Annotated in this window: 55 protein-coding genes; 44 read left to right on the top strand and 11 right to left on the bottom strand. The window is 37.9% G+C overall.

All coding sequences use genetic code 11. The features are described from left to right. On the bottom strand, positions 1-5,200 hold a 5,200-nt coding region (locus DNJ75_RS08965; RefSeq protein ID WP_157968281.1), incomplete at its 3' end, for an AAA family ATPase. Positions 5,201-5,423: 223 nt separating this feature from the next. On the opposite strand from DNJ75_RS08965, the gene DNJ75_RS08970 reads away from it, so the two are divergent. The 4 genes from DNJ75_RS08970 to DNJ75_RS08985 all read left to right on the top strand — a co-directional run bounded on the left by DNJ75_RS08970 (position 5,424) and on the right by DNJ75_RS08985 (position 8,291). Further along, positions 5,424-5,702, top strand: a complete 279-nt coding sequence (locus DNJ75_RS08970) for a hypothetical protein (RefSeq protein ID WP_117003118.1) — start codon at positions 5,424-5,426, stop codon at positions 5,700-5,702. Between the two features lie 83 nt (positions 5,703-5,785). Next, a complete protein-coding gene (locus tag DNJ75_RS08975; protein ID WP_117003119.1) occupies positions 5,786-6,166 on the top strand; it encodes a hypothetical protein in 381 nt (126 codons plus the stop codon). 375 nt (positions 6,167-6,541) lie between these two features. Next, positions 6,542-7,303: a ParB/RepB/Spo0J family partition protein gene (locus tag DNJ75_RS08980; RefSeq protein WP_117003120.1), complete on the top strand. Its 762-nt coding sequence runs from the start codon at positions 6,542-6,544 to the stop codon at positions 7,301-7,303. 25 nt (positions 7,304-7,328) lie between these two features. Beyond that, the gene (locus DNJ75_RS08985; protein WP_117003121.1) at positions 7,329-8,291 is read left to right on the top strand and encodes a hypothetical protein; all 963 of its coding nucleotides are present in this window, start codon (positions 7,329-7,331) and stop codon (positions 8,289-8,291) included. Positions 8,292-8,305: 14 nt separating this feature from the next. Here the strand turns inward: DNJ75_RS08985 and DNJ75_RS08990 are convergent, their stop codons facing one another. The 4 genes from DNJ75_RS08990 to DNJ75_RS09005 all read right to left on the bottom strand — a co-directional run bounded on the left by DNJ75_RS08990 (position 8,306) and on the right by DNJ75_RS09005 (position 11,836). Continuing rightward, positions 8,306-8,518, bottom strand: coding sequence for a hypothetical protein (locus tag DNJ75_RS08990; protein ID WP_117003122.1), 213 nt, complete (start codon positions 8,516-8,518; stop codon positions 8,306-8,308). A gap of 4 nt (positions 8,519-8,522) precedes the next feature. Continuing rightward, on the bottom strand, positions 8,523-9,416 hold the full coding sequence (locus DNJ75_RS08995) for a ParB/RepB/Spo0J family partition protein (RefSeq protein WP_117003123.1): 894 nt from the start codon (positions 9,414-9,416) through the stop codon (positions 8,523-8,525). Between the two features lie 33 nt (positions 9,417-9,449). Further along, positions 9,450-10,079 (bottom strand): ParA family protein, encoded by a 630-nt coding sequence (locus DNJ75_RS09000; RefSeq protein ID WP_117003124.1) that lies wholly within the window; start codon positions 10,077-10,079, stop codon positions 9,450-9,452. A 218-nt stretch (positions 10,080-10,297) separates the two neighbouring features. After that, positions 10,298-11,836, bottom strand: coding sequence for a replication initiation protein (locus DNJ75_RS09005; protein WP_117003125.1), 1,539 nt, complete (start codon positions 11,834-11,836; stop codon positions 10,298-10,300). Between the two features lie 463 nt (positions 11,837-12,299). Here DNJ75_RS09005 and DNJ75_RS09010 point away from each other — a divergent pair, with 463 nt between their 5' ends. The 5 genes from DNJ75_RS09010 (at position 12,300) to DNJ75_RS09030 (ending at position 16,868) form a co-directional block, all read left to right on the top strand. Continuing rightward, positions 12,300-12,698 (top strand): hypothetical protein, encoded by a 399-nt coding sequence (locus DNJ75_RS09010; RefSeq protein WP_117003126.1) that lies wholly within the window; start codon positions 12,300-12,302, stop codon positions 12,696-12,698. Between the two features lie 78 nt (positions 12,699-12,776). Then, positions 12,777-13,082, top strand: a complete 306-nt coding sequence (locus DNJ75_RS09015; RefSeq protein WP_117003127.1) for a hypothetical protein — start codon at positions 12,777-12,779, stop codon at positions 13,080-13,082. Positions 13,083-13,133: 51 nt separating this feature from the next. Next, positions 13,134-14,564, top strand: a complete 1,431-nt coding sequence (locus DNJ75_RS09020) for a peptide MFS transporter (RefSeq protein ID WP_157968284.1) — start codon at positions 13,134-13,136, stop codon at positions 14,562-14,564. Next, positions 14,561-15,949, top strand: a complete 1,389-nt coding sequence (locus tag DNJ75_RS09025) for an MFS transporter (RefSeq protein WP_117003129.1) — start codon at positions 14,561-14,563, stop codon at positions 15,947-15,949. The genes DNJ75_RS09020 and DNJ75_RS09025 overlap by 4 nt, the downstream gene beginning before the upstream one ends. Further along, on the top strand, positions 15,942-16,868 hold the full coding sequence (locus tag DNJ75_RS09030) for a sugar ABC transporter substrate-binding protein (protein WP_117003130.1): 927 nt from the start codon (positions 15,942-15,944) through the stop codon (positions 16,866-16,868). The genes DNJ75_RS09025 and DNJ75_RS09030 overlap by 8 nt, the downstream gene beginning before the upstream one ends. On the opposite strand, the gene DNJ75_RS09035 is transcribed toward DNJ75_RS09030, so the two are convergent. From DNJ75_RS09035 to DNJ75_RS09040, 3 genes are read right to left on the bottom strand one after another with little or no spacing between them, the layout of a single operon-like run. After that, on the bottom strand, positions 16,840-17,571 hold the full coding sequence (locus tag DNJ75_RS09035) for an SAM-dependent methyltransferase (RefSeq protein ID WP_117003131.1): 732 nt from the start codon (positions 17,569-17,571) through the stop codon (positions 16,840-16,842). The genes DNJ75_RS09030 and DNJ75_RS09035 overlap by 29 nt on opposite strands. 8 nt (positions 17,572-17,579) lie before the next feature. Beyond that, positions 17,580-17,726, bottom strand: a complete 147-nt coding sequence (locus tag DNJ75_RS15365; protein WP_157968285.1) for a hypothetical protein — start codon at positions 17,724-17,726, stop codon at positions 17,580-17,582. 3 nt (positions 17,727-17,729) lie between these two features. Further along, positions 17,730-18,995, bottom strand: coding sequence for a hypothetical protein (locus DNJ75_RS09040; protein ID WP_117003132.1), 1,266 nt, complete (start codon positions 18,993-18,995; stop codon positions 17,730-17,732). 145 nt (positions 18,996-19,140) lie between these two features. Here DNJ75_RS09040 and DNJ75_RS15370 point away from each other — a divergent pair, with 145 nt between their 5' ends. The 32 genes from DNJ75_RS15370 to DNJ75_RS09195 all read left to right on the top strand — a co-directional run bounded on the left by DNJ75_RS15370 (position 19,141) and on the right by DNJ75_RS09195 (position 52,229). Continuing rightward, positions 19,141-19,305: a hypothetical protein gene (locus tag DNJ75_RS15370; protein ID WP_157968286.1), complete on the top strand. Its 165-nt coding sequence runs from the start codon at positions 19,141-19,143 to the stop codon at positions 19,303-19,305. Positions 19,306-19,339: 34 nt separating this feature from the next. Beyond that, on the top strand, positions 19,340-20,557 hold the full coding sequence (locus DNJ75_RS09045) for an NHL repeat-containing protein (protein WP_117003133.1): 1,218 nt from the start codon (positions 19,340-19,342) through the stop codon (positions 20,555-20,557). A 29-nt stretch (positions 20,558-20,586) separates the two neighbouring features. Next, positions 20,587-21,747, top strand: a complete 1,161-nt coding sequence (locus DNJ75_RS09050) for an ATPase, T2SS/T4P/T4SS family (protein WP_117003134.1) — start codon at positions 20,587-20,589, stop codon at positions 21,745-21,747. Further along, positions 21,677-22,072 carry a TrbC/VirB2 family protein gene (locus tag DNJ75_RS09055; protein ID WP_157968287.1) on the top strand — a complete coding sequence of 132 codons (396 nt, stop codon included), beginning with the start codon at positions 21,677-21,679 and terminating at the stop codon, positions 22,070-22,072. Before DNJ75_RS09050 ends, DNJ75_RS09055 begins: the two co-directional genes overlap by 71 nt. Positions 22,073-22,139: 67 nt before the next feature. After that, positions 22,140-22,484 carry a VirB3 family type IV secretion system protein gene (locus tag DNJ75_RS09060; protein WP_117003136.1) on the top strand — a complete coding sequence of 115 codons (345 nt, stop codon included), beginning with the start codon at positions 22,140-22,142 and terminating at the stop codon, positions 22,482-22,484. A 29-nt stretch (positions 22,485-22,513) separates the two neighbouring features. Continuing rightward, a complete protein-coding gene (locus tag DNJ75_RS09065) occupies positions 22,514-23,266 on the top strand; it encodes a hypothetical protein (RefSeq protein ID WP_117003137.1) in 753 nt (250 codons plus the stop codon). Positions 23,267-23,515: 249 nt separating this feature from the next. Next, positions 23,516-25,957, top strand: coding sequence for a TraG/VirB4 family ATPase (locus tag DNJ75_RS09070; RefSeq protein WP_117003138.1), 2,442 nt, complete (start codon positions 23,516-23,518; stop codon positions 25,955-25,957). After that, on the top strand, positions 25,954-26,694 hold the full coding sequence (locus DNJ75_RS09075) for a hypothetical protein (protein WP_117003139.1): 741 nt from the start codon (positions 25,954-25,956) through the stop codon (positions 26,692-26,694). Before DNJ75_RS09070 ends, DNJ75_RS09075 begins: the two co-directional genes overlap by 4 nt. A gap of 22 nt (positions 26,695-26,716) precedes the next feature. Next, positions 26,717-27,922 carry a type IV secretion system protein gene (locus DNJ75_RS09080; protein ID WP_117003140.1) on the top strand — a complete coding sequence of 402 codons (1,206 nt, stop codon included), beginning with the start codon at positions 26,717-26,719 and terminating at the stop codon, positions 27,920-27,922. A gap of 50 nt (positions 27,923-27,972) precedes the next feature. Continuing rightward, the gene (locus DNJ75_RS09085; protein WP_117003141.1) at positions 27,973-28,281 is read left to right on the top strand and encodes a hypothetical protein; all 309 of its coding nucleotides are present in this window, start codon (positions 27,973-27,975) and stop codon (positions 28,279-28,281) included. Between the two features lie 3 nt (positions 28,282-28,284). Continuing rightward, the gene (locus DNJ75_RS09090; protein WP_117003142.1) at positions 28,285-29,118 is read left to right on the top strand and encodes a type IV secretion system protein; all 834 of its coding nucleotides are present in this window, start codon (positions 28,285-28,287) and stop codon (positions 29,116-29,118) included. Positions 29,119-29,147: 29 nt separating this feature from the next. After that, a complete protein-coding gene (locus tag DNJ75_RS09095; RefSeq protein ID WP_117003143.1) occupies positions 29,148-29,798 on the top strand; it encodes a hypothetical protein in 651 nt (216 codons plus the stop codon). Positions 29,799-29,883: 85 nt separating this feature from the next. Then, on the top strand, positions 29,884-30,957 hold the full coding sequence (locus tag DNJ75_RS09100) for a TrbG/VirB9 family P-type conjugative transfer protein (protein WP_117003144.1): 1,074 nt from the start codon (positions 29,884-29,886) through the stop codon (positions 30,955-30,957). Positions 30,958-30,979: 22 nt separating this feature from the next. Next, a complete protein-coding gene (locus DNJ75_RS09105) occupies positions 30,980-33,313 on the top strand; it encodes a TrbI/VirB10 family protein (protein ID WP_117003145.1) in 2,334 nt (777 codons plus the stop codon). Further along, a complete protein-coding gene (gene traF, locus DNJ75_RS09110; RefSeq protein WP_117003146.1) occupies positions 33,310-33,975 on the top strand; it encodes a conjugative transfer signal peptidase TraF in 666 nt (221 codons plus the stop codon). Before DNJ75_RS09105 ends, traF begins: the two co-directional genes overlap by 4 nt. Next, a complete protein-coding gene (locus tag DNJ75_RS09115) occupies positions 33,968-34,270 on the top strand; it encodes a hypothetical protein (protein WP_117003147.1) in 303 nt (100 codons plus the stop codon). Before traF ends, DNJ75_RS09115 begins: the two co-directional genes overlap by 8 nt. Positions 34,271-34,342: 72 nt before the next feature. Next, positions 34,343-35,515 carry a TcpQ domain-containing protein gene (locus DNJ75_RS09120; protein ID WP_117003148.1) on the top strand — a complete coding sequence of 391 codons (1,173 nt, stop codon included), beginning with the start codon at positions 34,343-34,345 and terminating at the stop codon, positions 35,513-35,515. Between the two features lie 18 nt (positions 35,516-35,533). Next, positions 35,534-37,222: a hypothetical protein gene (locus DNJ75_RS09125; protein WP_117003149.1), complete on the top strand. Its 1,689-nt coding sequence runs from the start codon at positions 35,534-35,536 to the stop codon at positions 37,220-37,222. A gap of 2 nt (positions 37,223-37,224) precedes the next feature. Further along, the gene (locus DNJ75_RS09130; RefSeq protein ID WP_117003150.1) at positions 37,225-38,724 is read left to right on the top strand and encodes a hypothetical protein; all 1,500 of its coding nucleotides are present in this window, start codon (positions 37,225-37,227) and stop codon (positions 38,722-38,724) included. Beyond that, positions 38,717-39,298 carry a hypothetical protein gene (locus DNJ75_RS09135; RefSeq protein ID WP_117003151.1) on the top strand — a complete coding sequence of 194 codons (582 nt, stop codon included), beginning with the start codon at positions 38,717-38,719 and terminating at the stop codon, positions 39,296-39,298. The genes DNJ75_RS09130 and DNJ75_RS09135 overlap by 8 nt, the downstream gene beginning before the upstream one ends. 82 nt (positions 39,299-39,380) lie before the next feature. Next, entirely contained in the window at positions 39,381-41,330 is a 1,950-nt protein-coding gene (locus tag DNJ75_RS09140; protein WP_117003152.1) for a GspE/PulE family protein, read from the top strand. Then, positions 41,327-42,475 (top strand): type II secretion system F family protein, encoded by a 1,149-nt coding sequence (locus tag DNJ75_RS09145; protein WP_117003153.1) that lies wholly within the window; start codon positions 41,327-41,329, stop codon positions 42,473-42,475. The genes DNJ75_RS09140 and DNJ75_RS09145 overlap by 4 nt, the downstream gene beginning before the upstream one ends. Positions 42,476-42,573: 98 nt before the next feature. After that, a complete protein-coding gene (locus tag DNJ75_RS09150) occupies positions 42,574-43,218 on the top strand; it encodes a PulJ/GspJ family protein (protein ID WP_117003154.1) in 645 nt (214 codons plus the stop codon). Positions 43,219-43,285: 67 nt separating this feature from the next. Beyond that, positions 43,286-44,734 carry a type II secretion system protein gene (locus tag DNJ75_RS09155; protein ID WP_117003155.1) on the top strand — a complete coding sequence of 483 codons (1,449 nt, stop codon included), beginning with the start codon at positions 43,286-43,288 and terminating at the stop codon, positions 44,732-44,734. A gap of 14 nt (positions 44,735-44,748) precedes the next feature. Next, on the top strand, positions 44,749-46,344 hold the full coding sequence (locus tag DNJ75_RS09160; protein WP_117003156.1) for a hypothetical protein: 1,596 nt from the start codon (positions 44,749-44,751) through the stop codon (positions 46,342-46,344). 11 nt (positions 46,345-46,355) lie between these two features. Next, positions 46,356-47,282, top strand: a complete 927-nt coding sequence (locus DNJ75_RS09165) for a hypothetical protein (RefSeq protein ID WP_117003157.1) — start codon at positions 46,356-46,358, stop codon at positions 47,280-47,282. A 97-nt stretch (positions 47,283-47,379) separates the two neighbouring features. Continuing rightward, positions 47,380-47,673: a hypothetical protein gene (locus DNJ75_RS09170; RefSeq protein ID WP_117003158.1), complete on the top strand. Its 294-nt coding sequence runs from the start codon at positions 47,380-47,382 to the stop codon at positions 47,671-47,673. Positions 47,674-47,789: 116 nt separating this feature from the next. Then, complete coding sequence (locus DNJ75_RS09175) at positions 47,790-48,305, top strand: single-stranded DNA-binding protein (protein ID WP_117003159.1); 516 nt, start codon at positions 47,790-47,792, stop codon at positions 48,303-48,305. Further along, positions 48,305-48,829, top strand: a complete 525-nt coding sequence (locus tag DNJ75_RS09180; protein ID WP_117003160.1) for a hypothetical protein — start codon at positions 48,305-48,307, stop codon at positions 48,827-48,829. The genes DNJ75_RS09175 and DNJ75_RS09180 overlap by 1 nt, the downstream gene beginning before the upstream one ends. Further along, entirely contained in the window at positions 48,816-51,254 is a 2,439-nt protein-coding gene (locus tag DNJ75_RS09185; RefSeq protein WP_117003161.1) for a type IV secretory system conjugative DNA transfer family protein, read from the top strand. The genes DNJ75_RS09180 and DNJ75_RS09185 overlap by 14 nt, the downstream gene beginning before the upstream one ends. A 17-nt stretch (positions 51,255-51,271) precedes the next feature. Beyond that, positions 51,272-51,487: a hypothetical protein gene (locus DNJ75_RS09190; RefSeq protein ID WP_117003162.1), complete on the top strand. Its 216-nt coding sequence runs from the start codon at positions 51,272-51,274 to the stop codon at positions 51,485-51,487. Between the two features lie 25 nt (positions 51,488-51,512). Further along, positions 51,513-52,229 (top strand): hypothetical protein, encoded by a 717-nt coding sequence (locus DNJ75_RS09195; RefSeq protein WP_117003163.1) that lies wholly within the window; start codon positions 51,513-51,515, stop codon positions 52,227-52,229. Positions 52,230-52,238: 9 nt separating this feature from the next. Here DNJ75_RS09195 and DNJ75_RS09200 read toward each other — a convergent pair whose 3' ends face one another. Next, complete coding sequence (locus DNJ75_RS09200) at positions 52,239-52,526, bottom strand: hypothetical protein (RefSeq protein ID WP_170137212.1); 288 nt, start codon at positions 52,524-52,526, stop codon at positions 52,239-52,241. Between the two features lie 152 nt (positions 52,527-52,678). Then, the gene (locus tag DNJ75_RS09205; RefSeq protein ID WP_170137213.1) at positions 52,679-52,843 is read right to left on the bottom strand and encodes a hypothetical protein; all 165 of its coding nucleotides are present in this window, start codon (positions 52,841-52,843) and stop codon (positions 52,679-52,681) included. Positions 52,844-52,986: 143 nt separating this feature from the next. Here DNJ75_RS09205 and DNJ75_RS09210 point away from each other — a divergent pair, with 143 nt between their 5' ends. Further along, on the top strand, positions 52,987-53,859 hold the full coding sequence (locus tag DNJ75_RS09210; RefSeq protein ID WP_117003166.1) for an IS982 family transposase: 873 nt from the start codon (positions 52,987-52,989) through the stop codon (positions 53,857-53,859). Here DNJ75_RS09210 and DNJ75_RS09215 read toward each other — a convergent pair. Continuing rightward, the gene (locus tag DNJ75_RS09215; RefSeq protein WP_117003167.1) at positions 53,825-54,088 is read right to left on the bottom strand and encodes a hypothetical protein; all 264 of its coding nucleotides are present in this window, start codon (positions 54,086-54,088) and stop codon (positions 53,825-53,827) included. The genes DNJ75_RS09210 and DNJ75_RS09215 overlap by 35 nt on opposite strands. Before the next feature lie 358 nt (positions 54,089-54,446). Here DNJ75_RS09215 and DNJ75_RS09220 point away from each other — a divergent pair, with 358 nt between their 5' ends. Continuing rightward, positions 54,447-54,731 (top strand): type II toxin-antitoxin system RelE family toxin, encoded by a 285-nt coding sequence (locus DNJ75_RS09220; protein ID WP_203368853.1) that lies wholly within the window; start codon positions 54,447-54,449, stop codon positions 54,729-54,731. Beyond that, the gene (locus DNJ75_RS09225) at positions 54,721-55,026 is read left to right on the top strand and encodes a helix-turn-helix domain-containing protein (RefSeq protein ID WP_117003168.1); all 306 of its coding nucleotides are present in this window, start codon (positions 54,721-54,723) and stop codon (positions 55,024-55,026) included. The genes DNJ75_RS09220 and DNJ75_RS09225 overlap by 11 nt, the downstream gene beginning before the upstream one ends. Positions 55,027-55,412 lie beyond the last annotated feature (386 nt).

Genomic DNA, 55,412 nt, shown 5'->3' on the forward strand with positions numbered 1-55,412 from the left:
TATCACGCAACTGCTTCTGAGTTTCTGCATCAGTTGCTAAAAGCTCAGGATTTTTTTGCGCAAGTTTGTAAGCCATTTCATTACGCACGGCAATCGTGTAATAGTAATTCTCTTTAGAGCTTGCAATCTCTGCTTTAAGTGAAGCCTCTTCAATATTTTCTTTATTTACTTTATCCGCGCTAATCGATTTTCTAAGCTCAACCAACTGTGCTTCAAGCACTTTGAGTTCTTTCGTTTTATCCGCAATCGTACGACAAATATCACTGTGTTCAGTAATCGCATCAAAGGTTGCCTGATCAGTAGCATTTAATGTCGCGCGTACCTGGCGCAATTTCTCAGGCAGTGCCATCTTATAAAGTGGCAACCACAATAAGCCTGCCTCACGCGCAAGACCATAATAGCCCTTACTATCTTGAGTAAACTGGTAAGCCAGTTTTTCTAACTGTGCTTGCGTTGTTTGCGGATTCAAATAGGCTTCAATCTCTAAACGCTTAGTCTCTCTGGTATGCGCTTTCTCAATACGCTCAATCGTTGTTTGTAAGCGTGATTCATCTTTAATCTGATGCTTAAGAATAGATTGGTAATCAACGCCCTGCTCAACAAGCGCATAAGCATAACGATCGGCTTGTCTGGCAAATTGCACTGAGGTGTTAGCGTAAGCCTGTAAATGCGTTGGTCTAAACACAGAATCAACATAAACATGACCATCAAACGCATGTTGCGTTTTCTTATAATAGCGATAGCTTTGATAAGAAGCATCAAGGTAGTTTTTAACCAAATGTATATCCTGATGCTTGGTTGCTGAAGACAGCGCACGAAGTAATGTTACCTTCTCAAGCTTTTTCACATCTACTTTCGCTTGTTTGTAAACAAGAGCAGCCTGTAAGTGATTACCATAACGCTTGCCATCTGCTAACAACGCTTTAGCTTCTTCAAAACGTGATACACGCTGTAAAGCCAATTGATAACGACGTACACGATCATAATTACCTGCAGCTTCACGTAATCGCTCCAGATCAATTTTCGCAAAATCAATAGCGCCACTATACTGATCAAAATTTTGTACAATATCATATGCTAAGGCATCACGCTGATAACCATAATGCTGCGCCATTTGACGTAAAATGTCTTTGCGATCATTAGGTTGCGTATGTTGATTAGTACCCTTTTCTTTATCATTAAGTGAAGTAAATGAGGTAGATGAAGCATAAGCTTTCTGTTGATCAGCTACGCGATAAAATGCTTGCCAATTTGATCGAGCATGCTTTGCCAATGTTAGATAATCATTAATCACATTGACTGATTGACGGTATGCTTTGGTGCCTCTTAAAACCTGTAAGCGTCTATCAAAGTGCCAGTTAGCAATATTGATATCCTTCCATCCATCACTAAAGGCATGCTCAACATAGCCACTCATCATCGCAAATTGTGATTTGATCTGATGTGCTGTCATCATCTGACCAATGAATGATGCATCAGATGACCTAAAGCGATCAATCAGATCGTTTGCAGTTTTATGCTCTATGGCATGTGACTTAAGCTTAGCCTGGTCAATTCGGAAAAAGTCACCGACTTCTTTTGCAACATCAGAAGACGCTAAGGTTGAAGCAACCGCATTTCTCGATTGCCTTAATAAAGCACAACGCCTTGAAACTGCCTCAATTTTTTCTTTATGCTTATTCTTATTCTCATTATTACCAAGATGATCATCACTTAGTGATTTCAGACTACGAAGCTCAGCATAGCTTTCAAAAAGCGCATGGTTTCGTTGAATATAGTCTCTGGCATCCTTAATAAAGACGCGATACTCCACACCAAAGTGCGCAAAGGCTTTTTCATACTGAACATTAGCCGCCTGATTACGCAGCTCATTGATGAAGTCAAATGCTTGAGTATCTTCATCAAAAGCTTTAAAGATATGCCGCTGATAACTGCCTAAATCATCGATAATCTTAGCAGCTTGCTCTGGCTGCCATAACTGTTTAAGTGTATAAGCTTTAGCAAGTGCGTGAATTTGCTCATGCTTTTCATAAAAATCATATGCCTTGTTAAGTGTGGCACTGGTGATACGATTCGCGTGTAAGCTTTCCGTCAGATCAATGGTGTTGTTTTTAATGCGATGAGCTAACGCACCATGATCAACTTGCGCCTGATAAAGATCATCCCACAAGCCTTGTACCTCTGGATCATTTTGCGCATCAGCCAGTGTGCGCTCACCCAGCACCTCATTAATAGCTTTAGATAACTTGGCAATTTCAATACGTTTATCCGCAAACGAGGCAACAATGCGCGCTTCTTCTCGAATACGTAGCATCTCACGCTGCTCATCACTGATCGCTGCTTCTTTACGCGCCAGTGTTTTTTCAACATAAGCCTGATAATTCGATAAATACAGCCAGGCATCATGTAACTTATCCGCTGTTTTAGAAACCAAGCCTGCGGCACGCTCAGCAATATGCTCACCATCAAACCCACGGTTAATCGCAAAGCGTACCGGATAATCATAAATATGATCTTTTAAGCCACCGCGCGTCACCACTTCTTTAACATGATCAAGATCATTGAAGGTTTCACCATCAACAAATAAATCAAAGTTCTCTCGATGACGTGTACCACCCACCAGAAACAAGTGACGATCCCAACCGACTGAGTCAACATCAGCAAGCGTATGATCAAAAGTAGCACCCTGTAGTTTATGAATTGTCGCAGCATAGGCATAGTTAAAATGATTATACGCAGCCGGATCAAACGTAATGCTTTGTCCTGATTTAAGCGTCACAGTAACGTGCTTTTCATCAACAGCACTCACCGTCCCCATAAAGCCATTCTTAACACCAAGATTTTTATCATTGCGCGTAAACAATAAGCGCTCACCAACAGCAATGGTTAGCTGTTTGTGATTGTCGTTTTTAAAGTGCACACCACCATCAAGCTTTCCTTGTCCAACTAATCGCTCCCGCGCCATCTTATTAAGCGAATCTATACTATCATTCTTATGCGCTAACATCATAACTTCAGATAGTGGTGCACCAGCATCAAGATGTGACTGCCAACGCTCAAGCATCGCAGTATGCTTGTCTTTACCCTGATCATAAAAATGAACATGTCCATGCGATTGATAAAGATCAAAACCTTTGCCTGTATCCTGCGTTTCAAAATTAACCGTTGCCTCACGCTGCCAGTCTTTCTTCTGACGAATAATATCCGTCATCTTAGAAGCGCCAACCTCATCAATGATTGAGCGCATCGATGCACCTGGTCCAATCGGCTGCGTTTGCTCATCATCACCAATACCAACAAGCTTCGCTTCGGCTTGCACCACATGTTTCATCAAACGATGTGCATCATCTAGTGCCAGCATCCCAAACTCATCAACAACGATAATATCACGCTTAGATAAACGTAAATGCCCTTTATCTAACTGATAAAGTAACGATGCCGCAGTATGTGACTTAATATCAGAAGAAGATTGAAGCTCAGCAGCTGCCGCACCAGATAGCGCCGTACCGACAACATTAAAGCCCGCCTTTTGCCATATTTCATTGGCAAGCTTCATCATAAAGCTCTTACCCGTACCCGCAAAACCAACAGTCACACCAATGGATTTACCTTGAAGTAAATGACGCAATGACTGCTCTTGGGTTGGACGTAAGTCATAAGATTTTAATACTTTGGCAATGTCAGTATCATAAACATGAAAGCCTTTACGCTTATTAAGCGTCCTGGCCATATCACGCAAATCGAGCTCTTTATCAAAATGCAGCTTGGTGGTATAGCTGTCTCGTCCATCAATACCAACACCCAAATAGACCAGTTTCTGATCTTGAATAACCTTCTGATACACCGCATTAAAGTTTTGTGTACCCACCTCATCGTGCTCAAAAACCGATTCTTTGATCTGCTTATCACTAAAAATTCCATGATTGGCTTCGAGTTTTTCAATCACTTGATACGTCAAAGCAGATTGTGAAAGCGGTGAGTTAGTTTGATTATTAACCAAATCAGCCTGATGAGTACTTACCGTATACTTATCAACATCACCCTTAATGTCAGAGGATAGACTAGAAATAACACTATTTTGAACGATCGAGGGAGTGCTATTTTTTGAGTCAGCAGCTATTTTCGCGACAGAATCATGGGAAGGTAGCTGACCATTGACAGAATTTTTAGGCGCAGTGTCAATGTCATTTGTGGTTTTAGCTGCCAATGGTAAAGGTGAAAAAGGAGAAACAGCGTCATTTTGTTCACCCTTCCCTAGCGTCTCATCTGCACTTTCTTCAGTCTTTTCTGTTATATTTTCACTTATCTTTTCTTTTATTTTTTCTTCTTTTTCTATATTTTCATGCTGCTGACTTTTAACAATACTCAACACGTCATTCGGTACTGCAAAACGGGATAACTCCTCTTCAACATGTGCTGAATCAATGCAAACATGTTCCTGCTCAAGCTTCTTAATAATGATCTCTGGATTGTCTTGAATCTTTAATAAATTCTCAGCTTTGATTAATTGATTTTGCGCTAGTTTATACTTTTGATGTTCGCTATCTTTCATGTGTTTAGCTTTGCCAACTTTCTTCATAGGCACTAGATCAAGACCACGATCAGCGTAACTTCTATGATCAATTTGAACATCTAAACCTTTGCGCTTTGCAAATTCATTGACACACTCAGACCACTCACTTCTAACCTTAAGATACATTTCCTTAAGCTCACCCATCTTCAATTGCATCTTGTTACTGAAACCTGTTTCAGTTAATTGACGCATGGGCATTAAAATATGAAAGTGCGGATTGTTCTTTTCCCAGTGCATGGCAACATCAGCAAACATGCCATCAATAGCAATATACTTTGTAACAAACTCATCAACTAACTCTTTGGCATCAGCAAAACTAAATTCCAACGGAATAGAAACATCATCATGAAAACAAAGTTGCGCACGTGGATGCTTTTCAATAAGCTCTATGCGATTCCATATTTGATCAGATAGCTCTTTACTTGAGTCAAACTTTTTTACCCATTCAGGGGCATTCTCAGGTAAATAACTCTTTTTGAAAACAACGTGATTCTTATCACTAAAATCAATTGTCTTATCTAGGCGTATACACTTTTTTGATTCTCCACGAATGTAAGCTGCGGCAAATACCGCATTAAAGCCTTCTGCTCGCTTACCGAAGTTTCGGGAGTAGTGATAAATCGCCATCTAGTACTATTCAATCATTATATTGATACCCAGTACTTTAGCAGATCGCACAGTAAGTCGCAAGACTTACACAAGTGCGCATTAGGTTAGGAACGCAAAAACCAAGGTGCCGATCTGGTCACAACCTAATGTTCTAATGAATTCGCTACGCTCATGTTTTCTTAAGAGTCCTTTGCTGCTATCATGAACCTGTCATAATCAGATTAAAATTAAGGAAGTTTTGATGGCTGCCAAGAAAAAGACACCACAAGAACGTAAAGCGGATATTCAAAAGCAAATCGATGAGCTTAAAAAACTGGAAGCAAAGATTGACAAAGATCGCGCTGATAAAGTTGGTAAGTTGGCACTCAAATATGGCGTGACTAATCTGGAAGATGACATCATCGAAAAAGAGTTTAAAGCCATTGCCGAAAAATACAAAGAAGATAAAGAGATGATGAATAAATTGGATGATGAAGTAAAAAAGTCATCATCAGACTCAACCGCAAGCGCACCGAGTTAACTTCCCTTTCAGTACGTGAACGCAAAAAGGACTCACGGCAAAAGTTCTTAATCGGTCTTGCCTTTGAAAAAGCAAACCTTGAGTTGTTCTTAAAACCACAATGCACATTTTGTAAATTATCGGCAGACAAGGTCAACCATTATATAAACTCAGCATTTGCAACAGCAGTCTGCAAAAAAGCAATTGAGTTAATTGAAAGTAATGTGCAAGAGCATGATTTTTATAAAATCGGTTCTGCGGTTTTTAATGCGCGTAACTATGAATACCAAAGTAGTAAAAATAGTAAACGTGATCAACTCTTTGCCCTGTTTGGCCAGGAGTACGAGAAAATACGTTTCCACAATATTGTGCGTTTGGGTGGTGACATCATTGCTTCAGGGTTGAGTGAATATCACAAAGCAACCGTGGTGGGGTCAATCCACTTTATCGCCAAGCAATATTTCAATGTGGATCATACACTGTGAAGTCAATCATACTTCATAACCACAATTTCGTTGTCGATATTTTCCAACACACAACAACTCGACACACTTCATAAGTGCACCACCCTTCTGCCAAGTAAGTAAAGTCATCACGGCACTTATTCGGTCTCGTTGTTTTTGATTTCCCATTGGGATTATTTATTTTTTAATTTTATATTTTTCATATAATTATTATTTAGCTATATTAATTACTATTTTAAACAACGATATAAAGCGTTTTAAAGCGATCTACAGTAAGTTCTAAAGCAATCTGTTCGCGCGTACAGATAATTAATAAAAACTATTTTAAATTAATTACTTGATATTTTATTTATATAATGATAAATATGGCACTATAAATAGTTACATGGAATTATTATGGAAGTTATTGAAATTAATCCAAGCCAATGTAAGCGATGGGAGTTTGCCGATCGATCTGCCTTTGAATTTGGTGACATTCACGCCCTTGGCATGGACATCAAAAAAAATGGTCAGGTTGAACCCGTCATGGTCAGGCCACTTAAAAATGATGCGCAATACAAATATGAAGTGATTGCTGGTAGCAGACGGTGGAAAGCATGTCTTGAGCTCGATATTGATTTAAGAGTCATTGTTAAAGACATCTCTGACGAGCAGGCTTATTTCCTTCAGCTGCGTGAAAATGAAAAGCAGCCTATCTCAGATTACTCCAGGGGCATTCACTTTCAGAAGCTACTGGATAGCAATAAAACAACGGTTGCTGAAATCGCAAGTTACCTGCATTGCTCAAAAGAGAAAGTATACGACTTATTGTCGTTTAATAAGGTGCCACAGCAAATTTGGGATGCTGTGATCAATATGGGTAAGGTCAGCTGCCGATCGTCCAAGGTAATCGCTCTATTAGCCCGTAAAGGCGATGAATATATCGCAGCTTTAATTGAAATCGCTGAAGACATCCGCAAAGGCGCAGGTTGTAAAAAAATCGAGAAGCTTGTTAATGAGATCGTTCATGGCGAACAAGATATCGATGATCATAAAGAAATCATCACTGATCATGGCCAAGTTATTGGTAAATGGGTTAAAAATACCATCGTCTTTGATCAGAGCTTTATAATCTCTCAAGATCAAATTGAACAAGCACTAAAGGAATTGATAAACTAAGGGCAGAATATTTGAGGAGAGAAAAATGGAACTTTTAAATGCAATTAAATCGCTTGGTGCTTTTGCTGTTTATCTTTTTAATCAATGGTTTGAGTGGGCTTGGTATCTTAAATTTTTATCTAGCCTAGTATTGCTCTTCATAATTTTTTTCATTGGCATATTTACTTTAGCAATATTTTATGGATATCAAAAGCCGACTATGCTTAATGATAAAGAAACACAGATACTTGGAATGTTTGTAAATAAGAAAAATATGGAGGGAGATAAAGATTATGGCACACCAGGAAGCATGAGCCTACAACTTATAATCATATTTTTGTTTTTTGGTGTAATCACATACTATTGTTTCTCTATACCATGGATCGGTATAAAAGCAGCTATAATCACAGTACTTATAAGTATCGCAATTTACTATTTCAAGATCGTTATTAACTATGGCTACGCCATTTTACCAGCGATTTTGATAATAACCACAATAACAATCTTACTTTCTCTGAATTCCTTTAATTTTGGATTACCTGACTTTCCACCACACTATATTTTTGACTGGTGGGGACTAGGAATTAATTCAACAAGCAATAGTGTCCACATTTTACCATTTCCAAATATTACTGTTAACGCAACTGATTACGAGATTAATTTTAACCAGTACTACTATTTATTAGTTCTTCTGATTAGCCTTTATGGAATATTTCTTAATTTATCTAACCTTGTTAAATGGCGTAATAAAAATTATGATAAATCTATCAAAATAAAAACGGACTCATCAATTGAAATTGATATTAGTAATGTACAAGAGACTATAAATAACGAGAGAAAAATTTATAACCAACTTAAAGATATTGGCTTTAGCCAGGATAGCATCAATATAATAAAGTCAGAGCATAGTGACTTAACAATATCTGAAGTATTACATGATATGATCAAACAAAACCCAGACAACCAGAAAAAATACATCATTAACAGACTTAATAGCTTTCAATCTTAGCGTTACGCGCGTAACTATTTTTTATTTATGTGATTTTCATAGTAATATGATACAATTTCATCTATAACTTCACCTCTTCTACGGAAATTTAAAGCTATCTTTAAACTCCCTATTTTTTCTAAAGTATCTTTATTTAGCCAATCAGAAAATTGAACCTTCCCAGATTCTTTTAAAGCGTCCCTAATTTTTTTCTGACTTTTTTTAAGTACTTCTAATCTATCAGACATTACTTTATCCAAAGTACTTAATCATTAATTTTTCAAAATCATTTATAAACACATCATAGTTATCTTTGTCTATAAGTTCTTTTTCTAAATTAATTCGTCTTCCTGAAACATGTGCCAAAACTCTACTATTACTTCTAATTGTTTTTTCTTTATCTACCTTAATTTTTTTATTTAAAATTTTATCAACCTCTTGCTTGATTCTTTTCTCACCATATCCAAGTCTAATTTTATCGGCTATAGATATTAATGCTTTGCAATATTTATCACCTTTATTTGCCAATGAAACAATTTCAATTGACGTTCGTGATGATACTTTGCTCATATCCACAACAGCTTCAATTATTTCACTTGGTATCCTCGAAAAAGATATGAAGTTTTTAATAGATGAGAGAGTTAGACCTACTTTCTGCGCTAAATCTGCTTGTGTGATTTTTTCTGAATTTAAAAGATTTGAATAAAAAATACCTTTTGAATAATCAGATACACTTTCCTTTCTATTTTCATCTACTACACAAGCAATGGCATCATTGAAGGAAAATTCTTTAATAATAGCTTCGACTTTTATATTTATGCTTTTACATGCAAGCCATCTACGATAACCGGCAATTACAACATACTTTGCTTCTTTGTTAGACTGAGCTTTAAAAACTTCATTTTGATTTGTTATTACTATCGGTTGAGCTTGTCCGTTATTCTGTATGCTATAGGCAAGTTCTTCTATATTACCTAGTTCAAACTCTTTCCTGTCTCTATATTCCCAGTTATCTATTTGATCTGTTTCTATAATCTCGACAGCACCAACATAGCCCATAGCACTTTTAGCATCTGCTAACCGCTCTGCTATAACTTTGTTTTCAGTCTCTGATTTCAAACTAAATCCATTATTTTTTTTACTCATACTTAATCCTCCAAAAAGTTACGCGCGTAACTTTTAATTTGTATATTCTATAACTTCTTTTGCCAGATTCTTAAACTCTCTATGTGAATCACTATCTGGTTGATACTCTCCCACCCATAATCCATGAAATTGAGCTTCCATAACACATGATTTTAAAGTGATATTGGTTTTAAATCCGTTTAGTTCTGAAATCGAGCTTATTAGTTCTTGTGACAGGTTGTGCCTTTTTTGTGTTCTTACTGCTAATAACCTATATGGTTTTCTGCATTCATCTGCAATTTCCATAGATTTAATCAAAGCTTTTTGATCACTTAAACTAGGTGAAGAGGGAATAATAACAAAATCACTCGCCAAAGTTGCTTTAAAAGCTTCCCCTTGAAAGTTTGGCGGTGTATCAATAATGATAAAATCATATTCCTTTCTTAATTGATTAATCATTTCCTTTGGGGACTCTTCACACAATAATGTATCAACATCAAATTTAGATATTCCTGTAGCCATACCTTGCTCTTTCCAACCTAAAGCATCAGGTTTATCTTTATCTATGTCTACAATTATAACTTTATGATTAAAATCTTTAGCCAAAGACCACGCTAAATTTACACTTGTTGCTGTTTTTCCTGCACCACCTTTTCCTGAAATAACAGCTATTACTTTAGACATAATTAATACTCCATCAATAAAACACCAGTATATTATATTGGCTTAAATATACTAGTCAACTTTTTCCAAAGTTACGCGCGTAACTTTCACTAAATTCATTGATATAAATTTCTTATATTCCAATAAAAGTTACAAAATTTTGCCGAAAAAATTACTAAAGAGCTCAAAGCGTCGCTATTCAATCGCAGCACGCAGCAGGAATTTGTACTCCAAAAAAATTAAACCAAATCTGCAATAGCCACTTTGAGCATATTAATCTCTTTTTCAACTAACCCTTTAGCTTTTCCACTAACTTTTTCAAGCTCCTTCTTCTTAGCTTTCAAATCTTCTTTAAGCTTCGCTATTCTTTCTTCCTTACTAGCAACTTCTAATTTTTCAACCATAGACTTAATGTTAGCGTAGTTTAAAAAATCTCCCTTAAATCTTAATGTAAGGTAGTAGGGTGACATACTTTCAAGATCTTCATACTGACCCACAACACCTTTTAAGCACCTAAGCATATCGATCTCTAATTCATCAGTAAGCTTTTTATTAACTTCATGCTTTGCAAGTAAAACAAGTATTTGCTGTTCATTGTTATTGATGTAAGCATCAAAGCTATTAAACCTTTCCATTTCTTGAGCTTTACGATCTTGCGCCAATTCCTCTGCGAAATTCATAGCCGCCTTAATTTCTTTTGAGCTTTTACTGTTGGCAGAGTTTTCAATACAAGAAACTAGATATCCACTAATGTTTTTAATATCTCTGCCTCTTTGGATCTCACCTAATAGCTTTTCAATACCTGTCTTGCAAGCATCTACGCCATAACCTCTAACATACTCTAAGGCTTTACTTCTCGGTATACCGTAAGAAAAAAGTTGTGCTGACATAATCATTTCCTGCTCACTCAAATCAAGATTAAGTTGTTCATCTGTTGATTTATGCTCTATTTCCGAATATTGTCGTTTCGGTTGTTCTAATTGCTTATTTTTATCTTTTTTCTGTGAAAATTTGAGGGTTATATCCGTAAAGCGTTTACCTGTTTTATGAAGTTCATATTCAAATGAAATATCTGTTTTGTCATTGATTTCACTATAAACAACATCTAAAACCCTACTTCTTAATCTTGGGATATTATCGTATTTACCATAGAGACCAATTCTATTTTTTAATTCATCTATACTAATTTTTATTTGCAAGTCAGAATTAAATCTATTTTGAGCAATTTTACATATTAAATAAATTCTTGCTGAATATAGGTTTTTCAGACCTGCTATATTTTTGTAGTCTAACTTGGTATAATTCACTAAGACTACAAAGTAAGGTAGCATATCATTATGTATATCAATAGTAATTGTTCCTTTATTGTCATCATATCTAGCCTTAGAGAACCATTGTACTTTTTCAAATGACTTTTTATTAGTTGGGTCAAACGGGTTCGGTAATGTAGTTATTTTTGTTAATAAGTCATCACATGATCTTGATATCTCTCTCGAAATATTTGCATATGAAACACCTGTTATTTCTTGATACTTAACTCTACTTATATTATATGATCTAGGAACAGTCTCTAGGTGTTCCTGTATTTTATTATTATCAAAACTATCAATTTCGGAATCTTTCTTAATGAAAATTCTATAGTCAGACATTTCACATGCTATCAAATATGCTAATTTAAAGCCGTTTAAGGTCCATTCACCATTTTCTGGAATACCAGATAAAACCGTGTTAGAAACATATTTATTGTTTAGAAATTCCATATTCATTATTTTAGACATTATATATTAACCTCTATATACCATAATAACACACCAAAAGCTGACAATAAATAGATTTGTCAGTTTAACTCATCAATTTGTCAGTTTAACTCATCAATTTGTCAGTTTAACTCATCAATTTGTCAGTTTAACTCATCAATTCGTCAGTTTAACTCATCAATTTGTCAGTTTAACTCATCAATTTGTCAGTTTAACTCATCAATTCGTCAGTTTAACTCATCAATTTGTCAGTTTTTTATTGTGTAAAATAAATCTGATTATTTATATAATAAGGGATTACGCTATTACTACAACAATTTAATCAGATGCTTTAAATATTAGATTGTTATTCATTCACTCGTTGACAATCAATCTAATAGATTAAATAAAATAATAGATCTAATCTATCTAAATTGAATAGATTGATTTTTTCTTTAAATTAGATTACAGTCTGTATTCTCAATATTTGAATTTGATACATAGGATGAAAAAAGGAATTTATTTTTCTTTTGATAAAGTGGGTGGGATAGAACAACTTATTGAAGAAAAACCAACTGCGGCAAGAATATTTTTATTTTTGTCAAAATATAGTAACAACGACAATGTAGTTGTGGCGTCGAGCTCTGTACTTGAAATAGCCTTAAAAAAGAGCAGACCATATTTGTCTAAGTGTATTAAATATTTAAAAGAAAATGGATATCTAGCTGTCCTAAACTCAGGACAAACATCAGTCTATATTTTAAATAGTGAAATACTAATCTCAAGTAAATATGATAATGAATATAAGGACATTGAAATACTGAACGCCACTTTGTTACTGTCTCCAAAAGAGACTAGTATGAAGTCTAATCAATATAGAAATATAAAAAATAAAGGAATTTAATCATGGTTAAATTGACATTTATTTTCATATTATCCCTATTAGTATCTTGTTTTACTTATGGATATAAGGAAATCAGTGATGATTGAATATCTTTTAAAGTTAGATGATGAAAAAGCACCAAGTAAAAGACTTGCTAAAATTAAAGATGGTCATTTTTGTATTAGCTACAAAATGGGTCGCAGAACTGAAACTTACGATATAGCGCTTGAGCGATGTCCAAACCATGCTGAAACAGTTAAATGGGCATTTGATATGGCACTTATTGGGCAAGGAAAAAATGACCAAAGAAGCAGTGGCAGATTGGCTTTTAATCATAATCAAAAGAAAGCTTTTGAAATGATATCTGATAAAGTAACACAAATGTTGAATAAAAAAACAAACTAGCATAAACTTCGTGCGTTTTAAATATCCAGTCATGGAAAGAGGGGGGTTATATTGATAAGGAATAGCTTATTAACTATATTTATTGTTCAGGTGTTTTCAACGGTAAGCTTTGCGGTGTTGTATTCAAGCCTATCACTATATATGACGGATGCATTTAATTTTAGTTCAGCAAATGCCTATGCTATTGTTGCTGTATTTTTGGTATATAACTATGGTTTGCATATGCTTGGCAGCTACCTTGGTGGTTTGCTTAGTAGCTATAGAATGCTATTTGTCTTAGGTATGCTGTTTCAAACAGTAGCTTGTTTTGTGTTGATTTTGCCATCAGTACATTTGATGTATCTAGGCTTAACCTTATTTTTGATAGGTGTTGGATTAAATACCCCTTGCCTTAATATGATGATCACTCAACGGTGTCAAAATGATCACGTAAAACGTGAACGTGCATTTTTATGGAATTATGCAGGGTCAAATATTGGCTTTTTTTTCGGATACACCGCAGCGGGATACTTTCAGTTAAGCCACGCTTATGGGCAATTATTTTTAGTGTCCTCTTTTTTTAATGTGATTGCTTTAATATTTATGGCATTAGGTTGGCACTCAGTGGCAGATGAAAATACGCCTTTGATCGAATCAATTAAGAAATATAGTAGATCAATTTTGACAAAGCGCATGATTGTTTTATTTATTATTTTCTCAATATTGATTCCTTTGATTTATTTGTCGCTGCTTTATCCATTCTCATTAAAAAGTATCGTACTTACTGTATCTGTAAGCTTTATTATCTTTTTTCTTTGGCTTGCTAATAAACAGCCGACAGCACAAGGCAAATCAAATATACGCCAATATGTTTTGTTAGCATTATTCGCCATAGTCTTTTGGTCAATGTACCAATTAGCCCCAATGGGGATTACTTTGTTTGCTGAACATAATGTTAATATGATGCTTTTTGGTCATGAGATTACTCCGCAGTGGTTGGGTAATATAAATGTTGTGGTTATTGCTGTAGGTGGCTTTTTCTTACCAAGTGTGTTTGCTAAAGTTAGACAAAAAACTAGGCTTACAGTATTCACTCAATTTGCTATAGGGCTATTAAGTATAGGTATAGGGTTAACTTTTTTGCCTATAGGTATATTGCTTGCAAATTCATATGGTCAAAGCTCTGTATTATGGGTTAGCCTGTTTTATCTCTTTCAATCAGTTGGTGAATTAATGATTGCACCTATTGGTTATTCGATGATTGCACAACTGGTGCCTGTAAGACATCAAGGTTTGATGATGGGCACTTGGATGCTACTGTGTGGTAGTAGCGCCAGTGTGATTTCTAGCTATCTATCTGGCTTGGTACAAGTATCTTCAAATAATGTTAGTATCATTAAAAGCAACCATGAATATCTTATCTTATTCTCAGTTTTGGCGCTCATCACAGTGATAACTGCAATTTTGTTATATGGAATTAGCAGAAAGGTTAAAATTACATGAAACTTATTAAACGCCCTTTATTTATATTACTAAGTATGCAATTTTTATTTGCGATTGCTTATGGCATGATATATTACTCTGCATATTGGTATTTATTTCAAAATCAGCCTTTTACATCAACGGATATATTAGAGATATTGTTACATATACTCGCTATTTCTGGGGCAATAGGTGTCATTGCATCATTCATAGGTAAGTGCATTATTGATTTTAAACAGCTATTATATTATTCACTTATTTTTCAAGTGGTAGGGTGTTTGCTTCTTGCGTTTAATCAGTATGATTTGATTAGATGCGGATTTGCTATTTATACCGTTGGTTATGGGTTTGTGGTGACGTGTATAACAATTTTACTTGACAACTATTTAATGAGCATCAATGCAAATGAAAATAGGACAAAAATTGTTTTCACATGGGATATTTTGTTTTTTAATGGGGGTATGCTTGTAGGCTGTGTGATTGGGTTGTTTGTTATTGATTTTGGAGTTCTGTTTATATATGGATTTTTATTTTGCGGCCTATCGCTTTTCGTGTATTTATTGGGTTATAACAAAATTACTCTTTACGAAAAAATTAGAGATAAATTGTTTATACGGCACTTAGGTATTATGGCTATATCAGCAGTGCTATTTTTAATTACACTCATTAGCTTCAATAAGGAATGGAGTTTTATTGGAGATAGTCTGATTATTATATCATCTATCATGTTATTTACTTATTTTCTGGTGTATATGTTGAGATCAAACAATTTGACAAAAATTAAAATTAGAACATTTTTGCATTACTTATTTTATATGATTGTGTTTTGGAGTTTCTATCAATTAATGCCATTTTTAACCTCTCATATTTTGATGTTTTATAGTGATAATTATTTTTTAGGTATGGAAATTAGCCTAACATCAAACGGAGTTGGTATTATTAATACAATGGTTATAACTTTCTTTTCATTAATTTTGCCAATCATTTATAAGAGAGTGAAAGTTAAGTATTACATATCTTTTCAATTAAGTTTATTGGTTATGTTAATCTCATTTTCAGTGATGTTTTACTCAACATATGTACTAAGTGATTTGAAAATTGGCTTATTATTTATTATAAGCTTTGTGGTTTTAATTTCACTTAGTGAGGTTTTAATGGTGCCATTGCAGTATACAATTGTTAAGCAGGTAATTAATACGAAAGATAGAGTAGTGTTTTATAGTGGTGTTGCCTTTTTACTTAAGAGTTTATCACCAGTGTTATCAGCTCAACTGTTTAGTGGAGCAGTTGCTAATATTCATAAAATTTCGACGTTTTCATCATTTTTCTTTTTAATATGCTTTGCACTTATTTTGTGTATTTTGTTATTGAAATTTTATTCTAGTAAAAGGTGTATTGATGTATAGACAAGCAAGGGTGATTATGGCATTCATATTCCTGATAGTGATTTTTATCACGATTGGGATTGTAGCTTGGACTAGGCTTGCTAATAAGAATGACGTTGGCGTGGTTATGTCAAATTTATCAAATCCATATTTTGGATATATCACCAAATCAATTAATAGCACTTTGACAGCTCATGGTTATACAGCAACAGTTTTAGATGCTTCTGATAGCTTGAATAGGTCAATTAGAGATATTGATAACTTAGTGAGCAGAGGTTATAAACTTATTATCTTTAACCCAGTTGATTCTAATGAATCTGCAAATGTTATTAAGCGTGCGCAGGCTAAAGGAGTTCGTTTTATTACAGTTGACCGTAGCGTTAAAGGTGTAAAAGTTTTGTCGCATATAGAGTCGAACAATTTTCAAGGTGGGCAATTAGCTGCAAAGTACATATTAAATAAGCTAGGTGATAAATCAAAAATACTTGAATTGCAAGGGTTTAAAGATTCGTCGACAACGCAAGAAAGAACAAAAGGGTTTGCTGATGGGTTAATGGGTAGCAATGCAAAGATTGTTGCAGCTTATGTTGCTAATTATGATAAAAATAAAGCTGAACACTATGCATATCAATTTTTAAAACGTGATAATGAGGTCAATGCAGTATTTGCAGAAAATGATTTAATGGCGCTTGGGGCAGCAGATGCAGCAAAAAGATTAGGTAAAAAATTAGTTATTGTTGGTTATGATGGGATACCAGAAGCAAAAGAAGCTATTAAAAATGGGATATTAGATGCAACTATAGAGCAGCAGCCATTGCAATTGGGTGAAATGGCGGCAAAAGTAGCGATGAATGTTTTGCAAGGTGCTAAAGAGACATTGCATAGTCAACATAAGATTGATGTTGAGTTGCTTAGCTTATCTCAAGGGGGAAAATTATGAGTGAAGAAAGGGAGGTAGTTAAGCATTTATTCATATTTTCTAAGGTTGTTTTTTCACTAATAGGTTCTATGCTTGGGTATAAACTTGCTTCATAAAAATAACATAAGTTATTGCTGCCATAGGCATTAATTAGAACTTCCTGTAACTCTAATAATTTTTTCTTATTATTGTTGTGGTAGTCTATTTCATTCAAATTACCAATAAACCCAACTTGTAGTAAAATAAGATATCCATTTTTATTTATATTCGGTTTTTTTTCTATGAAAGAAGATGCTTCATATACAGAGTAGCCTAAAGTGCAAGGGTCTATCATTAAATCACAAAACATACAGTCTAATGATGATATAGCAGGGCATATTGTAACCTTGATATCTAAGTCTTTACTTTTCATAGCTGTATTGATTGTAGAATCGATGCAAAAAGTTGGATGACCGTATACGGCAAAGCAAACGTTATTATATGATTTGAATGTATTAATGACAAATGAAGTAATGTTATCGTAAGATTCTTGCCTAGGCTTTCCTGAAAAATATAATTTTGAAAGATTAAAGCATTTTTGTGCTTCCTCTTCTATATATTCTTCTATAAGTGGTTCATTAGCTAAATACAGAACAATATCAGAGTTTTTAATGTAGCCAACGGCTTCATGTGTAAGATGAGCAAAGTATTTTATGCCTGTTCCAACAATGACAAGGTTCTTCATCTTATGAGTTATTTATTTGCATCTGCAAAGCTATGATTTAGTGCAATAAGCTTTCTTAACTCATGTGAATTTATATTTTTTAAGTTTGGCTCTTTGTAGCTTCCTGAAATACTTTCAAATAGCTTTTTGTATTTCTGAATATTAGTATTTTTCATAATTTACCTCTTTAATGTTATCCCAATTAGTGATTTGGTGAAACTTGATCTAACACTGAACCCATACTTAACTTTATCTTTGTATTTATCATAAATCACTTTAAACCTTTTGTCATGATCTAAAAGATCAATTGCCTTGTGTATGTTTCTATCATTATTCCCTCTTTCTGAATACAAAGTAAGTTCGAGGATATTTTTCATGCTTCCATAAGCTGACTCACATGTCAGTCTGTTTCTAGAAAGTTCATCAAGGAAAAACTCTTTGTAATCAGCAATTTCATTTAAATATGCAGCTTGTTGAAATGATTTTTTGTTAGTTAAGGTTTTATTATCTGGGGCAATAGATGCGTATATTGGCAAATTTTTAGAGTCATTTCTCATAGAGCATTCGACAACACAAGGCGTAGTATTGGGTTGGTATATTTCATTGAATTTTTCCAACAGCATATTTATTGGCATTCCTGTTTCATCTGATACAGGTCTATATCCAGTTGAATCACAAACAGCTACGGAAAATAAGTTTTTAAGAACTTGAAGTGTATAGTTTTTAACAGGTATTTTTTGCTTATGCACAATTTCATTTAAGGCATAGTCTAAATAAAATGTATTTGTTCTAAAGTCATTTGTTCTAATAGCTTTTTCAAGAATATATAACCTTAATTTGTAGTAGCGCATGTCGTTTTGTATTCTATCTTCCCATTTATTATCAAACATGACTAGCTCAGAAGCCCATTTAATATCTTCTTGATTAGCAATACTTTTGAAAATCTCAAAATGGGTATTTGGGTTGCTTGGCGTCAAATCAGAACTTAACCCATACTTTTTTAGCAACCTAAAGTAGGGTATGCCTTCATTTGTTAAAGGTAGTATTATAAGGCTTCTAATTCCTGAATTTAAACTAAATGGTGATATTGGTTTTGATACAAATCTATTTTTAGGTAAATCGACAGTAAATGGGAAAAAGTCGCCAGGTTGATAAACAACCTCAGAAATAATGTTATTATGAGTTTCTAGGTATAGCTCCAAGTTATTTTTGACTAAAAAAAAGTAAGGGAAATGCTTTACGTCTTTGCTAACAATGTTTCCCACACTGTCAGGAATATAAAAAAACTTATCATCTGATATTTTTTGTCCATAAGGGTATTTTAAAATATAAAAAAGATGATCGACTGGGTTTATCTCTTCTAAAATTTCAAATAAAAGAGGGTTTAGAGTTTTAAAAAATCCCTTCACTTCTTGCCAATTCTTTTTGTCTATATTAGGTATCATTTCTATATCGCCACAACTGTTTAAATCTATATATCAACAATAGATGATATTTGCTTTTTAGTAAATGCATCTGCTCGATTCGCTCTTCTTTGATTTTAAAAGTTAAAAATTTAAATTTTCAAACCAGATAGGTTAAGGAGTGGTTTTGAAACACAAGTTAGTGGCAATAGAAAAAGATTTGCATAAGGCGTTAAAGCGTTACTGTCTTGACTATTCACTTACGTTGTTTGAGGCAACCACCCAAATTATCGGTACGCATTTAAATAACAATGGCTACATAAAAGATGAGAATAGAGATACTAAAAACTAATAACAGTGACGTTAACATTAAAGAGGGGAAACTCATGAAGTATGGCAATTTTGCATTTAAATTATCTATTGCATTAACTGGTGCAGCCTTATTATCTGCTTGCGGTGGTGGTGGCGGTGACAAAGGGGGAAGTGGTAGCTCAGGTAATCCTGTTCAAATTACTGTAACCCCTATGTCAACCAGTGTAACTGATATTCAGGTAAGTAATAATGCAGATGGTTCAACGAATTACATTTCTTACACTTATCCAAGCTCGGATCAGATTCAGATTTATGATGGTGTCAGTAATACATCATGGTGCACACCCGCGATTTGCCCAAATGTTTGTCAGCCAGGTGCACTTGGACGTTATGCAAGTTGTCATGTTTATGTTAATGCCAAGGTGACTGATTATGGTAATAATATTAGTGATAATATGACTATTACGAATGGTAGTACGGTTCATAGCTTTTCAATTGTTAATAAAGGCTTGTTGTATGCCTTAGATATTAATGGCTACGTTTATGCTAAAACTGATAATAGTAGTTGGTCGCAGATGCCATCTCCGCCAAACATAACACATCACATCCATACCATTGCGCTTGATCACAATGGTGTGATGTTTGCTGGATATGATAACTATAATCACGTATGGAAGTTGAATGTGTTCGATAACGTATTTGAGGATCTTGGCGTTCCTAATGCAGCCATTACTTCGGTTAATGCCTTAGCTTTTGATGCTAGTGGTAAATTACACGTTGCTGGTAGTGGCAGTAATCATATTTATGCTTACGATAATGGTTGGAGTGATGAAGGGTCTGTCAATAATGGTGTCACAGGGATTAATTACCTTAAGTTTGATAATACAGGTAATACCTATATTCAAGGTGATACAGCAACGAATCATGATGCATTCAAGCAAGTGAATGGGGTATGGACTAACTTAGGTAATCCAAATGCCAACACTGCGTTTACCGCTTTTGATGTTGACGGTCAAGGTAATGTTTATGGTGGAGTTATTGGTAGTGGGAATATGTATTTGTATGCCGGAGGGGCGTGGAGTAATAGTGGTGTTATCAAAGATGCCACTAGTGCTCCTACAGCAATGAAGGTACTCAGCAATTTAAATTTATTTGCCAGCATTGGTAATGATGGAGATATCTATACAAGGATATTAGGTGGGGGCTGGAATCTTGATGGTTCCGCAACAGGTAGCACGTCAACGGTTATTGGCTTAAGTGTTGGTAGTCAGTTGACGGTTACCCAAGATTAACGCGTTATTAATCGCTTGAGGTTGTCGATATGAGTGAAATGCATGATGTACATTTTGTCGCTAATATTCTAGGGGACAAAATTATGAAAGCACTTGCTGATAGCAATGTCATGGATATCTATGTGAATTCAGACGCTAAGCTTTGGATTGATTCTAAATTAGATGGCAAGCAGTGTGTCGGTGAAGTTGATCTTGAGCATATTCGTCATGCAATGAAGGTGTTATGTCAGTATAGAGGTTATTATCTTAATGAGGATACACCTAGTCATACCGTTGAAATGCCACACTTTTCCCCATTTGATGGAGCAAGGTGCAAATGTATTATTGAACCGGCTGCGCCTGGTCCCTCTATGGTTATTCGTCGCAATGCTAAAACGGCTTATCCGTTGGCTGATTTTGTTCAAAAGGGGATTGTTACCTATGAACAAGCGGAGTTTTTGCGTGCTTGTATTCGCTCGTATCGAAATATTTGTGTCATTGGTATCCCTCAATCGGGTAAAACGGCATTAACCTCAGCGCTTATTAATGAAATCCCTAAACTGGCGTGTTCGGGTGATCGCGTATTGGTTCTTGAAAGTACACCTGAGATTAGAGCGGATATTGAAGATGTGCAATATTTGCAGATGAATCCATTATCAATGCAGGATCTTGTGAAGGCAACTACACAGATGCGACCAGATCGTATTATTGTCGGTGAAGTGACAGACCATTCAGCGCATGACATGCTAAAGGCGTGGAATATTGGTTGTTCTGGTGGTATTGCAACCTTTCATGCCAAGGATGTTAATGCTGCACCTTTGCGATTGATTGAGCTTTGCTGTGAAAAGGGTATTGAGCCACCGATTGCGCTAATTAACACGGTAGTTGATGTTATTGTACATATGGTTAAGGATGCTGCTCATCCTTATGGTCGAAGAATTCAAGCGATTGCTGAGCTTAAGAGTTATGACTATATCAATAAAGTTTTTAATGTAGAACCAATTCATTTTGGAGAGGGGCTTAATGAAATAGATGAATCAAGTAACAACAATGATGAAAATAATGAAAATAAAGCAAATAAGGTAAATACAGAAAATGATAAAAAACAGGGGAGTAAGAATGCTGATGAGTCTGAAGAATATGAAAAACATGAAAAACATAAAAGAAATGAAAAAAGTAGTGCAGAATGCTTTTTCTATGGCGGGGTTTAGCATCCTGTTTAAACCATTAAAAAAAGCACTCACTAGCACGTTAATGTTGTTACTGTCTTTTGGGTTTGCAGCTGCAAGCTCAACGGGGTCTGGGCAATTTGGTTGGGAGAAAGTACTTAAAACCATTGCAGATAGTATCTCAGGTCCAGTGGCGTACTCAATAGGTATTATCACTATTGCTATTTCAGGCTTCGCCATCGCATTTTTAGACTTACAAGGTGGGGCTAAGTGGTTTGTTAGGGTTTTATGTGGTTTATCTATTGTGTTCACTGCGACGAGTCTTTTGAGTACATTTGGCTGGACGAGCGGCGCAATGATTTTTTAAGTTTTTTATTTTTTTAAAAATGTAATCCATAACAATCTAATTGAATTGATTAAAGGGAGTATTGGTAGTGAGTATTTTGTATGAGTGGTCAGTTCGTAAAGCATTAACACAACCTGTGTTAGTCATGGGAACAGAAAAATTATTATTTGTGACGAATTTTTTATTTTGTATCTTGTTTATAGTAGGAACTCACTTTACTTGGCCTGCCATCTTTGCCATTCCTTTATTTGTGATTATTCATGGTTTATGCATGGCAGCCAGTAAACATGATCCTCGTGCAGTTGAGGTGTTCAAGCGTTCAATTCGACATTCACAAGGGTTTTATCCTGCGTTACCTGCCATGGGAAGTAACTACACGCGTCGTTTTAGTTCATTTCCTGAAATAACGTTGATTAAAAAGAATAATGATTAACCGAATAATCGAATAAATGAGTGACGGGCATGAAATATACAGAGCATAAAAAGCATAAAATCAAAGGAGTAAAGCTGCTTTTAACGGCGGCTGTGCTCTCTATTGTTGTATTTGCTGTTGTTTGGATGGGCGCGCAATCAAAAAGTCCACTAGGGCAATCAGCTATTCAAGAAAGTGATGCAAGTGGCAATCTTTTAGAGATTGCGTTGTATGAAACAAGCAAAACCTTTGATCCGTCCTCATCGATTAAGGTGCTGTTTCCCGAAGAGGTCGTTACTTATTTTGGCAATATGGGACAGATCAATTTCAAAGATAATGATCATGCTAACACCTTTAATCGGTTGAATAACAAATTAGTCGGTTTGGCTAATGTTACGTTATTAGGGCAATCAAACATTTATGCCAAATTTAACCAAAACTTAACGAATGCTTTTGTGATTAGTCATGCTATTCCGTATGTCGAGCATGTGAAAAAGCAAAAGGATGGTGATATGGTCATTACACCAAATATTGTCAATATAGGCACATGGATCACCTTAAAATCTTCTATGGATAAAGATCTTATTAAATTGCAACTGTCATTCACAAACAAAGCGATTAATGGCGCATCTTCTAAACATGTTGGTGATCTGCAAATTGGCAAACCAGATATTGCTGAAAGTAGTTTATTGTATAACTTCAGTATTCCAAATCATCAAATTACCTTTTTACAGATGCCAAGCGCCCAAAAAGATAAAAGTTTATTGCTGGTTGTTCAGCCAGATTTGGTCAAAACCGTGTGATGTTAAGTAGGGGAGGAAACACATGAGTATCGATCCATAAATCATTAATTAAATTACAACAAAGAAGTTGCTTATAAGACCGTTTCAGATGGTTTGGTTTTGCTCAATCTGAATTTAGCAAAATGACGATTATTTGCACGGTTTAGTTTGATTATTGGTCATCAAAGCAAAGAGAAAACATCAAAATTTTCACTGGAAAAATTAAAAAAATGAAGAAAGTGGAAAAGGGAAAAATGGGATATTGAAAACATGAAGCGAAATAAATTTGCAGGGTTAGCCGATAAGCTCGGGTATGCCTTTTTAATCGATAACGTCATTGTGATGAAGGATGGTGCTTTACAAGCGGTCTTTCGTTTTTATGGTGATGATGTTGAATCAGTCGTTGATGAAATGCGTGTTGCCTATTCACTGCGCTGGTCTGAAGCGGTTTGTAATATCTGGAGTCGTAACATCATGATTGAGCATGACGTGATTAGAACGCAGGCTGAGAATTATTCGGATGATCAGGTGTTTCCTTCGATTGCATCGGCTTTAATTGATCAGGAGCGACGTTATCAGTTTGATCACACCGGTGATATTTATGAATCCCTTACCTATGTCACGATTACGTTTAAAGAAGATAAAGAAATCTCTAAGGCGACTAAGAAGTTTATCTATAACACCAATGATCAGGTTCGAGATAAAACACCAAATGAACGATTAGCAGACTTTAATAACAAGCTACAGCTTTTTATGAACTTTGTTGCCTATGGTAATGAGAGTAAATTTTCTCGCTTAAATGGTGATGCACTGATGCAGTATTGTCACCTGTGCATTACGGGTAAACGTCAGTACGTTGCAGCACCCAATCAAGGAACATTATTAAACCTTTATTTGGCGCGTGAGCCTTTGTTGCCAGGGCAGCAGCCTATGATCGGTAATAAGTATATTAAGACGCTTACCATTGATGATTATCCAATGAAATTACAACCGATGCTGATGCATGTTTTAAATACGATGCGTATGCCTTTTCGTTACCATACACGCTTTTATGTGCTTTCTAAAGATCAGGCTAAAAAAGAGCTCAGAAAAATACAACGCACCTGGTCATCTAAAGCCATTGGTATGAAAGGGGTTCTTGTGCAAGCTATTGGTGGCACTCCTCAGCTTAATGAAGATGCGCAAGGAAAGAATTTAGATGCACAAGCCTGTATTACTGAGAATGAGTCAGGTGAGATTAAATATGGCTTTTATAATGGCTGTATTGTCTTTATGCATGAAGATATTATTGAGCTTAACCGTATTGTTAGTGATTTTACGGATATTCTTACGAATCTCGGATTTTTAATCCGTAATGAACGAGCCAATGCGACGGAAGCTTATTTAGGCAGTATTTCAGGGCATGGTATGTATAATTGCCGCATTAATCTTATGGACTCGATATCATGGGCGTATCAGCTACCGCTATCCTCTATTTATGCCGGTGAGCGCTATTGTCCAAGTCCTTTATATCCTGAACATTCACCTGCACTTTTATATGCAGTAACCGATGGCAGTAATGTGTATCGTTTAAATCTGCATGTCAGTGATGTTGGGCATACAATGGTTTTAGGACCAACAGGATCGGGTAAGTCAACCTTGCTGGGGATTATTATGTCTCAGCACTTAAAATATCCAAATGCCCGCATTGTCATCTTTGATAAAGACAGCTCACATAAAAACTTTACACGTTCACATGAGGGTAAATATTATTCGCCTGAAGATTTAACCACGGCAAAGTTAGCGCCTTTTATTTCTATTGATGAGGTGTATGGATTTGAGATTATCCATAACTGGTTATGTGACACCTTTGAGATTAATGGGGTGTCAATGGATTCAAGTCGCCGCATGATTGTTAAGGAATCGCTTAGCAATTTAAGATCACTGCCACAAGCAGAACGTAAATTCAGTAATCTTGAGTTTCAAGAGAAAGAATTACGTAGTGCCTATGTTGCATTAAAGGGTGGTTTCTTTGGCAGTTTAATGGATGGCACGTCAAATGATTTATTTACTTCATCATTACTGGCTTTTGATATCGGTGAGATTCTCAAGCTGCCGGAACATATATTCGTACCCATTATTGAGTGCTTAAATGCGCAAATTGAGTTGTTATCAAAGTCATTACATCCTTGTTTATTAGTAATGGAAGAAGCCTGGCTTTATCTTGATACGCCGATTTTAGAGCGCAAACTTAAAGATTGGTTGAAGACTTTAAGAAAGTTTAATATCGCGGTTATTTTTGTTTCTCAATCATTAGCTGATGTTTCTAAAAGTAGCATTACTGAAGTACTGAGTGAATCTTCAGCCACTAAAATTTATTTACCTAATGCGGAAGCATTGTCAGCAAAGGTGAAAGCCCAGTATGAAAAGTTTTCACTCAATGACAAAGAAATCTCATTAATTACTAATGGCACACCCAAAAGACACTACTACATTTCGCAAGCAACGGGTAAGCGCTTAATCGATCTCAACTTAGGTGAGCTTGCGTTGTCATTCTTGGCAGTATCTAACGAGGCGGAAAGGGCGCTGTTTGATCAATATTATCGTGAAAGTGATCCGATGTGGATTGTTGAGTATTTAACGGCAAAAGGGTTAAAAGATGCGGCTGATTTTGCGAAACGCACCTATATAGCGCCAGCAATTAATGCAGATATTGAGGAGCCATTAGCATGAGTATTAAATATATCACTTTAACAATGACGCTTTCGATGGCGTATTTACAATCATTTGCTCTGGGTGGTGATGTTGTAATTGATCCAACCAACTTGATTCAAAACACCTCTACAGCCTTAAGTGGTGCGAGTGGCGTTGCCAATCAGGGGACAATGATTGCCAATCAAATTGAGCAGCTTAATAATCAGCGTATTATGCTGCAAAACTCGGATTTAAAAACACTCACGGATTATACCAATGCTGCCAACACGATTGGCAATATGGCATCGACTGGTGAGGCATTAACGTATTCAACTGAGAATATTAACCAACGCTTTAATGATGTGTTTGGTCATAATAAGAAAGGGGATGCACAGGATAAAACAAACAGTCGTATGCAGACGGTTTTAGATACCACAAAGGGCACCTTGAACTCAACAAAGAAGCAAATGGGTTATATGGCGGAGCAATCAGATGGTTTAAATCAGATTGTGAATCACTCTAACTCAGCGCAAGGCACAAAAGCTGTATTGCAGGGGACGAATCAACTACTTCAGGCGAATGCTGCACAACTGCAATCCATTAATCAGTCACTGAATCAAATGCAGTCACAACAGGCAACGATTGCGGCTGCGAATGCTTCACAGGAAATGGCAGCGACTAAAGCGGATCAGAAGTTTATTAATTATGACCTAAAAAAGCCGAGCTATGAAGCTGATGATAAATTTAAAACCATTCCTGATTTTTCAACAAATTAGGTCAAGCAATAGGGGCGTATAAATGGCAGATGTTCAAATACTTAACACGATTAATCAGGAGTTCTTAATGGGCTTTCAGCAGTCCATGCATGAGATATTTCTGGCGGGCAACAATCTGGCGTACTGGTTAGCTTATATCACCATATCATTTACAACATTGCTGATGCTTTTGCAGGGTGAAGAGGTTAATAAAATGTTATCCAAACTCACGCAAATGGCGATTCTGTTTGGCATGTTTTTTACTTTAATCGAAGTATGTGGCTCATGGGTGCCTGCATGGATTAATGGTTTTATGCAAACGGGTGCTAAGGCGGGTAATTTATCAGGCATTGACCCTTCCTCTGTATTTGATCAAGGGTTTTATATTGCATCAAGCATCTTTCAGGTGGCAGGGAGTATGGGGATTACGCATTTGCCAACAGCAATACTTGCGATGATATCAGGTGTGTTTATTGCGATTATTTATGCGTTTATTGCTGCAAGTCTTTGTGTGCTCTTGATTAAAACCTATGCCTTAATTTCAGTGGGTCCCATTATATTTGCCTTTGGTATGAATGATGTTACACGTCCTACCGTCACGAACTATATCGGTAAAATCATCGGTGTTTGTCTTCAAATTATGACGATGTATATTGTGATTGGTGTAGGGGTTAATGTGGGTCAAGGCTGGGTAGACTCACTGCAAAATTCAGCGCATGCAGGCATGTTTAGTTACAGTGACATTCTCATTGTGGTTGGTGGTTTAGTTATCTTTTATCTGGTTGTACAAAACGTCCCTTCTTTTATTGCTGAGATTTCAGGTGCTGGTTCTTTTAGAGATTACGGGCAAGCGGCTGTTGCTGCGGCGATGTCAGCAGCTGCCATGACGGTCAGCGCCATTAAAGGGGTGGCAACTGTACCAACACAAGCAGCAGGGGCAGCGGCGGCATTGGGAACCAGTGGGCATCATGCACTCAATGCCGCAAAGGGTTTGGGTAATATGGCTGCGGGTGGATGGAAAGGTCTAAAGAGTACAAAGGGCGATATGGCTTCAGGCTTTAAAAGTACCGCAGAGGCATTTAAACAGGCTGATAAGAGTGGCTTAAAAGGAGGTTGGCAAGCAGCTAAATATGCAGGTGGTATGACAAAAGCAGCAGCCAAACCATTAACGAACCCATTGGGCGGTGCCACTAAGAATATTCGCACTGCTGCCTGGAACCACATTAATCATGGTCCCAATAAGAAGTAAATCAATAAGAAAAAATGAGAAATAAAAAAACAGGAAAAAAGGAGAATACAATGTCAGTTACTTATCCAAAATTATCATTCAAGCAGTATGCTTTCAATGCGCTGATTTTATTAGCTATCTTTTCAATAGCAAGTGTATTTGCTCTGCTTTACTACATAGCAATGACTCACTTTTTAAGCTCAGAATTTGTTAAGCAGTATCACCTTGCTATTACTTGCGGGTATATGGTGGCAGGTTCGTATCTGCTGTATAAAGCTGTTGACTATATGATGGCCTTGCTCAGTCCATGCATTGTTACGAAAAAGTCGCTATTTAATGACCCTCAGTTAAATCCTACAGCGATAGTTAATGTGGAGTAATTCATGTCAGAGCAATCAAAAAACACCTACGGTTCGTTTGCTTCGTTTACTTCCAAAGCACAGGATGCAAGACACGCAGGGCAAACAGGAAAAACAGGACAAGATGCTGTCACTGGTGAGCATAAAAAAAGCATTGAGGGTTCATCCACTTCATCGGGCAATCAGGCGCAGATGGGTGAAATGATGCGGATGTTGAACTCAGGTCGTCAGGAGTCAGTTAAACGTCTTTGGACAACGGTTTGGATATTGGCGGTATTTAGTTTTGTGCTACTTATTGCTTCGGTCATGCTGTATATGACCCCTAAAGTTTATCCAGTCATCGTTAAGGTGAATGGTAATAATCAGATTTTAAGCATTGAGCGTGCCGCACAAATTGATCCGCATTCAATCACCCCTGAAATGCATACTTATTTGATTGAGCAATTTGTTAAAAACGCACGTCAGGTAAGCTTTGACGGTCATCTACAGCAGGACATGATTAAGTCTGCGTATGCTTATTTACAGGGGGCTGCGACTCAGGCGTTAGAGGATTTCTATGAAAAGCGTGATCCATTTAAAGTTGCTGCGACTGAAACCATTAGTGTGGTGATTAATAGTGTCACCCCTGCGGTGGGTGGTAGTCCAACCTCGACACAGGTTCGCTGGAGTGAGATCACCAAGGATACGCAAACAGGCAAAGTGATTGCCAATAATCAGTACACAGGTGTTTTTACTTATAAACAAAATGATGAGCCACCACAAGGTCAGGATATTGCTTTATATAACCCAATGGGCTTTTACATTACCCATATTTCCTGGTCAAAAGATTATCGTCCTGATAATCAGTCAACGCAATAAGTGATATAAGTAATAGGAGTCATCAAGCTATGTGTATTCATCATATCTGCACATCACATCAAATAAATAGAATAAATAAAAAAGTTAGCAAACCTTTTTTGATCGTCAGGAACTTACTATTCGTTGTTACATCATTGTCTTACTTTGCTTTTACCACTTCTTTTGCCTCGTCTTTTGTTACACGATTAGATGCCACAAGTTACTGGCGTGTTGATGGTGGCACGCGACTTTTAAACTCACCTGATCATACCAGTGCGCACAGCAGTGTACCGGTGGTTGTTGGTGTGGCTTTAGGTCAAAGATTGCCATTGAATGAGCGCTTTTATTTAGGTGGTGAGATCGATGCGCAATATTTGGGATTTGATCGATTTACTTATCAGGGGGAACAAATCTCACAGCAGTTATTTCAATTAACGGGCTTTGGCACGTTAACAGGGTTTGTCAATCCGCATGTAGAGTTTCACGGCAAGTTGGGTGTTGCTTCACAACTTAATTTTAATCAAAGCACAGATTATGGTTTTGGCATTGCTGCGAGTGTTGGTACAGGCATTTATATCAACCCTTTAATGCAGATAACGTTTGACGTTCAACACACCTTTGGAGGTGCCAATGCTTATCCGTATGGGCATGGCACATTGGTAAACACAGCGTTCACGGTTGGGCTACAGTGTTTCTTTTGATGATTTAACAAGATGTAACAAGTGAGAGAAGTGACGGAAATGACAGAAATGAGAGAGAAAAAGCAATAAGGGTGAGAAAGTGAAAATGTTTATTAAAAAGCAAAAAAAGCAAAAAAAGCAAAAAAAGCAAAAACAGAAAAAAAAGAAAAGGTCTACACAGCAATATGCTCAGCTTGGGTTTTTAGTGCTGTTGGGTGCGCTAGCAACGGGATGTGCGTCAATGGATCAAACCAGACCCATGAAAATGGAGTATAGACCAAATAGCTATATTCCATCGAATCCTTTGGCACAAAGCAGCTCAGTATCAACGACAGGTGCGACAACAGCTCCTTTGTTGCAAAAGAATACGGTATTAACCTCTGCAGGGTTTACTAATTCACCGCAAATTAAAATGGCGTATGAAAAGTATATGGCCACAGGCAATGCTGAGGCGATTAAAGGGGAAGGTTTTATCACGTTGCCGTTTAATCCGTATAGTCGACCTATTATTCAATGTGCACCACTGCAAACTTGCCAGATTGTTTTAGAAAAGGGTGAGAAAATTAATGCCATTGCCTTGGGAGATACAACGCGCTGGATGAGCTCTAAAATTTATACTGGCACACCAGAAGATGGTTCTTGGATTGTCATTCTTAAGCCGACGGCATTAAGTATCTCAACGAATTTGACGATTGCTACGGATAAGCGCGTTTATAACTTGGGGCTTTTATCCAAAAATGGCGTCTCTCCTGTTGTGAACTTCTGGTATCCATCAGAAATGGCAGATCATGAGATCAGTAACAGTTGGATTAAGAAAGCGCAAGCAAATGATCCCAGTAAAAACATTGTGGCATCAGGCAATCCGCAGGCAACCAATCAAAGTTACGTTGATATTGATCACTTAAATTTTAATTATGCCTTATCTGGAGATAATCCAGCGTGGACACCGACACAAGTATTTGATGATGGCAATAAGACGTGGATAAGGATGCCACCTGCGACAGATCGCATGGCATTACCTGTTTTATATGTTTATCAAAATGGTCAAGAGACACTTCAGAATTATCAATATACCCGTCCTTATATTCGTTTTGATGGCTTATTTGAAAAAGCACGTTTAATCGATGGCTCAGGTAATCATAAAACCGAAGTAGACATTATCAACAACAACTTTGCGTGATGGGCGTGATTGAGTGACTCTTATGATAAAGTTTAAAAAGTTCAATTGGAAAAAAACAGAAGAGGCCAAAAAGGCCAAAAAGGCAAAAGAGTCGGGAAATACTGGGCAGGCTGATCATCATCAAGATGAACACACACATTTAGATGATCCTTTTATTGAGCCATTGCCTAAAGCCGTTGATTTTGCCAAGCGCTTTAAATGGTCAATTATCGGGTTTGTTGCGTTTATGTTTATTGCCATTGTGTTGGCGGTGAACTATTCAACGAAAAGAACGATCCAGCAAACGGTTGTGCGTAATATTGACACCAACTCGGATGCCTCGATTGCCAAGATTCAAGAAATTGATGCGATGAATGTCCCCATGGTTTTATTACAAAACTGGGCACTGTTGGTTAATGGTCATCAATATGCGGTTTATCAAGATGGGCAGGGCAATACCTATGCCAAAGTCAATGGCGTGAATCGTCCATTAAAGGATGGTGATGTTATCTATAAGGATGGCAAAGCGTATGTTTATAAAGATGGTAAGTTTGTGCCGCTGGATATAGCTGATGGTAACAAGTCGCCTTATCACACCGGTGATCTGGTGTATAAAGATGGCAAACTCTATCAGGTCGGTGCGGATGGTAAGCTGCACCCGTATCAAGGCAAATTAAAGCCAGGACAAGTTGTGTGGAAGGATGGCAAAGCTTATGTGGTCGGTGCCGATGGCAAATTGCATCCTGTGGGGGATCATCCCACTGAAGGGCAGTTTGTGATGAAAGACGGTAAGCTCTATCGCGTTGGTGCTGATGGCAAGCTGTATCCATATGACGGTGAGTTAAAACCAGGTGACATTGTTTGGAAGGATGGTAAACCTTATGTTGTTGGTGCGGATGGTAAGCTGCGTCCGATTGGGGATAAGCCACAACCCGGCGATATTGTTGAGAAAGATGGTAAGCTTTATCAGGTGGGTGAAGACGGTAAGTTATACCCTTATGCAGGAGAACTTACTCCAGGACAGGTGATCTGGAAAGATGGCAAGCCGTACATGGTCGATGAAAATGGCAACTTAGTGCCATTAAAAGAGGGCATGGTACGCACCATTGATGGCAAACCTTATGTCTGGAAAGATGGTCAATGGGTACCGTTATCTGAGTTAGGTGCCAAGCCTAAGCATCTCGTTGTTAAAGACAATAAGCTGTATGAAATAGGCGATGATGGCACATTAAGCTTATTTAAGGGCAAGCTTAAGCCTGATGATATTGTCTGGAAAGATGGCGTGCCTTATGTTGTCGGTGACGATGGTAAGCTGCATAAAATGGCAGATGGTCAGCGCATTAAAGATAAAGATGGCTATCGCTATATTTATAAAGACCAGAAGTTGCAGCGTGAAAAAGACAATAAGTCACAAGACAAAGCAGCGACAGATCACCCTGATGAGCCGCGTGCAGGCTATGATCAATCATTAATGGCAGCGTATAAGTCTTCCTTAGTATCTTTTGATGGTGATTCAGAGGCAAAAGGAGCGAAAGGCGCAAAAGGTGATGCCTCAGCGCAACAGTCACCACAGGATCGAGTACAAGAAGCGCTTAATTCTCAGATGACGGCATTGCGTGAGCAGGCTAAAGCAATGAGATCAATAACGACCAAGGGCAGTGATCAGTATGCGCAGCAAAACTCGCAGAGCTCGAAGATTGCCTTTTTAAAAGAAGATCAATCAGAGCCGGATCAATCGGATGCGACACTTAAACATCCGGTGAGTCCTTATACGTTATTTGCGGGATCTGTTATTCCTGCGACCTTTGAAACTGGGATTAACTCGGATTTGCCAGGCACGATTATTGCGCGTGTGTCGCGTAATGTTTATGACACACGGACAGGGAATTATTTATTGATTCCTCAAGGCACTAAAATCATGGGCAAATATGACTCCCAAGTGGCGTATGGTCAGGAACGTGTGCTCATGGTCTTTACACGCTTATTATTTCCTAATGGCACCTCTATCAAACTGGATAATCAACCAGGCGCTGATTTGCGTGGATTCGCTGGGGTGACAGGGGATGTTAACAACCATTACTGGCGTATCTTTGGTAATGCGTTGATGTTCTCTGTGTTTGGGGCATTGGGTCAATTGTCACAACCATCGGGTGATAACAGCAATGGTAACGGTACGTCGAATCAGCAGGTGATTTATGCTGCCATTGGTCAGCAGTTAACGCAAACGGCTGCGCAAATGTTGGCTAAAAACATGAATATTCAGCCGACCATTAAGATTCAACCAGGTAATAACTTTTCGATCTTAACCACGCGTGACATTGTGTTTCCGAGCTGGTATCGCTTTGATAACCCAATCAACTCAGGAGATCAGGCATGAGCTTTTCAGTGCACAACCGCCTAGGCTTATATTTTATCGCTATTGCGGTACTTGTGTTGTTGGGGATTTATTTAGCGATTAAGACCTTTGGTGTGCGTATTAACGTCAGTGATTCAATGCCAATGGGATTATATATTATTGATCACACATCAGATGAGCACGTGATTGCGCGAGGCGATCTGGTTGAAGTGTGTTTGCCACACAAGGTTGCTGTTGAGGGCATTGCCAAGGGATACATTGATGCGCATGGTCATTGTGCTGATGGTTCTGGTTCTTTGATTAAAGAGGTCATTGCCTTACCGGTTGATCATGTGCAATTGACGTCATCACAGATTATTGTGAATCAAAAGGCGTATTATGCGCCAAGTCATGACATCTCGTTATCGGGTATTCCTATTACGCATTTTATTAAGCCAGGAAACAATCAGCGTTATGGTTATTGGCTGTATGGTGCCAATAGTCCTGATTATTCATGGGATTCACGTTATTTCGGTGCGGTCGAAGCACACAACATTATTCATATTTTAAAGCCTTTATGGATTTGGTCTGGGGCAAAAGCTGCTAATCAAGGTGATAAAAGGGATAAAGGCAGTAATGGAAATAAAGAAAGTAAAGAAAGTAAAGAAAACAAAATCAATAGGTCAGGAGAGCAGTATGCATGATAACTACCGTAATGACGAGCATTCAGAAGAAGATGTGACTGGCACGCAGAATGTGAGCATTAAGACACGTATTCATTGGTTTTTTCTACGTGCCATGCTCATTGGTATGGTGATTGTCTTTGCCTTTATTGGTGCGGTGATCGGTTACTGGTTAAAGCAGTATTGTATTGAGCATTTGCCTTTTGCAGCGATGTTTATTGGCTTTGCCAGTTTTACTGCATTAACGGTGATTGGTGCATTTATTGGCAATCGTTTAGGACTTGCCTTTTTAGATCGATATCACCTTGAGGATTAGAAAAATGGAAGAAGCACAAAAAATAAATGAAATGAAGAAAATGAGAAAAATTAAAAAAATGAGGAGAGAAGGATGAAGTTAAAAGGTCTTATTCGTGTCATGGGCGGTGGTTTATTGCTGATGCCTTTTGTTTCTTTTGTCACTGTGACGCACGGTGCAACCAATAACACGAAAAACGGTGTTGGGTTATCGCAGGCACATATTGTTGGAGATTTACAGGCAGTCAGGGAGTTTTATGCGGTAAAGGGGATGACGTTGCAGCAGACAATTAAGCGTTGGGGTCAGTCACAAAATACGCCGATTGACGTGGCTAATTTGCCGGATATTACGCTTAAAAGTGACAAGTTATATATTGGCTCGCTGTTATCAGAAAAACCTGACGACAATGTGATTTATCAGTTATTGGCAGATAATTTTGGTTGGCAAGAGGCTAATGCTCCTAAAGTGGTGGTTAATAATCAGAATTTGCCAACGGATCATTATCAGATTCGCTTTTCATCGCCATTACAAAAGTATTTAGCTAAGGCGGATGATGGCAATTATCTCAATCATAGCAATATTCATGTGATCGCTGATGATAAGGCGCAGGCTGATAAAAATAATAAAAGCAGCGAGCAAGTTAGCGCTGTGCATGATGAAAATAAGCAGGGTAGTGATGACTTACAGGCTCCAGATCAATCAAAGGATGCGCCACAAGCAGTACAGCAAGTAAAGCGCACAGATAAAACGCATTTATCGAATTCATCAAGCTCATCAAACTCATCAAACTCATCAAACTCATCCAATTCATCCAATCCAAATAACTTAGGGGTTTATCCATCGTTATATGTGAATAAAGAGAGCAAAGTTATTGCATTTAGTTTGGGCAAGAATGATCAATCAGCGCAAGCATTATCGATTAAAGAGCCAGAGCTTTATCACTTGTATCAGGGGCAAACAGTGCGCCAAACGATTGATCGCTGGGCAAAGCGCAATGGCTTCACGGTAGTCTATCAAACGAAGATGGATTTTAACATCACACAAAGCACTACCTTGTATGGCGCATTTTTATCTAAAGGTGGACCTTTGCAAACATTGCTTAATTCGTTAACGCAGACACCAACGCCACTTAAGGCAGAAGTCACCGCAAATAAGGTATTGCTTATTAAGCCAGATCGTTACAGCTCTAACTTCTTAATGCCTGGTCAAGATCAAATGAAGCGTGGTGATATGACTGACAGTCATATGAATGAACAAAAATCATAAGTAAAGAGGGGAATAGGGATGAATCAATTCGGTATTAAACAAAAATTTATGACACAGATGAAGCAAACGAGAGTTGCTTTTGTTGCTGTTATTGCAGTGATTACTGGCAGTGTTGTGTTGTCAGGGTGTGCCAATATTGAGGCGACGCAACAAGCGGCAAAAGCAAACTTTAACACAGCGCAAGATATTATGGCGCAAGCCACTGCTAAGCAGGATAATGCGCTTATCTCTTATAACAAGCAAATTTACATTGCAGATAAAGGTTTTGAAGTTAAAGCACCTTCTGAGCAGTTACCGAAAGTCTTTTCTGAAAGTTTTACCTTTCGCTCTAATCAGAAAAAAGACTTGTTTGAGATTTTAAGTGAGATTGGACAAAGCAGCAGTGTCAGTGTTCGTGTAACACAGGATGCGCAAAGCTATATGGATCAGTTGTTAAATGGCGATGATAAAAACAAAGCAAGCAATGCACAGGTAGCACCGATTACGTCTTTACAGCCTCAGAGGAAGCAAACGCGTGATTTAAAAATGTCGTTAAATTTTCAAGGAACATTAGCTGAGCTTTTAACTTATGTGACAACGCATTATGACTTATCGTGGCGTTATAATCACAACCGTGGTGTTGTTGATGTTTATCATTTAGAAACACGCACCTTTGCATTGGACATGTTGCCAGGGACTTCACAGACCAAAGTTAAGATTGAGAATGCCTCTAAAGGTGAGAATGCTACACAAAACATGAGTAATGATTTTGATTCAGGGGTGAATGATCCATGGAAATCAGTGCTCAATATTATTCAGGATATTATTGGGAAAGCAGGTAGTGTTCAGTCTGATCCTGCCAGTGGTTATGTGACAGTGACATCGACCCCCGATTTGATTAACAAGGTACAGAATTTCATTAATACCTTAAATACAACGGCACGTAAGAGTATTGCGTTGCGTGTTGATATTTATGATGTTGAAACTTCGGGGTCATCTAACTATGGGATTGATTGGAATGCGATGTATAAAGTCACCAAAGGGGCGTTATCATGGAGCACTAATGGTATTCCTAATCCGTTATCTGATCCTTATTCAGGTAGCGTGCAAACTGCTACGGTGACAGGGGGCATTTCATCAGGTCCTTTTGCGGGCTCTCAATTAATTGTTTCGGCTTTACAGCAAATGGGGCATACCACCTATGTTACTGGTACAACGGTTTATACCGTTAATGGCAGACCTGCACCGATTCAGGTCAGTCGCTCAACGGATTATGTCAAAGAGACTTCAGTGACCTCATTAGGGACTAGTTCCATTTCGTCTGATAATGTCCAAACCAGTATGACACCAGGCACGATTAGCACAGGTTATACCGTTGATGTGACGCCACGTATTATCAAAGGCAATAAGGTGCTATTAAGTCTCTCCGTCAATATTGCCTCATTATTAAAAATGCGTCAGGTGACATCTGGTCCCAAAGATGCGCAAAGCACGATTGAGCTGCCTGATTTACGTAATAAATCATTTATGCAGACAGTGCCTTTGACATCCGGTCAAACGGCTGTGTTAGCAGGATTCCAAAATGATACTAATAACGACGGCACCAATTCTGTGGGACCTCAAAAGTATTGGTATTTAGGTGGCAAGCAGGCAACTAATAAAGAGCATACGGTGACTGTTGTGATTGTAACACCTTGCATCATTGATAATAACGAGTCTGAGGCTTAACAATGAAACGGTATAGGAAAGTAAAAGAGGAAAAAGAGGTAAAGAGTGCTAGAGAGGAAGGCAAGAAGACATCAGTTCAAACTGACCATTCATATTCTTCATCTTCGCAATCACCTCAATCACCTCAATCACAGCATATTCATTTGCCAAAGCTTTTTAAACGCTATGCGTTGGGATGTGATTATCATCATGTGACCAATAAAAAGGCGTTTTTAAAAGAGTATGGCAGCGACTATGGTTATTTTAATGCTAAGCATAATCAGGCGGTGGTCACTAAGCTTAAATCACATTTGAATAAGTCACTGTTGTCATTATTGATTGCCAGTGAGTTTAGGGATTTTTTATATATCACTGATCAGCATGGTAATGCAGCACAGGTTGAGTCTGCTGATGGGCAGATGCTTCCTTTGTTTTGGATTTGTCTTGTTCAACATGGGCGTGTGGTTGATTCAGGTTCGGTTTATACCAATCAAGCAACAGGAGAAGATCAGATTTATTCAGGGGATATGTTTATCTCACGCGATCGTTTACCGTTATTGATTCATCACTTAGCCAATATCAACCGTGGGCATAATGAGGGTGGTCAGAATAATACATTAACCGTGAGTATGAATTGCAGTGATGATATTAGTGGACTATTTCATGGCTTTCCAGAGGATGTTTTTTATCTTCAGGTCTTTGATATTCAACGATTTTTGGCTGATCCCAAAGTATTGGCTTTATCAAGAAAGTATTTGGTGAGACCTGTTAAGGGTAACAGTCTTAGTGCCAAAATTGCATTGGTTGTTTTAACAGCGGGTCTTATTTGGTATGGCGTTGATAAATATTTGGATTATAAAGATCAGGAAGCCTTACGTATTGAGAGTATGGCAAGGGCGAAGCAGCAAGCACTGCATAAAAAGCAGCTGAGAATCGAAAAAAGTAAAACTTTTATCGGCTTGGTTAATCAGAACAATGCCAACTATGTTTTGCTGTCGATTATAGCACGCTTATCTAGCTTACAGTACCTCGTTGAAGGATGGGATTTAACCGCAGTGAACTATGATCAACAGCGTGTGGGTGTCTTGCGATTAACCTATCAGCGCAATCAGTATGCAACTTTAGATGGCTTTATTCGTGAGAGTACTAAACTTTCGCCGTTGAAAATGGATGTCGATAAAGATGCGTCAAAGGCACATGTTGATGTTGCGATTATGAGTCGTTTGTCTGAGCCTAACTTAACATTAGATGCCTTTAATCATGAGCAAAACAGACTCATTGCTGCGACCAAACTTTTATCGGTGATTCAAAGCTATTCACTGACTTATGTTGCTTCACAAGCCACAGTGGTTGATGGGCGCAAAATTCAAACGATACAGGTTAATGGGCTAGGGGACTACACCTTATTGGCACTGACTCAATCAGCGGCATTTAATCCGTATTTTATTATCTCAGACCTTAAGCTGAGCATTCATGACAGCATGATTACTAATTGGAGTTTTAAAGGAGTTATTTATGAATAAGACAAGTTATAAGATCGCTAAGGGCAATAAATATCATATGGCATCTATCAGCCAACTACTCATGATTGTGATGGGATTAGCCTGTGGTGTTGCTCAAGCTCAAGATATCAAGAACGACGATAACTATGTGACACAGATGAAGCAATATCAGCGCGAGCTTGCGTTGTCTTCTGCACAAAATGAGGTCATCGATTCACAGCTTAAGCGTGAAAAGATGAAGCTGCAATTAGATGCCATTAAAAGTGGTGATGCCACCAGTATTAACTTTGCTTCAGCACAAAGCTCAAATGGTGATCCTAATGCCAATAACAACGGTGCCAAAATCGTACTCAATAAATCTCAAACATTTATTTTGATGGGGGTTTCAGGTCCTTCCAATAATCTCGTTGCCTCATTGCATTACGACAATAGCTTATTCCCTGTGAAAAAAGGCGATGACATTTCAGGGAAATGGCGTGTATTAGAAGTGATGCCAAGTTATGTGAAGTTGCAACAGGTCAAACATCCGGATGATATTCGCGTGGTGTATCTGGCGCAACCTGTTCAAGAAAGTTCAGATACGAAAACAAGCTAAGCAGTTTTTTTAAGTGATTTTTATTTTTTATTGATCACTTTTTTACTTCTTAACATCTTAACACCTTAGTAGAGGGTTAATTATGAATACAACACACAATACAAGTAATACAAGAAATCTCACTGCAATGAGCAGCAGTGGGATAAACACGAGTTCAAACTATCAGCGCAATGTCATTAGCGACTTTAGCATGTTGCCATTTAAGCCGATTAAGATTCTATTTATGGATGAGCTTAAAAGCCACCATCAGGATTTTATGGTGTTTGAAACCAAAGATCATGATACGGCGGTAATTATCTCAACCTCGGCAGCCAATCGTGTTGAACCAATCATTAATAAATACCGCCTTGAAGCAACCAGACAGCTAAGAAGCGATAAAACACGAACTTTTTACGTCAACCCTGGCGTACTAATTGAAGCAAAAACAAGAGTTTCTGTTGATGAAGGGGTGGTTGATCGCGACACGATGATTAAAAAATTTGACAACATGATCAGCCATTCTGTGTCAGAAAAAGTGAGTGATATTCGTATTACGGTAACCGGTATTGAAGCCACGATCAGCTTTAAGCGTTTTGGCGAGTATCGCGAATACAAAAAAATCTCATCAGAAGAAGCCAGACGCTTAATCAATGCGGTTTACAATGCTAAAGGCAAGGAAGGGCAAAAGGCAAAAGAGTTCAGTGCCAACAAAAAAATGCAGACGATTTTAGAGCGCATGATCAATGGGCATAAATATCGTATTCGTTTTGCCTCGACCAATATTGAATCACCTGATTATCATGTGAATGAGAAGTTTACCGAGTGTTTTAATGTGGCGTTACGGAATCTGCCGACTGATCGGCGTGACATTCGCCCGTTAGATCAGTTAGGTTTCGAGCCTGATCAATTAGCTTTGCTTAAAAAAGCACAAGCAGCACCCAAAGGGGCAACCATTTCATCAGGGCCAACTGGTTCCGGTAAATCAACGATGATGGCATCACACATGTCACAGATTTATCAGCGCTTTAAGGGGCGTAAGAACTTTCTAACGATTGAAGACCCCGTAGAGTATGTAATACCTGGCTTTATTCAAATACCGATTAATTGTCCCGTTGACGCGACTGAGGAGTTGAAAGCCAAGCTATTTATTGAAGCCATTATTACTGCATTGCGCTCGGATATGGATGTCGGCTTTTGTAATGAGATTCGTGATAAAACAACCGCAGTGCTTGCGCAAAAGATTATTCAATCAGGACACACATTCTTATCGACAATACATGCTAATAATGCGTTAGGGATTGTTGATCGTTTGATCTTTGAAGGGGCAGAGCGTGAGATAGTTTGCGGTAGTGGCTTTATTAATCTTTTGATTAATCAGGCATTGGTGGGCACCGTGTGCTCACAGTGCAGTGATGACATTGACGCGTTTACTGGTCGGGTTAATCGTAGTACAGACGCATTATTTAAACAGGAAGCTTTTGATCTCTTAGCGCGGATTGATATGGTGATGAAGCGTTACCAGTTAGATAGTGATTTAAAACATCAATTACGATTTCGCAATGAATCAGGATGTGCACATTGTGCTGATGGCGTGACAGGCATGACGATTGTGGCTGAGGTGATTAAACCGACAACGCGTGTTTTGCAATGTTTACTTAAACGCGAATCAATCAATGCGTGGCAAGAATGGCGGCGATCAGGCGGCAGAACCAAAGCTGAGCATGGACTGTTAAAAGTTTTTAGAGGTGAGGTTTGCCCGACATTATTTGAAAATGCCTTAGGTGATATTGACACACTTGAGATCGATGATGATGTATTTGAACCATCATTCTTCGCACCTTTTTTATCTTCTTTATCTTCTTTATCTTCTTTAAAGTCTCCAGCATCATCAAATGCCACTGCTGAAGCGCGGTCACCTATTCATCATGAAGATGATAAAGCGGTTGACGACCTTGATTCTTTTGATTCATTTGAGTCTTTGCATGATCAAAACATCGATACCGCAACAAGTCAAATAAGTCAAACCAGACAAATAAGGCAGGTGATTGCATGAAAGATTTATTAAATAAGCTCAATGTTGATCTACAGCAAAAGCTGCAATCCAGTAAGTTATTTAAGAGTGATCATGAAAGCCTATACAGCAGCTTCAAGCGTAAGCTTTTAAAGCTACAGTTTACTGCCAAAAAGCGTCGCAACTTTTATGATGTAGTTAAGCGCTTACTTAATTCAGGCTTTAGCTTTGAGAATATTCTTGATCAGATGATTAAGGAATATGAGGCGCATAAGAAATGGCATAATGATATGCATTTATATGCGCAAATTGCAGGGGATATTCATCACCGAATGGAGCATGTCGGGCTTGAGTTTCATGAGGCAGTCAGCATTTATATCCCCGAGCAGGAGCTGATGATTTTAGCATCAGAGCGTCAGGCTTCAGTGAACACCCTTAAAAATGTGATTCATGTGTCGCAATCTTTAGAAAAAATGCGCGGCGTTATTGTGCAGAGTCTTTTGATGCCTGTGGTGTATATTGCCTTGATGTTTGCCATGGTTGGCATTGCCTATTATGCCTTAAATCCAATTATGCAAAGCGCGGATAATATGACGCGTTTTAATCCATCAACGTTATCTCTTTATCATTTTAGCTCATGGTTTGCCAAGCATTATGTCAGCTTGCTTATTGGGATTATGGTTTTTATTGCGATTTGTATTTGGAGTGTGCTGTATTTTACCCATGAGGTGCGTTATCGGTTTTTGGATACAGTACCTCCTTACCTTGTTTATAAGAATCTTGCGGCCATTCGTTTTTTATTAGCATTGTCATTGATGATCAGTGGTCATAATCAGGTGTCGATTCATGCGGCTTTAGTACGTATTGGTGAACATGCCACCAACTATTTATCACGCTTTATTGATCGCATGATTGATGGGGTGGCAGAGGCAGGTACTTTACCTGGGAAAGTCATTGCTGAAAGCGGATTATTTAACGCACAAATCGCCTGTTTGATTGCGATGTACGCGAACTCAAATGAGTTAGAAAAGGGGATTTATGAGCTGGCTAATAATTATTTGGATGAGCAAATCAACCGCATTAAAAAAATGTTTACGGTGATTAACATCACTGTGACGGCAATCGTGATTATGTTCTCGCTGTGGTTTATGTATGCCGTGATGATGGTAGGACAGGGCTTTAGCTAGTTCTTTTAGGTACTTTGCCATTGCTGAATATCAATGTTTTGAGTAACAAAAAAAGCAAAAAAATTAAATTTTAAGATGAATGAAAGGAGAAAAATGTCATGAAAAATAATAGCCAAAATAGAGAAAAAAGAGAAAGAAGAGAGAAAAGAGAAAGTAATATGAGTGAACAAATGATGAAAGCTGACCGTCAACCGCTGTTAAGTAACAGAAGAATCAAAGGGTTTAAGAAACAGGAAGGTCTGTCGTTGATCGGGGTGTTATTAGCAATCGTTGTCGGTGCGATTGCCACTGTGATTGTGATTGCTTATTACGGTAATGTTGAAGAATCACGTAAAGCCAGTGAAATGCAACAAGCGATTGCGACGATGTCGAGTAACATCAACAGCATGGCACAAGCAACGGATGGCAGCTATCTGGGGTTGACTGCGCAAACGGTGATTAATAGTGGCGATGTGGTCTCTTCTTTAATTAAGGGAGCAGCAGGCGCACAAGTGATTGGTACTTCTTGGTATGCCGGCAATCATAACTCAACAATTGATGTAGCACCGGCTAATGGTAATACGCAGTTTACGGTTACATTAAACCAAATTCCTAAAGAGGCCTGTTCTAAAATTGGTCGTTATTTCTTAGGTAAAAACTCTCAAGGGGTATCGGGTAATGGTCAAGCCGCGGCAACGGGTCCTGATCTTGCGACAGCTTGTGCGCAAAATGATCCAGCATCATTAGCGATCACGTTTAATTAATCCTTGAGTGAGCTGTGTTTCTAATGCTTTTAGATCAGCATTCCCTTTATTGACTAAGGATGTTTTTATGGATTTAAATAAAGAAGATAAACAACTGCAATCAGTTTGTAAATCAGCGCGATTTGCACCTAAGCAACAAGGTTTCTCGTTGTTAAGTGTATTGCTTGGTTTGGCAATTATTACCTTATTGGTTGGCTGGTTTTATATGAATAGTATTCGGGATCGGCAGAATGATCAGGTTAAAGCACTCGGTAATACCTTATCGCAATATATCTCAGCGGTCCAGGCGCGGGTTTCCAGTTATGATGGGTTGGCAACTGGCGTTTACAATGGGATTGATTGGCTCAAATCTAATACGTGCGGAGGCACAGCCAATAGCGCCTTTCTGCCGTGTAATTTTGTGATTCATTCGCCATTTTTACGTCAGGATGTTTCAACAAATATTACTGATTTAGATGTTGATCAAAGTCGTTTTACAGCAACCATTACTGTGGGTCCCATTGAGTCTTATGATGAGGGTGCTTATCACTTATCGCCTCGCTTGGGTGCGATAATGGTTAATACTATTAAAAGCCATTATGGGAACGATGGGAATGGGGTATTTAATGGTATCTCAGCAATTAGTTACAACCAGACGACCGCTGTCATGCAAGTACAAATCAGTGTTCAAAATGTGCATGGGGCATGGATTAAAACCGATGGTACTGTGGCCATGGAAGCCAATTTGCGATTTAATCCAGCAAAACCTGTTGATCATCGTGAGATCACCGATGTTTCTAATATTGTGATGAATAATACGGGTGCTGCCGAGATTAGCAATACCTATGGAGCGATGCAATTAAGTGCTGCGGGAACCTTAAGTCAGATTGCCAATAATGTTGTTAACTCAGCCACCAATATTTATCAAGTCGATGGCAGCCGTCAGATTTCGATGCGCGCACCAACGACGCAGTTGTTAGGAACAAATAGCTTAACGCTGGGCGTGGGTGCGCAACAATTGGCATTTAATACGGCCAATATCACCTTATCAGGCAGCACATTTAACAATAATGCGCAAACGACCAATATGAATTCAACGGTGACGAATATCAATACAAACAATGGGACGGTGTATCTGGGGAATCAATCTGGGACGCAAGGCGTATCAAATGTCGTGGTTAATGATATGACCATTCGCTCGATGGGCAATCAGAAGTTAAGTGACTTATTGAAAAATACCAGCCCTTATTATGTGCGCCAGATTATTTATGGTTATCAGATACCTGCCACTTCCTTTGTCGGCTCTTCGGTTGTGTTGCAACGTAATACATGGAATCTCAATTGTCAGCCTGGCGAGTCACTTTATATCGAATCGACCTTGCATTTGAATGTCGGTGGGGCTTGGAGTGGTTGGGGTCAATCCTATCCGATGACACGGGCGACGATTAATAATGTCACTGTGACGTTATCCTCAATCAATGGTGGTTCTGCAAGCAGTGCTGAGGGCACCATCATTGCGTATTGCAAAACCGTTTAACAGAGACTAGAAAAATGAATAAGTATCGCAACATCAAGTTAAAACATGGCAAAGAGGGTGGTTTTGCACTTGTTTTGGTTATGTTTATCATCGCGTTGATTGTAGGTGGTGGTGTTTGGACGTATACCATGCACAAACGCAGTCAACAAAAGAACCTAGCCATTGATTTAGGGAATCAGGTAGCTATGTTGAGCTCTGCGGTTCGAGCAAGATTAGCAGATGCGCCAACATTAGCTGTTGGCGATCAGGTTGGTGTTAACTGGTTAATCAGTAATACTTGCGGCGGGACAGCAACTAAGGCTTATTTACCGTGCAACTTTACGATTCCCAATAGATTAATTCGACAACCCGTGCGTACTGAAATTACGCATGTTGCGCCAAGTGATATTCGTGCCACGATTCACGTAGGACAAATTGTAACGCGTGCTAATGGCATCGATGAAATTGCCCCTTGGCTTGCTGCGATTGTCGTTAATAGTGCCAAAGCGAAATATGGTGTGATTGGAGATCAGATATTGGATGTCAGTAGTGCCTATCACTTAGATAAAAACACGGCAACGATTAGCATTGATATCACGCGTGACGCGACCACCAGTGTGTGGTTGCATGCCGATGGCACTAATCAGATGGAAGCAACTTTTAGGTTTAATCCAGCAAATCCTGTTGATCATCGTGAATTAATCAATCCATCTAATATTGAGATGAACAATACCGCAACTGCACGTATTGCTAATAGTCATGGCGGCTTAACCATTCAAGCAGCAGGCAATATAAATAACAATGCCACTGACATTCAAACACAAGCGACAGATGTTAATACTACCGCAGGCAATCAAATTTGGATGAAAGCCAATGATACGAATATAACCTCGACGACGAGTATGAGTGTTGCTACTGGATCGCAGAGCATGAGTATTGATGGTGCTGGTTTCACAATGGGTGGCGTGAGCTTTAATGATAATACACAAACCAGCAATCTAAACTCAACAACCACAAATATTAATACAAGTAGTGGCACGGTATATTTGGGTAATCAAAGTGGGGTATCTGGCGTCTCTAATGTTGAGGTGAACGATTTTAATATTAAATCGATGGGCAACAAAACCTTAACGCAATTATTAAAAAGTCGGGCGGGTGAATATCGATTATTAAAAATCATTCCTGGCTCAAGTATTCCTGGCTGGACAATGGTCGGAGGAAGTGGCGGCTCTTATGCTTGTGCGCGTGATTTAGGTCAGCCGTTGCCGCCAAGTGTATTAACCAATAATGTAAATGCGATTCGCTCAATGGAGCAGGGTGGCTGGGGCAATATGGTTCGAGGCGGTACCGGTTGTGATACCTTTAAAGTCGTGCTTGATATCAACTATTGGGGGTTAAGTTGTCCGCCATTAGGGGGTCAGGCAGGTAGATTAGCTATTATTTCTAATTTATATGCGCCTTACTGGAGCTTTATACCAGGCTCAGCATGGCCATTGAAATATATTCGCATGACCTCCAGTGATGTCAGTTTAATTTATACCTGGTCGAACCCTGGTGCCTCAGAGGCATCCCCTGGTCGTGTTGAAGGTAATTTAACGTTTTATTGTTATTATCTTAATGCAAGTAATTAAAAGGATTAGCTATGAAAAATGTATTGATTATAGTAGGTGTGATGCTTGATTTAACACACACTGCGATGGCGCAAACCCACTTTGGTCAGCCTGATAGTAGTCGCATTACATCAAAGCCGTTAATGGTTAAAGAGATTATGCAAGAGGTCGATGAGACTCATGATGTATCAGCTAAAGAAAATTTATTGAAAGAAGCTGCCAAAGCACGGTCTGGTTTGGCTTATTTACAGTTGGGTCAACTTGCATTAAACCAGTCATTACATTCCGGTGGTAATGTGAGTCTTGATACAGCAAAAGACATATTGAGTGACTTTAAGCAGGCGGTGCGCTTTGGCTACTTGGAAGGCTATTTAGGAATGGCCACACTGTACGATAAAGGGTTAGGGGTTACCCAAAACAGCTTTTTAGCGGGGTGCTATAACAATTTAGCCAAGCTTAATCCAGATCAGCGCTATATTGACCTGTGCAACTCACGAATGGCGCAAGATTTTGTGATTGTTAAACCCGAAGGGCTGCAAAATGCTTACGAGGTCAATTTAAAAGCGCAAAACTTAGTGTCTGACTTTTGTCAAAAAGGGCAGGGTGAGCTACTTAATGCGAGACTCAGTGAGCAGTTACGCACGGCACTTTTTCAAAAGATTTGTCAGACTAATAATGTAGTGACAGACACGCAAAATAAACAAAACGATTTCACGCTAAAAAATGATGATCTGATATTAGTCGATGGTGCTTTAACTGTTTATAAGCATGGCGCTTTAACAACTTATCAATTGCCTTTACAGAAAGGGCAGATTGTTTATCAAAAGAACCCTGAATATAGCGCATATATCTTTGATGGCAAAGATTTACGCATTGCTAATGAGGGTACGGTTATTCAGCGCGGTAGCAAGATTTATAGGATCGAGCAGGGTCAAATGAAACTTGGATTAAATAAATAAAATAGGCAGCAAAAAGACAAAAAGACAAAAGAGCAAAAAAGAAGCAAAAATAAACAAAAAGAACAATGAACGATAAACAAGCAAAGGAGAATTTACAATGGGAAATCAATTATTACAGCAACTGATTCACGATGGTAAACAGATTATTAAGTTACCTGTGGTTATTGCATTTGTGGTCGTCACTATTCTTGTCTTTGGTGTCGTTAATACGTTAGTGAGTGTTGTGGTTAGTTTGTTATTAGCATCTGGCTATTACCTACTTGCCTGGTCGTGGCTTAACAGAAAGCTAAACAAAGATAGCAAAGACAGTAAAGACAATAAAGAAACTAAAACTGATGTGAATCAGCAGTCACAAAATAAAGGTGCTGATGAAGCTGTTCAAGCAGATTAATGCATTAATTCAGCGGAATTTAAAAAGATAAATTAAAGCAGTCAAGAAATCGAAGAACCTAAAAACCGGAAATTAAACAAATAAAAAAACAAAACAACAAAAAAGGAGAAGTCGTCATGGCTAAAGGTACAGTAAATGAAGTGACATTATTAGGACGTTTAGGGGCTAATGCGGAAGTGCGTTATATGCAAAATGGCACATCCGTTGCCAATTTACGTGTTGCGACAAATGATGGGTATAAAGATCGCCAAACGGGTCAGTTTATTGAAAATACGGAGTGGCATCGCGTTGTGTTTTTTGGGAAATTAGCAGATACGATTGCCCAGTACACCACTAAAGGCAGTTTGATTTATGTTAAAGGCAGACTGCGTACCAATCAATGGCAGGATCAAAATGGTCAAACGCATTATACAACTGAAGTTGTCGGTATTAGCTTTCAGTTAGTCGGTGGCAATCCTCAGCAAAATACCCAAGCACAGCAACAGGGTCAGCAACCTTCAAATGCACCTCAAGTTAATAATGGCACTAACTCTCCAGCCTCAAATGCCACGACTGAGCAGGAACAACCACCTGTACCTAGTTATGAGGAGTATGCTAAGCAGCTTGATGATTCAGATGAGGTGCCCTTTTAATGTCTGAGTTATCTGTTTCACCGACCTTAGTTGTCTTGCCTACTGCGCCAACTGTAAAAAAGTACTTTGTATTTGCCGTTTACAACCCATCAAATGAACAGGTTGGCTTTTCAGATAGCGATAAGATGATTTACGTAGATGAGTTTTCCTCAAGACAAGCAGCGAAAGCCAAGGTTGATGCGCTTTATGACGATAGTGAAGATGACAACAAAATGTTTATTTGGCGCGAAATACTAGAAGCACAAGATAAGCGTTTCGTGGCCAAGATGACTTATCTTTTTTTCATTCATCCTGCTGATGCCGATGTAATGAATGATCGAATTATTTTTGATTCAAAAATGACGACAGATCAGGTTTTATTGGCACTTGAGCATGAAGTTGAATTATCGATGAGGCGTAGAAGAGGTAAGGTGTTGGGTAAAATCGAGCTTAAATATTGCATACCTACCATCGATGATTATACGGAACAAACACAATGTTGGTTATATCTGAAGCAAAGGGAGAAGGCTTATGATTTTGCGTAAACTTTCAAAGTTTGGGTTAGATAACCATCCTTACTCCGTTTTGAATGAGCTATCTATCTTTTTGTTGATGATGACTGTGTTTGTTGGTTGTCTTGCATTGATGGTCTATCAGTCATTTTTTGAAGCAATGCACTATTTGGGAATGAATGTGATTGTTTTCAAAAAAGGTATTATTGACTCTAATTGGCAAGGTCTGGTCATTATTGGGTTATATGGTCTTATTTATTGGTGGGGCTACAAAAGACTCAGCAATGAAAAAGGTAATATTATGCTGATTGCATTAAATACGGCAATATTTAGCGCACTTGTCTTGGGTTTTGTGGGCGATCTTGTCTTAAATGCTATTATTGCTTGGAAAGTTAAATCACTTGGATTTTTTACCCATTCCCAAGGTATGGCATCATACCTTAAAGATTATTATCACTTAGTAATGGCTAAGAATCTTTTTGCTGGTAGCATTTTAGTAATCAGCTTAATTCATCTTTTAATGAGACGGACACCTAAAGAGGACGTTAAAGCCTCATCAGGTAAGCTAGGAAGTGCCAAGCAAGCTGATGTGCCTTATCTTAGAAAAATGGATTTTGTGACCGATCGCTCTAAGGCATTAGCTGGGGATGATTATGCGATAGGCAAGCTTGATGGTGAGTATATTGCAGTTGAAAAACCAATTAATACACTGGTGATTGCACCACCTAGAAGTGGTAAAGGTGTCTCAGCAGCCATTCCCTCAATCTTAGATGCTAAGCATAATATTTTTGCCTTGGATATTAAATCAGAGCTCTTTTTGACAACGTATGAGGATGCTATACGCAAAGGCAAAAAGCCTGTAGCGATTGATCCTTATCGTGTCCTTGACCAGTATGGTGATTTTAAAGGTTTTCAGGTGTTTCATTATGATCCTTTAAATCCGAATCATGTTAACTTAAATGATGAGCTGACGCGTGATCGTTATATTGCCGCATTAGCAGGGGCGATGATGGTGGAAGGGAAATTTGAAACTGACCACTTTAAAGAAACTGCTAATTCAATCTTACAAGCTGCCATTGATGGGTTTTTAGGGACTGGTAAATCACTGACTGATTTATATGATACGTTTGCGCCATTAGATAAACCAGGCACCATCAAGGCACTTGAATCCTACCAAAAAGAAAATAAAAGCCGAAGGATAGTTGCTGGTATTGGTATGCTTAAAAAGGTAGCTGATAAAGAGGCTGGTTCTATACTGTCAACACTTTATCGCTGCTTTGATTATGTGGCAAGTCCCGCATGGGCGCGCTTTTTTAGTCAAAAGGGTTTGAATATCCAAGACTATGTTACAGGCAACAGTGATCTGTACTTAATTATCCCTGAAGACATGGTGCCACGTTATCCTAAAGTTATCAGGATGATTTTATCGATGTTGGCAACGCATTTATCAATTACGCCTGCGTATCAGTTACATCCTTGTTATCCCATCCAGATTGATGAAGTGGCACAATTGGGACCTGTACCTGAGATTCCCATTCTGTATGAGATATTTGGTGCCAAGGGCGTGAGACTGTCTTTATATTTTCAGTCAGTGGATCAGGTAGATCGGTTTGAAAAAGCGGATATGATTAAAGGCTTTGATCTTATCAGAGTCTTTGGTGCTAATGACACTAAAACCATTGAGTGGATTCAGAAGCTTGGCGGTCGTCAAACCATTATTGTTGAAAGTCGTAATGAATCGAGCTCTAAAAGTCGCAGTACACGTGCAGGACTTTTAACGCCTGGTAATGTCAGCACATCAAACTCAACTAGCGAACAAGAGACTGCCACTGATTTATATCATACGGATGTGATTCGAGAACTTGATCGTTCAAAGCAGTTTGTCTTTAAAAGTGGCATGCGTTCATTTATCTGTGATCGCATTTTTTACTATGACGATCAGCGTTATAAAGGGCGATTTGGCATCAACTATGTTGAGAAAAAAGACCTCATCAAAAAGCCCATCGAGAGTCATATGAATAATGTGCACGAGGATGACCAGGATCAGCCAGCAATGAAGGATGAATCTGGTGAAGTTGAACAACTTACTTTTAGCGATGAGCAATTTTTTAATCAGCCAACAGGCAATGATTTTATCGATGAAAAACCATTGCTCAACAATTTAAAGAAGCAAGTTCGCGTATTAATTGATGAAGTCGTTGAAAATGCAGATGTGGTTAATCAACATATTTTTACAGATGCATCCAAGCGTTATATGAGTTCGATGATGGTAGAGCAATTAGCTAAGGATAGCCGGATAGCACTAGAAATTTATCTGAAGATTATGCGCCATCATCATTTATTGGGGGAAATAGAGCATGTTAATGGTGTGGCTATGTATGAGCTTTTATATCAGGTGAAGCTACCACATGATGAGCGATTTTTGATACATCGGGCAAATGAAAAACGAAAAGTATAAAAAACATAAGGTGAGATATGATTATAAAAAAACCATTAAACTATTATGGGCAACAAACAACGATTGAACTTGAGCATACTAAACGGAATAACAAAGGGCAGGTATGGAAGCTCAATGGGGAATATACAACAATCGAGCAAATCTCAAAAGCGTTATCTTATCCTAGTGTATATGTGTTAAGGCGGCGCATTACTAACGTTGGGCAGCAGCGAGCGTTTACCGAACCTTTTTAATTTTAAAAAACATTAAGGATTTGCTATGAATAAATTAGATGATAATACCTTTTATCAATCACAAAGCATTTGGAGTGACGATGAGGGAAATACCTTTAAAATCGTCTTTGGTTACTTTGAAGATAAAGAGACAGCTTATAATTTTCCTGCAACAGTGAGGTTAATTTGGGAAGCGGGTGAATTCCATTTTTATGAAAAGGAGACAGTCAAGAGGTCATTGGTTACACGTGATGATATTAGATATGAAAACGACATGCCGCTTGAAAGCATTGAAACATTGTATAATTTAAAAACGGCTGGTCAAGATGATGTGTTTTGGAGATCCAACTATACAAAACGACTTGATTGTATTAGAAGAGAGGTGGTTACAAAAAAAATTGATCAAAATATCGATGTGGCTTATCAAGAATTATGGCGAGTGATATTTGTTATTATGGATAATATAGCAGAAGCTATTAAATATGGCGGTGAGCTTGAAATTGTGGGGAATTCACTAGATAATGCACTTAATTTATGGAAAAAGTCTATTTGTTTAATGCAGGGAATTAAAACATTTTCATATCAAACCCATGATGATCATTTAATGAGTGTTCATGAAATTTTAAATGAGGTATTCAGAAGCTTAAATATGGACAGTAGTTATAGATTGATCAAACTAGGTCAATCAAAAAAATATGAAGCATTGAATGATATTAATATAGCAGCCAAAGGGCTATTGAATGGGAAATATATTTTTAGGTAATCTTAGCATCTAAGATCTACAGCTATCCTTTTTATCGTCAATCAATTGAATCCGTCGATTAAGCTCCTTGAGGGCTATTTTTAAAACACCCGTATTACCATTATCCTTTGCTTTACGGTAACACACGCCGATAACTTCAATCAAACCAGTATCTGAAATCTGTCTTTCACTTCCTGTTGAATCAAGCAGTAAAGCATAATCACGCTCACGCTTATTACGCATACGTTGGGCATTTGATTTTGGCATGACAATCAAGAATTTTTCGTTACTGTGACGATAGTATAGACACAAAATCAAGCCTGTACCATTAATATTCTTAGCTTGGTGATTTACTAGTTTCAGTTGACACTGAACGAAATCGAGGGGAGGGAGGATATAGATACGCTCAGTGCAACGTGAGCATATTATAGTAAAATACAGATAAAATATAGCGTTTACACAAGTTGAAATTATTTATTTTGACAGCCTAAAAAATGGAAAGATGTGTAATCGGTTTCACCTTCTGCTATGGGATTGCTAATAATTAATGAGTTAAAACCATCAACTTGGAAATGTTGTGTGTTACCTTGAATTGTTCCTGCAAAACGATCATCACCATACGAATAACCTGTCACATTTAACACTTGATATGGTTGGTTTCTTCCGCTCTGAAGCAAATAGCCGCTATACTACCTGAGTTCGGAATTAAAATCCTTGATTTAAAAGGGTTTTATGGTGTTAAAATAAGTAATTCTTATGGTAATTTCTCAAGATCAACATGATAGAACTACTTATTTCAACATTTTGCCGTATAGACGACTTTTGCATTATCTATGAAAAGCAACTTAAACTCAAACAAATTGGCATGGATAGAAACAGAAAATATGGCAAAGCACAACAATTAGCAGTGAGCGAAATTATGACAATTCTTATTATGTTTCAGATAACTCAATATCGCAATTTCAAAACATATTACAACGAGTTTATAAAAGTTTATTGGCGTGAATATTTTCCTCAAGCGCCATCGTATAACCGTTTTGTAGAACTGATGAGTCAAGCTATTTTACCTTTGTCTTGCTTTTTAACCTATCACCAAGGTGAGCGCACTGGTATTTATTATGTTGATGCAACAAAACTGCCAGTTTGTCATAACTTACGCGAGAAGAAGCACAAGGTATTTGATGGTTTAGCAGGTAAAAGCAAAACCAGCACAGGCTGGTTTTTTGGATTGAAATTGCATCTGGTGGTTAATAATCTTTGTGAACTTGTTAGCGTTCGAGTCACTCGTGGCAACACTGATGATAGGACACCGTTGTTGGATATGTGTAAGGAACTTCAAGGGGTGATTTTTGGCGATCGTGGTTATGTATCCAAAGCCAAAGCAGAATGCCTTGCAGAACAAGGGCTTAAATTGATTACTACTCTTAAAAAGAATATGAAAAAACTATTTAGAACACCACAGGAAAAGCAATTGTTACGCCACAGAGGCATGATTGAGACACTATTTGATCATTTAAAAAATAGTTTAATGTTATGGCATACAAGGCATCGCTCACCTGTAAATGCATGCACACATTTGATGGCATGCTTAGCTGCATGGGTTATCGATCCTATCTCTATTGTGGGGCAGAAAAGGTTGAGTATTTTATGAACCGCAACTCCGAACTGAGGTTATACTGATTATCTCCATTGCTTTTTATCTTAACAGTCATTAATACCGGAAAATATGGACCTCCATTTATTTGTGTGGCATCAACACCATCCCAAACTGCAAATTGCCCATCGCATGAATGAACAATTTCATCAAAAGCATTGCTTGCATTCGCCATAGATGCTCCGAAAATCAACGGTAAAGTTATTGCTATCATTTTAATTTTCATCAGAGAAATCTCCTTTTTGTTTCATGTTTATTTGATTCACTTCAGTTGATGAGTCAATGAAGCGAACAGTAATGCCGCAAATTTATGCATTACAAATATAACAACGTTTTTTGTCCTACGTTATTTGTGGCAAATCGCATAAAAATATGAATGACCTACCCCACTAAAGTGGGGTTAAAATCTGTTTTTTTGAATTTTATGCGAAGATGATTTTATTGTTTTTTAAAAATAAACATAAGTGATACGAAAAATTAACATATAGTGTGTTGATGCAGTTAGACCCGATTTAGATTAAATTTGATTTTTACGCCTAATAGGTGTAATATCTTGTTAAGATAGATAAATGATTTAACTTATCTTGGATATTTATAAAGTAGAGTTGAGCAAATCCGCTGTTAAATCGTTGAAAAAGATTCCACGGCGGATTATTGAAAAATTGTTTTTATGGATTGATTTGGTTGAACACGAAGGCATCAGAGAAAGTCGCAAGATAAAATCTTTTCATGATGAGCCTTTGAAAGGCAAGAGAAAAGGTCAGCGATCTATAAGATTAAGTGGACAGTATCGAGCGATATATATTGAGCTGGATAATGGAAAGTATGAATTTATAGAAATACAGGAGATTAATGCGCATGAATATTAATGCATATAGTCATCTAAAAGAGATGCTGGGAGAACGCCTAACATTAGCTATGGCAGTGCGATCAATTAGAGAAACAGATAATATCAGTCAAGGTGATATGGCTAAGCAGCTAAATGTTACACAGGCATATCTTTCAGATATAGAAAATCGTAGAAAAATGATCAGCCCTAAAAAGGCAGCAGAAATAGCTGATATACTTGGTCAGTCTCAGAAACAGTTTATTAGGCTTGCTATTCAAGATTTACTTGATAGAGATGGATTACACTATGATGTTGATCTTCATGATGTTGCGTAATAACTGATTTTTATAAAATTCTCTCAGCAGCGAATAATAGTGTTTTAAAGTATACTTGCTAAGGCATCTCGCGCGTTTGCTTGTGAAAGATATATCAATGAACAAATGTATGTATATTGTTTAGCAAGCCTCATTTTTTTGATCTCATCTGCGGAGAGTTTGTTAGCGTCTTCTGCGAATTGCTCTATTTTTATTTGGGCAACGCCCTTTAAATAGGTAAATCCATCACCTAATGAGCTTAACCAGTTATAACAGGCTATGGGTGAGTAGACCGACCAAATTGCTTCAGTCAGCCCCTCCGCAGAACCGGACGTGCGAAACTATCGCATCCGGCTCCCGAGTAAATTACATGCTAGTGCAACTTCGGTAGTTAGAACATCGATTTA

Origin of the sequence: Cysteiniphilum litorale (assembly GCF_003428165.1) — a bacterium.
Lineage (GTDB): Bacteria > Pseudomonadota > Gammaproteobacteria > Francisellales > Francisellaceae > Caedibacter > Caedibacter litoralis.

What these genes read in the sequence shown, in the direction of transcription:
- DNJ75_RS08970 (WP_117003118.1), top strand. Translation starts at nt 5,424, where the DNA reads ATGGCTGCCAAGAAAAAGACACCACAAGAACGTAAAGCGGATATTCAA.
- DNJ75_RS08980 (WP_117003120.1), top strand. Translation starts at nt 6,542, where the DNA reads ATGGAAGTTATTGAAATTAATCCAAGCCAATGTAAGCGATGGGAGTTT.
- DNJ75_RS08985 (WP_117003121.1), top strand. Translation starts at nt 7,329, where the DNA reads ATGGAACTTTTAAATGCAATTAAATCGCTTGGTGCTTTTGCTGTTTAT.
- DNJ75_RS08990 (WP_117003122.1), bottom strand. Translation starts at nt 8,518, where the DNA reads ATGTCTGATAGATTAGAAGTACTTAAAAAAAGTCAGAAAAAAATTAGG.
- DNJ75_RS08995 (WP_117003123.1), bottom strand. Translation starts at nt 9,416, where the DNA reads ATGAGTAAAAAAAATAATGGATTTAGTTTGAAATCAGAGACTGAAAAC.
- DNJ75_RS09000 (WP_117003124.1), bottom strand. Translation starts at nt 10,079, where the DNA reads ATGTCTAAAGTAATAGCTGTTATTTCAGGAAAAGGTGGTGCAGGAAAA.
- DNJ75_RS09005 (WP_117003125.1), bottom strand. Translation starts at nt 11,836, where the DNA reads ATGTCTAAAATAATGAATATGGAATTTCTAAACAATAAATATGTTTCT.
- DNJ75_RS09010 (WP_117003126.1), top strand. Translation starts at nt 12,300, where the DNA reads ATGAAAAAAGGAATTTATTTTTCTTTTGATAAAGTGGGTGGGATAGAA.
- DNJ75_RS09015 (WP_117003127.1), top strand. Translation starts at nt 12,777, where the DNA reads ATGATTGAATATCTTTTAAAGTTAGATGATGAAAAAGCACCAAGTAAA.
- DNJ75_RS09025 (WP_117003129.1), top strand. Translation starts at nt 14,561, where the DNA reads ATGAAACTTATTAAACGCCCTTTATTTATATTACTAAGTATGCAATTT.
- DNJ75_RS09030 (WP_117003130.1), top strand. Translation starts at nt 15,942, where the DNA reads ATGTATAGACAAGCAAGGGTGATTATGGCATTCATATTCCTGATAGTG.
- DNJ75_RS09035 (WP_117003131.1), bottom strand. Translation starts at nt 17,571, where the DNA reads ATGAAGAACCTTGTCATTGTTGGAACAGGCATAAAATACTTTGCTCAT.
- DNJ75_RS15365 (WP_157968285.1), bottom strand. Translation starts at nt 17,726, where the DNA reads ATGAAAAATACTAATATTCAGAAATACAAAAAGCTATTTGAAAGTATT.
- DNJ75_RS09040 (WP_117003132.1), bottom strand. Translation starts at nt 18,995, where the DNA reads ATGATACCTAATATAGACAAAAAGAATTGGCAAGAAGTGAAGGGATTT.
- DNJ75_RS09045 (WP_117003133.1), top strand. Translation starts at nt 19,340, where the DNA reads ATGAAGTATGGCAATTTTGCATTTAAATTATCTATTGCATTAACTGGT.
- DNJ75_RS09050 (WP_117003134.1), top strand. Translation starts at nt 20,587, where the DNA reads ATGAGTGAAATGCATGATGTACATTTTGTCGCTAATATTCTAGGGGAC.
- DNJ75_RS09055 (WP_157968287.1), top strand. Translation starts at nt 21,677, where the DNA reads ATGAAAAACATGAAAAACATAAAAGAAATGAAAAAAGTAGTGCAGAAT.
- DNJ75_RS09065 (WP_117003137.1), top strand. Translation starts at nt 22,514, where the DNA reads ATGAAATATACAGAGCATAAAAAGCATAAAATCAAAGGAGTAAAGCTG.
- DNJ75_RS09070 (WP_117003138.1), top strand. Translation starts at nt 23,516, where the DNA reads ATGAAGCGAAATAAATTTGCAGGGTTAGCCGATAAGCTCGGGTATGCC.
- DNJ75_RS09075 (WP_117003139.1), top strand. Translation starts at nt 25,954, where the DNA reads ATGAGTATTAAATATATCACTTTAACAATGACGCTTTCGATGGCGTAT.
- DNJ75_RS09080 (WP_117003140.1), top strand. Translation starts at nt 26,717, where the DNA reads ATGGCAGATGTTCAAATACTTAACACGATTAATCAGGAGTTCTTAATG.
- DNJ75_RS09085 (WP_117003141.1), top strand. Translation starts at nt 27,973, where the DNA reads ATGTCAGTTACTTATCCAAAATTATCATTCAAGCAGTATGCTTTCAAT.
- DNJ75_RS09090 (WP_117003142.1), top strand. Translation starts at nt 28,285, where the DNA reads ATGTCAGAGCAATCAAAAAACACCTACGGTTCGTTTGCTTCGTTTACT.
- DNJ75_RS09095 (WP_117003143.1), top strand. Translation starts at nt 29,148, where the DNA reads ATGTGTATTCATCATATCTGCACATCACATCAAATAAATAGAATAAAT.
- DNJ75_RS09100 (WP_117003144.1), top strand. Translation starts at nt 29,884, where the DNA reads ATGTTTATTAAAAAGCAAAAAAAGCAAAAAAAGCAAAAAAAGCAAAAA.
- DNJ75_RS09105 (WP_117003145.1), top strand. Translation starts at nt 30,980, where the DNA reads ATGATAAAGTTTAAAAAGTTCAATTGGAAAAAAACAGAAGAGGCCAAA.
- traF (WP_117003146.1), top strand. Translation starts at nt 33,310, where the DNA reads ATGAGCTTTTCAGTGCACAACCGCCTAGGCTTATATTTTATCGCTATT.
- DNJ75_RS09115 (WP_117003147.1), top strand. Translation starts at nt 33,968, where the DNA reads ATGCATGATAACTACCGTAATGACGAGCATTCAGAAGAAGATGTGACT.
- DNJ75_RS09120 (WP_117003148.1), top strand. Translation starts at nt 34,343, where the DNA reads ATGAAGTTAAAAGGTCTTATTCGTGTCATGGGCGGTGGTTTATTGCTG.
- DNJ75_RS09125 (WP_117003149.1), top strand. Translation starts at nt 35,534, where the DNA reads ATGAATCAATTCGGTATTAAACAAAAATTTATGACACAGATGAAGCAA.
- DNJ75_RS09130 (WP_117003150.1), top strand. Translation starts at nt 37,225, where the DNA reads ATGAAACGGTATAGGAAAGTAAAAGAGGAAAAAGAGGTAAAGAGTGCT.
- DNJ75_RS09135 (WP_117003151.1), top strand. Translation starts at nt 38,717, where the DNA reads ATGAATAAGACAAGTTATAAGATCGCTAAGGGCAATAAATATCATATG.
- DNJ75_RS09140 (WP_117003152.1), top strand. Translation starts at nt 39,381, where the DNA reads ATGAATACAACACACAATACAAGTAATACAAGAAATCTCACTGCAATG.
- DNJ75_RS09145 (WP_117003153.1), top strand. Translation starts at nt 41,327, where the DNA reads ATGAAAGATTTATTAAATAAGCTCAATGTTGATCTACAGCAAAAGCTG.
- DNJ75_RS09150 (WP_117003154.1), top strand. Translation starts at nt 42,574, where the DNA reads ATGAAAAATAATAGCCAAAATAGAGAAAAAAGAGAAAGAAGAGAGAAA.
- DNJ75_RS09155 (WP_117003155.1), top strand. Translation starts at nt 43,286, where the DNA reads ATGGATTTAAATAAAGAAGATAAACAACTGCAATCAGTTTGTAAATCA.
- DNJ75_RS09160 (WP_117003156.1), top strand. Translation starts at nt 44,749, where the DNA reads ATGAATAAGTATCGCAACATCAAGTTAAAACATGGCAAAGAGGGTGGT.
- DNJ75_RS09165 (WP_117003157.1), top strand. Translation starts at nt 46,356, where the DNA reads ATGAAAAATGTATTGATTATAGTAGGTGTGATGCTTGATTTAACACAC.
- DNJ75_RS09170 (WP_117003158.1), top strand. Translation starts at nt 47,380, where the DNA reads ATGGGAAATCAATTATTACAGCAACTGATTCACGATGGTAAACAGATT.
- DNJ75_RS09175 (WP_117003159.1), top strand. Translation starts at nt 47,790, where the DNA reads ATGGCTAAAGGTACAGTAAATGAAGTGACATTATTAGGACGTTTAGGG.
- DNJ75_RS09180 (WP_117003160.1), top strand. Translation starts at nt 48,305, where the DNA reads ATGTCTGAGTTATCTGTTTCACCGACCTTAGTTGTCTTGCCTACTGCG.
- DNJ75_RS09185 (WP_117003161.1), top strand. Translation starts at nt 48,816, where the DNA reads ATGATTTTGCGTAAACTTTCAAAGTTTGGGTTAGATAACCATCCTTAC.
- DNJ75_RS09190 (WP_117003162.1), top strand. Translation starts at nt 51,272, where the DNA reads ATGATTATAAAAAAACCATTAAACTATTATGGGCAACAAACAACGATT.
- DNJ75_RS09195 (WP_117003163.1), top strand. Translation starts at nt 51,513, where the DNA reads ATGAATAAATTAGATGATAATACCTTTTATCAATCACAAAGCATTTGG.
- DNJ75_RS09210 (WP_117003166.1), top strand. Translation starts at nt 52,987, where the DNA reads ATGATAGAACTACTTATTTCAACATTTTGCCGTATAGACGACTTTTGC.
- DNJ75_RS09215 (WP_117003167.1), bottom strand. Translation starts at nt 54,088, where the DNA reads ATGAAAATTAAAATGATAGCAATAACTTTACCGTTGATTTTCGGAGCA.
- DNJ75_RS09225 (WP_117003168.1), top strand. Translation starts at nt 54,721, where the DNA reads ATGAATATTAATGCATATAGTCATCTAAAAGAGATGCTGGGAGAACGC.